Source organism: Armatimonadota bacterium, assembly GCA_039679645.1.
In the GTDB taxonomy this organism is placed as follows: Bacteria; Armatimonadota; UBA5829; order UBA5829; family UBA5829; genus UBA5829.
In genome coordinates, this window is sequence record JBDKUO010000029.1 from 1 (window position 1) to 57,671 (window position 57,671).

The 57,671-nt window shown below is 51.8% G+C and carries 50 protein-coding genes and 1 tRNA gene (1 of these 51 running past the window's edge); 22 read left to right on the forward strand and 29 right to left on the reverse strand.

Features of this window, described 5'->3' with window-relative positions:
- Positions 1-204 precede the first annotated feature (204 nt).
- From hisG to ABFD83_05695, 6 genes are all read left to right on the forward strand, one after another.
- Positions 205-1,074 carry an ATP phosphoribosyltransferase gene (hisG, locus tag ABFD83_05670; protein MEN6356556.1) on the forward strand — a complete coding sequence of 290 codons (870 nt, stop codon included), beginning with the start codon at positions 205-207 and terminating at the stop codon, positions 1,072-1,074.
- Between the two features lie 73 nt (positions 1,075-1,147).
- On the forward strand, positions 1,148-2,365 hold the full coding sequence (locus ABFD83_05675; protein ID MEN6356557.1) for a DNA adenine methylase: 1,218 nt from the start codon (positions 1,148-1,150) through the stop codon (positions 2,363-2,365).
- Between the two features lie 61 nt (positions 2,366-2,426).
- Positions 2,427-3,029 (forward strand): Holliday junction branch migration protein RuvA, encoded by a 603-nt coding sequence (ruvA, locus tag ABFD83_05680; GenBank protein MEN6356558.1) that lies wholly within the window; start codon positions 2,427-2,429, stop codon positions 3,027-3,029.
- A 222-nt stretch (positions 3,030-3,251) separates the two neighbouring features.
- Entirely contained in the window at positions 3,252-4,277 is a 1,026-nt protein-coding gene (gene ruvB, locus ABFD83_05685; protein ID MEN6356559.1) for a Holliday junction branch migration DNA helicase RuvB, read from the forward strand.
- A 19-nt stretch (positions 4,278-4,296) separates the two neighbouring features.
- A complete protein-coding gene (locus ABFD83_05690) occupies positions 4,297-5,421 on the forward strand; it encodes a zinc ribbon domain-containing protein (GenBank protein MEN6356560.1) in 1,125 nt (374 codons plus the stop codon).
- Positions 5,421-7,130, forward strand: a complete 1,710-nt coding sequence (locus ABFD83_05695; GenBank protein MEN6356561.1) for a tetratricopeptide repeat protein — start codon at positions 5,421-5,423, stop codon at positions 7,128-7,130. Before ABFD83_05690 ends, ABFD83_05695 begins: the two co-directional genes overlap by 1 nt.
- Before the next feature lie 134 nt (positions 7,131-7,264).
- Here the strand turns inward: ABFD83_05695 and ABFD83_05700 are convergent, their stop codons facing one another.
- Together ABFD83_05700 and ABFD83_05705 are read right to left on the reverse strand one after the other, a co-directional pair.
- Positions 7,265-8,503 carry an Nramp family divalent metal transporter gene (locus tag ABFD83_05700; GenBank protein MEN6356562.1) on the reverse strand — a complete coding sequence of 413 codons (1,239 nt, stop codon included), beginning with the start codon at positions 8,501-8,503 and terminating at the stop codon, positions 7,265-7,267.
- A 226-nt stretch (positions 8,504-8,729) separates the two neighbouring features.
- Positions 8,730-9,986 (reverse strand): CBS domain-containing protein, encoded by a 1,257-nt coding sequence (locus ABFD83_05705; GenBank protein ID MEN6356563.1) that lies wholly within the window; start codon positions 9,984-9,986, stop codon positions 8,730-8,732.
- A 90-nt stretch (positions 9,987-10,076) separates the two neighbouring features.
- Here ABFD83_05705 and ABFD83_05710 point away from each other — a divergent pair, with 90 nt between their 5' ends.
- Positions 10,077-10,556, forward strand: coding sequence for a hypothetical protein (locus tag ABFD83_05710; protein ID MEN6356564.1), 480 nt, complete (start codon positions 10,077-10,079; stop codon positions 10,554-10,556).
- Positions 10,557-10,672: 116 nt separating this feature from the next.
- Here the strand turns inward: ABFD83_05710 and yfcE are convergent, their stop codons facing one another.
- The 18 genes from yfcE to ABFD83_05800 all read right to left on the reverse strand — a co-directional run bounded on the left by yfcE (position 10,673) and on the right by ABFD83_05800 (position 34,466).
- Entirely contained in the window at positions 10,673-11,242 is a 570-nt protein-coding gene (yfcE, locus tag ABFD83_05715) for a phosphodiesterase (GenBank protein MEN6356565.1), read from the reverse strand.
- The gene (locus ABFD83_05720) at positions 11,239-12,420 is read right to left on the reverse strand and encodes a trypsin-like peptidase domain-containing protein (protein MEN6356566.1); all 1,182 of its coding nucleotides are present in this window, start codon (positions 12,418-12,420) and stop codon (positions 11,239-11,241) included. The genes yfcE and ABFD83_05720 overlap by 4 nt, the downstream gene beginning before the upstream one ends.
- Positions 12,417-12,887: a 6,7-dimethyl-8-ribityllumazine synthase gene (gene ribE / locus ABFD83_05725; GenBank protein MEN6356567.1), complete on the reverse strand. Its 471-nt coding sequence runs from the start codon at positions 12,885-12,887 to the stop codon at positions 12,417-12,419. The genes ABFD83_05720 and ribE overlap by 4 nt, the downstream gene beginning before the upstream one ends.
- A 140-nt stretch (positions 12,888-13,027) precedes the next feature.
- Positions 13,028-14,242, reverse strand: a complete 1,215-nt coding sequence (locus tag ABFD83_05730; protein MEN6356568.1) for a bifunctional 3,4-dihydroxy-2-butanone-4-phosphate synthase/GTP cyclohydrolase II — start codon at positions 14,240-14,242, stop codon at positions 13,028-13,030.
- A gap of 13 nt (positions 14,243-14,255) precedes the next feature.
- The gene (locus ABFD83_05735) at positions 14,256-14,894 is read right to left on the reverse strand and encodes a riboflavin synthase (GenBank protein ID MEN6356569.1); all 639 of its coding nucleotides are present in this window, start codon (positions 14,892-14,894) and stop codon (positions 14,256-14,258) included.
- A gap of 49 nt (positions 14,895-14,943) precedes the next feature.
- Entirely contained in the window at positions 14,944-16,029 is a 1,086-nt protein-coding gene (ribD, locus tag ABFD83_05740) for a bifunctional diaminohydroxyphosphoribosylaminopyrimidine deaminase/5-amino-6-(5-phosphoribosylamino)uracil reductase RibD (protein MEN6356570.1), read from the reverse strand.
- Positions 16,026-16,379 carry a hypothetical protein gene (locus tag ABFD83_05745; protein MEN6356571.1) on the reverse strand — a complete coding sequence of 118 codons (354 nt, stop codon included), beginning with the start codon at positions 16,377-16,379 and terminating at the stop codon, positions 16,026-16,028. Before ABFD83_05745 ends, ribD begins: the two co-directional genes overlap by 4 nt.
- Position 16,380: 1 nt before the next feature.
- Complete coding sequence (gene rpe / locus ABFD83_05750; GenBank protein MEN6356572.1) at positions 16,381-17,067, reverse strand: ribulose-phosphate 3-epimerase; 687 nt, start codon at positions 17,065-17,067, stop codon at positions 16,381-16,383.
- Between the two features lie 2 nt (positions 17,068-17,069).
- A complete protein-coding gene (locus ABFD83_05755) occupies positions 17,070-18,755 on the reverse strand; it encodes a protein kinase (GenBank protein MEN6356573.1) in 1,686 nt (561 codons plus the stop codon).
- Positions 18,752-18,952, reverse strand: a complete 201-nt coding sequence (locus ABFD83_05760) for a hypothetical protein (GenBank protein ID MEN6356574.1) — start codon at positions 18,950-18,952, stop codon at positions 18,752-18,754. Before ABFD83_05760 ends, ABFD83_05755 begins: the two co-directional genes overlap by 4 nt.
- A complete protein-coding gene (gene aroB / locus ABFD83_05765; GenBank protein MEN6356575.1) occupies positions 18,952-20,046 on the reverse strand; it encodes a 3-dehydroquinate synthase in 1,095 nt (364 codons plus the stop codon). Before aroB ends, ABFD83_05760 begins: the two co-directional genes overlap by 1 nt.
- A gap of 83 nt (positions 20,047-20,129) precedes the next feature.
- Complete coding sequence (locus tag ABFD83_05770; GenBank protein ID MEN6356576.1) at positions 20,130-21,839, reverse strand: secretin and TonB N-terminal domain-containing protein; 1,710 nt, start codon at positions 21,837-21,839, stop codon at positions 20,130-20,132.
- 49 nt (positions 21,840-21,888) lie between these two features.
- Positions 21,889-22,542: an STN domain-containing protein gene (locus ABFD83_05775; GenBank protein ID MEN6356577.1), complete on the reverse strand. Its 654-nt coding sequence runs from the start codon at positions 22,540-22,542 to the stop codon at positions 21,889-21,891.
- Between the two features lie 112 nt (positions 22,543-22,654).
- Positions 22,655-23,407 (reverse strand): hypothetical protein, encoded by a 753-nt coding sequence (locus ABFD83_05780; GenBank protein MEN6356578.1) that lies wholly within the window; start codon positions 23,405-23,407, stop codon positions 22,655-22,657.
- A gap of 30 nt (positions 23,408-23,437) precedes the next feature.
- Positions 23,438-24,151, reverse strand: coding sequence for a hypothetical protein (locus tag ABFD83_05785; protein MEN6356579.1), 714 nt, complete (start codon positions 24,149-24,151; stop codon positions 23,438-23,440).
- A 39-nt stretch (positions 24,152-24,190) separates the two neighbouring features.
- The gene (locus ABFD83_05790; protein ID MEN6356580.1) at positions 24,191-24,970 is read right to left on the reverse strand and encodes a hypothetical protein; all 780 of its coding nucleotides are present in this window, start codon (positions 24,968-24,970) and stop codon (positions 24,191-24,193) included.
- A gap of 31 nt (positions 24,971-25,001) precedes the next feature.
- Positions 25,002-26,636, reverse strand: a complete 1,635-nt coding sequence (gene pilM, locus ABFD83_05795) for a type IV pilus assembly protein PilM (GenBank protein MEN6356581.1) — start codon at positions 26,634-26,636, stop codon at positions 25,002-25,004.
- Positions 26,637-26,798: 162 nt separating this feature from the next.
- The gene (locus ABFD83_05800) at positions 26,799-34,466 is read right to left on the reverse strand and encodes a hypothetical protein (GenBank protein ID MEN6356582.1); all 7,668 of its coding nucleotides are present in this window, start codon (positions 34,464-34,466) and stop codon (positions 26,799-26,801) included.
- Positions 34,467-34,694: 228 nt separating this feature from the next.
- On the opposite strand from ABFD83_05800, the gene ABFD83_05805 reads away from it, so the two are divergent.
- Together ABFD83_05805 and ABFD83_05810 are read left to right on the forward strand one after the other, a co-directional pair.
- On the forward strand, positions 34,695-35,834 hold the full coding sequence (locus tag ABFD83_05805) for a PEP-CTERM sorting domain-containing protein (GenBank protein ID MEN6356583.1): 1,140 nt from the start codon (positions 34,695-34,697) through the stop codon (positions 35,832-35,834).
- A gap of 343 nt (positions 35,835-36,177) precedes the next feature.
- A complete protein-coding gene (locus ABFD83_05810) occupies positions 36,178-37,695 on the forward strand; it encodes an IS1182 family transposase (GenBank protein MEN6356584.1) in 1,518 nt (505 codons plus the stop codon).
- Between the two features lie 67 nt (positions 37,696-37,762).
- On the opposite strand, the gene gyrA is transcribed toward ABFD83_05810, so the two are convergent.
- Together gyrA and ABFD83_05820 are read right to left on the reverse strand one after the other, a co-directional pair.
- Complete coding sequence (gene gyrA, locus ABFD83_05815) at positions 37,763-40,333, reverse strand: DNA gyrase subunit A (protein ID MEN6356585.1); 2,571 nt, start codon at positions 40,331-40,333, stop codon at positions 37,763-37,765.
- Positions 40,334-40,723: 390 nt separating this feature from the next.
- Positions 40,724-42,058 (reverse strand): hypothetical protein, encoded by a 1,335-nt coding sequence (locus ABFD83_05820; GenBank protein ID MEN6356586.1) that lies wholly within the window; start codon positions 42,056-42,058, stop codon positions 40,724-40,726.
- A gap of 343 nt (positions 42,059-42,401) precedes the next feature.
- On the opposite strand from ABFD83_05820, the gene miaA reads away from it, so the two are divergent.
- The 13 genes from miaA (at position 42,402) to cysK (ending at position 53,630) form a co-directional block, all read left to right on the forward strand.
- On the forward strand, positions 42,402-43,319 hold the full coding sequence (gene miaA, locus ABFD83_05825; GenBank protein MEN6356587.1) for a tRNA (adenosine(37)-N6)-dimethylallyltransferase MiaA: 918 nt from the start codon (positions 42,402-42,404) through the stop codon (positions 43,317-43,319).
- Complete coding sequence (gene hfq, locus ABFD83_05830; GenBank protein ID MEN6356588.1) at positions 43,316-43,582, forward strand: RNA chaperone Hfq; 267 nt, start codon at positions 43,316-43,318, stop codon at positions 43,580-43,582. Before miaA ends, hfq begins: the two co-directional genes overlap by 4 nt.
- Before the next feature lie 135 nt (positions 43,583-43,717).
- Complete coding sequence (gene dapF, locus ABFD83_05835; GenBank protein ID MEN6356589.1) at positions 43,718-44,587, forward strand: diaminopimelate epimerase; 870 nt, start codon at positions 43,718-43,720, stop codon at positions 44,585-44,587.
- A 210-nt stretch (positions 44,588-44,797) separates the two neighbouring features.
- Positions 44,798-45,976: an LL-diaminopimelate aminotransferase gene (locus tag ABFD83_05840; protein MEN6356590.1), complete on the forward strand. Its 1,179-nt coding sequence runs from the start codon at positions 44,798-44,800 to the stop codon at positions 45,974-45,976.
- A 4-nt stretch (positions 45,977-45,980) separates the two neighbouring features.
- Entirely contained in the window at positions 45,981-47,156 is a 1,176-nt protein-coding gene (locus tag ABFD83_05845) for an LL-diaminopimelate aminotransferase (protein MEN6356591.1), read from the forward strand.
- An 89-nt stretch (positions 47,157-47,245) separates the two neighbouring features.
- Complete coding sequence (locus tag ABFD83_05850; GenBank protein MEN6356592.1) at positions 47,246-47,494, forward strand: ribbon-helix-helix protein, CopG family; 249 nt, start codon at positions 47,246-47,248, stop codon at positions 47,492-47,494.
- On the forward strand, positions 47,491-47,889 hold the full coding sequence (locus ABFD83_05855) for a PIN domain-containing protein (protein ID MEN6356593.1): 399 nt from the start codon (positions 47,491-47,493) through the stop codon (positions 47,887-47,889). The genes ABFD83_05850 and ABFD83_05855 overlap by 4 nt, the downstream gene beginning before the upstream one ends.
- Entirely contained in the window at positions 47,852-48,412 is a 561-nt protein-coding gene (locus ABFD83_05860; GenBank protein ID MEN6356594.1) for a GNAT family N-acetyltransferase, read from the forward strand. Before ABFD83_05855 ends, ABFD83_05860 begins: the two co-directional genes overlap by 38 nt.
- Positions 48,400-49,692, forward strand: a complete 1,293-nt coding sequence (gene hflX, locus ABFD83_05865) for a GTPase HflX (GenBank protein ID MEN6356595.1) — start codon at positions 48,400-48,402, stop codon at positions 49,690-49,692. The genes ABFD83_05860 and hflX overlap by 13 nt, the downstream gene beginning before the upstream one ends.
- Positions 49,693-49,696: 4 nt before the next feature.
- Positions 49,697-50,104 (forward strand): ASCH domain-containing protein, encoded by a 408-nt coding sequence (locus ABFD83_05870; protein ID MEN6356596.1) that lies wholly within the window; start codon positions 49,697-49,699, stop codon positions 50,102-50,104.
- 17 nt (positions 50,105-50,121) lie between these two features.
- The gene (locus tag ABFD83_05875; GenBank protein MEN6356597.1) at positions 50,122-51,342 is read left to right on the forward strand and encodes a DegT/DnrJ/EryC1/StrS family aminotransferase; all 1,221 of its coding nucleotides are present in this window, start codon (positions 50,122-50,124) and stop codon (positions 51,340-51,342) included.
- Positions 51,342-52,646: a neutral/alkaline non-lysosomal ceramidase N-terminal domain-containing protein gene (locus ABFD83_05880; GenBank protein ID MEN6356598.1), complete on the forward strand. Its 1,305-nt coding sequence runs from the start codon at positions 51,342-51,344 to the stop codon at positions 52,644-52,646. Before ABFD83_05875 ends, ABFD83_05880 begins: the two co-directional genes overlap by 1 nt.
- Positions 52,647-52,706: 60 nt before the next feature.
- Positions 52,707-53,630 (forward strand): cysteine synthase A, encoded by a 924-nt coding sequence (gene cysK / locus ABFD83_05885; protein MEN6356599.1) that lies wholly within the window; start codon positions 52,707-52,709, stop codon positions 53,628-53,630.
- Here the strand turns inward: cysK and ABFD83_05890 are convergent.
- The 7 genes from ABFD83_05890 to lepB (ABFD83_05920) form a co-directional block, all read right to left on the reverse strand.
- The gene (locus ABFD83_05890; GenBank protein MEN6356600.1) at positions 53,627-54,304 is read right to left on the reverse strand and encodes a class I SAM-dependent methyltransferase; all 678 of its coding nucleotides are present in this window, start codon (positions 54,302-54,304) and stop codon (positions 53,627-53,629) included. The two genes, cysK and ABFD83_05890, sit on opposite strands and share 4 nt — an antisense overlap.
- A gap of 124 nt (positions 54,305-54,428) precedes the next feature.
- Positions 54,429-54,503: transfer RNA gene (locus tag ABFD83_05895), tRNA-Lys, on the reverse strand.
- Positions 54,504-54,685: 182 nt separating this feature from the next.
- Positions 54,686-55,063 carry a prepilin-type N-terminal cleavage/methylation domain-containing protein gene (locus tag ABFD83_05900; GenBank protein ID MEN6356601.1) on the reverse strand — a complete coding sequence of 126 codons (378 nt, stop codon included), beginning with the start codon at positions 55,061-55,063 and terminating at the stop codon, positions 54,686-54,688.
- Positions 55,064-55,339: 276 nt separating this feature from the next.
- On the reverse strand, positions 55,340-55,705 hold the full coding sequence (locus ABFD83_05905; GenBank protein ID MEN6356602.1) for a YraN family protein: 366 nt from the start codon (positions 55,703-55,705) through the stop codon (positions 55,340-55,342).
- Positions 55,663-56,316, reverse strand: coding sequence for a ribonuclease HII (locus ABFD83_05910; GenBank protein ID MEN6356603.1), 654 nt, complete (start codon positions 56,314-56,316; stop codon positions 55,663-55,665). Before ABFD83_05910 ends, ABFD83_05905 begins: the two co-directional genes overlap by 43 nt.
- Before the next feature lie 20 nt (positions 56,317-56,336).
- Positions 56,337-57,236, reverse strand: coding sequence for a signal peptidase I (lepB, locus tag ABFD83_05915; GenBank protein ID MEN6356604.1), 900 nt, complete (start codon positions 57,234-57,236; stop codon positions 56,337-56,339).
- A 38-nt stretch (positions 57,237-57,274) separates the two neighbouring features.
- Positions 57,275-57,671, reverse strand: partial view of a signal peptidase I gene (lepB, locus tag ABFD83_05920; protein ID MEN6356605.1) — the final stretch only. Its footprint extends 497 nt past the window's final position; only the last 397 of its 894 coding nucleotides appear in the window; the start codon falls outside the window, past its right edge — the gene reads right to left on this strand; the stop codon is at positions 57,275-57,277.

The window sequence follows — 57,671 nt, forward strand, 5'->3', positions numbered from 1 at the left end:
AAGGCTGAAATACTGCCGGATGTGCCAGTTTGTTGCTCGCTTTTGAACTCTGAGACATTCAAGGCTACTTATGAAATCAGCTGTCGGCATAAAATGCGCTCAAAATAACGTCTATCGCAATTGCCTCAAAATCGTTCTGATTTGACCCGTGGTTACTGCTCACGATATAATGTTGCGGTTGAACATGTATAGAGGTAGATATAGTTGATACTTAAGGTTGCATTGCCCAAAGGAAGTCTGCAAGAGGCCACTTTCGGTCTTTTCAGGAAGGCAGGTTGGGATTTTAGAGTCTCTTCACGCTCATATCATCCATCCTGTGATGATAATGAGATAGAAGCTACACTGCTGCGCGCGCAGGAGATAGCACGATACGTTGAAGCTGGAGTGCTGGATGTCGGCATTACCGGTTATGATAACGTCTGCGAGTGCGAGGCCGACGTTCATGAGGTCTGCGAACTGCACTATTCCAAGGCCACCACAAAACCCTATCGCTGGGTGCTTGCAGCTCCCAAAGATTCGGGGATCAAGGGACCTAAAGACCTCGAAGGAAAGCGTGTTGCGACTGAGCTCGTAAATGTTGCAAAGCGCTACTTTCAAGAGAACGGTGTGAACTGTCATGTCGAGTTCTCATGGGGCGCGACTGAGGTCAAAGTCCCTGAGCTGGTGGATGCAATTGTCGAGGGAACCGAGACAGGCAGCACACTCAAGGCACATGGTCTGGAGATTATCGATACGCTGCTTGTCTCCACCACCCGTCTGATCGCAAACAAGGATGCCTGGAACGATAAGTGGAAGCGGCGCAAGATCGAAAACATCGCCATGCTGCTGCAGGCTGCGCTCACTGCCGACGGGCTTGTCGGTCTGAAGATGAACATTCCATGCGATAAACTCGATGCCATTCTGGCTGAGCTTCCCAGTCTCAAGAAACCGACCATATCGCCGCTTGCGGACGAGGGTTGGGTCGCGGCTGAGATTATAGTGGAAGAGCATGCAGTTCGCGAGCTTATCCCAAGCCTCAAACGAGCCGGAGCTTCCGGGATTGTAGAATATGCGCTCAATAAAGTAATTTATTAATCGCCGGCTTTCTGTCGCCTGCTAAAGATTACTTAATCGGAAGCAGGCGGCTGTATATTACATGGAGCAGCAATTGGTATCTTCTAGGTCCAATTATCTCTTCAATCAGTTGATCCCATATATCGGGAACAAGCGCAAGCTGCTTGATCTCATCGCAAAACCACTGCGAAATACTGGAACCCGCTCAGATGCGACGTTTCTGGACCTCTTTGCAGGTGGCGGGGTGGTCTCCCGGTTTGCAAAATCTCTGGGTTATCAGGTCATATCAAATGACTGGGAGCCGTATACAAAACCGATCAATACATGCTATGTAGCATGCAACCAAGCTCCGGCTTTCACAGCACTTGGCGGATATGAAGCATCGATAGATATCTTAAACAGTCTCCCTCCGCGTGTGGACTGGGTAACCGAGCACCTTTGCCCCGATGACGACACGGACTACGACATCGCCAGAGACCGAATGTTCTATATGCGCAAAAATGGAATGCGCATAGACGCCATCCGTCATCAGATCGAGCTTTGGAAGAGCGCCGGGCTAATAGATGATGTGGAAGAGGCATGCCTGCTGGCGCCACTTTTGTATCAGGCGTGTTATAACAGCAACACAAGTGGGGTGTTTAAGGGTTTCCATAATGGCTGGGGCGGACAGACCAGGACGGCGCTATATCGTATAGCGGGGGACTTGAAATTATCTCCGGCTGTGTTTCATGATAACGGTAAAACCAACCTGGTCACATGCCGTGACGCGCAGGAACTGGCGGACGATATGGGTGCAGATAAGGTCGCGGTGGCATATCTTGACCCGCCGTATAACCAGCATCCATACGGCAGCAACTATCATGTGCTTAACTCGGTGACCCTGTGGGATAAGCCGAAACTAAGCAAGAAGATTACCCAAGGCACCAAGTCGGCAATCCGTATGGACTGGCGTGATCTGCGCCGTAGCCCGTATAATTATAAATCCGAAGCCCTGCAGGCATACGGCAGGCTGATAGACTCCATAAACGCGCATTTTATAATGACCAGCTACAGCACCGACGGCATCATCCCGCTTGATCAGCTCTTGGCCGCGAATGTAGAGCGCGGAAGCGTGCATGTCGAGATGCGCGAGTATAAGAGGTACCGCGTAAGCTCTCAGAGGTTTTCGACCAAGCCGGTAAATGTCGAGATTGTAGTGGTTGTGGACACGCACAAGGCAAGGAGCGCGTCGGTCGACAAATTGATGGCCGATATTACGGCGACTGAGAAAGAAGCTCTCAAGGCTCATCCTGAGAGTCAGCGTTGTTCTTAAAACATATTATTCGTTTTAATAACAGATTTCTTGTTTTACCCGAGATGGAGAGGATGAACTATTGATTGCACATCTGCATGGCCGACTGGCAAGAGTGGAAGCCGACTACGTCGTGATCGACGTGGGCGGTGTCGGCTATAAGGCATATCTGCCGCTTGCCACTATAACTCAAATGCCCCAGGTAGGCGATGAGGTCAAGGTCCTGGTCTCTACTATCGTAAAGGAAGACTCAATTACCCTCTATGGTTTCATAGACCAGGCCCAGCAGAGCCTATTTGAGCTGCTTTTGACTGTCAGCGGTGTGGGACCGAAGGTTGCACTGAACATTTTGTCCGTTTTGTCAGTCGAACAGATAGTGAGCGCTATATCCGGCGAGCGTCACCCCGAGCTTAATAGAGTCCCAGGGGTGGGCACGAAGACGGCTCAACGTATCGTATTAGAGCTGAAAGAAAAGATCACGACCCTCCAGTGGGCGCAGGCGGCGCGCGGATCGATGCCCGCGGAGCAGCGCAGCCTCGATGACGCCGTGGAAGGCCTGGTTGCATTGGGTTACAATCGCAATGACGCCCGCAGCGCGTCTCAGGAGGCTGTGAAGTCTCTTAAAGGCACGCCTGATACCGGCAATATAGTCAGGGCTGCGTTGAAGTTACTGTCAAAGAGTTAAAGGCTGCAGAACGCTACTCCCTCTCCTGGGGGGAGAGGGTTGGGGTGAGGGCGCAACCCCGTAGCTTTCGGGCATTCTAGGTTGTTGACTTATTTGTGATTGCAATCGGAAATTGCGAGATTCTGTTTCGGACCGGATCAGATATCCTGCACGATCGGGAGACGTGAAGGTGCGTGGGCTCTTAGCCCTCCACTCTCAGCTCTCCACTATTTAGGAGAAAGCATGGATTTCGAGGAGCGGCTGATGTCACCGGAGCTTGCGGATGAGGATCAGGTTGTAGAACTCTCTCTTCGCCCGCGCAGGCTCGACGAGTTTGTCGGTCGCGCAAAGATAAAAGAGAGTCTGAGTGTATTTATTCAGGCCGCGCGAATGCGTGCGGAGGCGCTTGACCACGTCCTGCTCTACGGTCCTCCGGGTCTGGGCAAGACCACTCTTGCATATATCATCGCCAACGAGATGGACGTCTCGATCAGGAGCACGTCCGGTCCCGCCATTGAGCGGCCCGGCGATCTTGCTGCGATCCTCACCAATATCGAGCCGGGCAGTGTGCTGTTTATCGACGAGATCCACAGGCTCAACCGCGCCGTCGAAGAGATCCTCTACCCTGCTATGGAAGACTATCAGCTCGATCTGGTGATAGGCAAGGGACCGAGCGCAAGGACGATCAAACTCGATCTGCCCAAGTTCACTCTGATCGGCGCAACTACACGCACAGGTCTGATCACCTCGCCGCTTAGGGCCAGGTTCGGTATTGTCCACAATTTCGAGTTTTATGATGTAGACAGTCTGAGGACGATAGTATCGAGGTCTGCGGCGATTTTGGGCGTTGCAATCACGGATGACGGCGCGTATGAGATTGCAAGCCGCTCCAGAGGCACTCCGCGCATCGCTAACAGAGTGCTGCGCAGGGTACGGGATTTTGCTCAGGTCAAGGCGGACGGAGCTATAGACCAGAGCGTGGCCGTGGACGGTCTCGCGATGCTGGAGATAGACGAATGCGGCCTTGACGATGCGGACAGGCGCCTACTCAAGTGTATAATCGATAAATTCGACGGCGGACCTGTTGGCGTAGAGACTATCGCTTCTGCGACAGGTGAGGAGCGTGACACTATTGAAGATGCGCACGAACCGTATCTAATCCAGTTGGGTTTTATCAATCGCACGCCGCGCGGCCGCGTCGCCACCCGGCTTGCTTATGAACATCTTGGCCTGACGCCAAGGAACACGGGCCAATCAGGCTTGTTTTAACCGATAACTGAGAATCATTATGAAATGCCCGAAATGTGGCGCGTATAACGGAAAAACAAATAAGTTCTGCAGAGAATGTGGACTACACCTGGCGTGGGTGGTCGAGGATGACAACCTGCTGGCAGGCAAGGCCAGTGACGAAGTTGCGCTTGGCGAGGCGCTGGCTGAAGTCTACGACTGCTACGAGTCCGGCGACATGGACGTTGCGCTCGCCGGGGCGGAAAAGATAGTCTTCAATAATCCCGGCAGCACCTCTGCGCACGGCGTCCTGGCTCTGATTTATGAGCGCAAGGGCGAGTTGGAGCTGGATGCTTATAATGCCCAGGCAGCTCGTGATTATCTGGAACTTGCCTTAGCCGAATACGAGAAGATCGTAAGTCTCAACCCCGACAGCACCGCCGACAGAGAGAAGCTGGTCGTTTTACGCGCAAAACTCAAAGGTAAAAAATCGCGTGTCCCGGTTGTCGGGCGGCAGATCGCGAGGCTTAAAGCTGTCGTGATGTCTGCCCCGCCACAGGCTCTGGCGGCAGGGATAACGTTTATCGTTGTATTGATGCTTGCGATAATACTTATTCCCGGACCAAAAAAGTCTCTATCACCGAGACGCTCAAAGCTGTCTTCAGGAAGCATGCCGCAGGCAAGCGTTGTCCCGAGCAATTCTGTCAATACCGGCGCGTCTCAGGGTCTAAAAGTCTACACATTCCCCGCCCCTGCGGCGGCAACGCAGGCTCCAACGACTCCCGCGCCTACACCTGCTCCGAGTAATACGCTCGGCGCAAAGCCTCATATTTCAGAGGTCAAACCGGTGAAACTGCCGCCAATAGGCAATGAGCTTACTATCGTAGCCGAGCCGAAGAAATCCGGAAAAGCAAGCGCTAAGGTCGAGCCGGTTCAACCGAAAATCGTCAAATCCGCCGCTTCGGCACAAAAAACAGACACAACGCCCAAGGCTAACGGTACCAGCCTGCTTGCGGCTGCAATCCAACTGCGAAACCAGGGCCGGACGCAGGACGCAATCAGCACAGCCGAGCAGGCGATAACCCATTTTCAGTCCGAGATCAATTCAGGCTCCAACGCAACAAGCGCTCAGCGTGGAATCGAAAATGCAAGAAAGCTGATCTCGCTCTGGCAGCAGGCACAATAATGGTCAGACTTATCTCATTATGGTTGACAACCATCGTATGCATTGTATCTCTCGGCAGCCCTACTATGGCCGAAGAAAAATCGCGTCCGGTCGTGCTGCTGTTTCAGACTGAGAAAACCCAGGACTCAGACAATGCATTAGTCAAAGCCGCCACACGCGCGCTCAAGACTTATTTCCGTGAAACGCAGCGCGTCGAGGTAATGATATTCGACAGCGAGTCGCCGACTGTCGAAAGAGCCATTTTAGACAAGAAACTCAGTGCGGACAGTATCGCCAGCTATTCTACCCGCGAACAGAAGATAGAGGTAGCAAAAGTCCTCGGGTTCGACTACGCTTCTTGCGCGGCAATCGCATTTGATACGCCCAAAGGAATCGGTAAAAAAATACTGAAGATGGACATCTGGCTGGCTGATGTAAATGCCGGTCCCAAAGGAATATGGGAAACGGCGAGCTCGGCAATATATTCGGATACGGACGATATGGCCATTGACAATACTATCCAGTCGGTGGCAAATAAGGCCGTGCTCGAAGTCACCCGCAAAGCGTTCGCCAAGCTGCCGATAATAAGCTCAGTCGATCCGACCACGGGTGATGAGACCACTGCCATCGGAGGCGCCAATCCCCCAGAGGCCAAACAGCGCAATGCCGGCGATTACAGCTCAAAAGCCGAGGCGAGTGTCAGCGCCGGAAACTTGGCAGAAGCGATCGAGGAATACTCCGATGCAGTGAACTCCGATCCGTTCAATGGACCTCTAAGAATAAAGCTTGCCGAAGCATATGCGCAAAAGAAAATGTTCAAGGAAGCTTTTAATACGCTTAATCGTGCTCTTGGAATAGGCGCTGACAAGAGCCTGGTTGACGCCGCGAGGCAGAGGATAGAAGTGATGCAAAGCGGTCAGAATGCCTCCACTATCCAGGAGCCTAAGGCCGAGAATACAAAGACGGAACCGAGTGCGCCTGAGTCCGCGTCCAATACTCAGCAGGCCACACAACCTGTGCAGATCAGTAAAAAAAGCGCGGCCGCAGCAGCCGTTGCGAAGATTGTGGAAGGCGATAAGCTGTGGAACAATGGCGACCCTGACGAAGCCGCCAAGTCCTACTTGCAAGCTATTGCGCTGAACCCATCCGACTGGCGAGCGCACGAAAGACTTGTAGTGGTCGATGCTTCAATGTCGCTGTATGGTGAGAGCCGTAAAGCCTTGGAACAGCTTAAAACAGCTCAGCCTAACCCCTCGGATGCCGTTGTTGCTAATCGCTTCGAGATGCTGCGTAAGATATTCGACAAATCGTTCGCGATGCTCTTGGATCAGTACGTGTCCGAGTCGGACAATTTCCACACGGGCAAAATAACCCGTGAGAGCTACTACAGCACAATCAAGGGACTCTCATTGCGCTCTGAGGCTATGGCCAAGTTTCTTGATGCGCTGACGATTCCCCCACAAAAGCAGCCTGCGAGCATTCACCGCAGCCTTGCCTGTGGTCTTTTTGCCCAGGCATCATCCAGCATGATTGATTATCTGGAGACCAACTCAACTCAGTCCAAAGACAATGCACAAACATTTATGGATCAGGCAAAGAAAGAGCTAAACCAGGCAGCCATGCTGGACCAGAACAAAACGGTTGTTAAACAGGTGCAGCCTCAGCCTGAACCCGAACCATCGGACCAGGGAGAAGATACGGAGCCGACTTCGTTCGATTCTACTGACTGAGATCTGCTTTGTTTGGGTGGCGATTTGGCAACCGCCACCCAACACATTCAACATTATTCTTCAACAACCCTCGGTGCGCTAGCAGCAGCCCTGCAATTGTTGCCGGTTCGGAGTGTTAAGTGTCCTTCGATTAATTACCCAAGCCCTAATGCCAGTCCACCCAGCCAAGCAGCAGTCATTACAATAAGCACGATAGCCATTGCCCACACGGCTATGTTGTAGGTCTTTGAGTTGGTATAGGCTCCCATTACGTCCTTGCGGTTTATTAACTTCAGCATGAAAACAAGTATGACCGGCAGCAGTATGCCGCTGATCGCCTGGGCGTTTATCATAATCTGGATCAGTCCCCTGTTCGGCAGCAGAACGACAGCCACACCGAAGATGATGCTGAATGTGTAGATACTGTAGAACATCGGCGCTTCTTTGAACTTGCGTGAAACCCCGATCTCCCAGCCGAACGCTTCGCAATAGGTATAGGCAGTCGAGAGCGGCAGCACTGCCGCAGCCAGGAGCGAAGCGTTAAACAGGCCCACCGCAAACAACACTTCCGCGTATTTGCCCGCTACCGGAGCCAGAGCCTGGGCAATCTGCGAAGCTGTGACATCGCTGTGCACTTTGCCGTATACAGTCGCGCCGGCAGCTATAATGACAAAGACCGAAACCACATCCGTCAGAAACGCGCCGATATACACATCCCACTTCTGATACTTGTAGTTCTCAACTCGCACGCCCTTGTCCACAACCGTAGCTTGCAGGAAAAACTGCATCCATGGTGTGATCGTCGTCCCTATGACCGCGATTGCCAGGTATATGAACGCAGGGTTGGTGTTCACCCTGGGGACCAGGGTAGCGTGTATTACTTCCGACCAGTCAGGCTTTGCCATTATCCCGGCTACGATGTAGGTAGTGTATAAGATTGTGAGAGCCATAAAGACACGTTCGACAGTCTTGAACGTGCCCTTCACGACCAGCAGCCATATTACTATAGCGGCTGCCGGGACTGAGAAGTATCGTGAAATGCCGAAAAGTTCGAGGCTTGCTGCGATGCCCGCGAACTCGGCGGAGGTAGTTGCGAGGTTAGCAATAAGCAAAGTGCCAAGAGCAAACATTGTCCACTTGACACCGAAGTTTTCGCGGATAAGCTCCCCAAGGCCCTTTTGAGTGACCACGCCCATCCGCGCGCACATTTCCTGGATCATCGCCAGCACAAACGTGATCAGAACGATAATCCACAGGAGGTCGTAGCGATATAAGGCTCCGGCAACCGAGTACGTAGTGATCCCGCCCGCATCGTTGTCCGCCGCAGACGTAATGATCCCTGGTCCAATCACGGCCAAAAACATAAGCAGCCGCTTGCGGCCCAGACGTCTCATATCGCGAAAACCCCCTTTCATTTAGTATTTGAGATTTTGTATTGATTATTTTATTTGGTGTTAGGTGGGCACACGGCAGTTGTGGCAGTAGTCTCAGACTCTCCACTCTCCACTCTCCACTCTCCACTATTGCCGATGGAGGGTTAGGTACGTCGCCGCCCTGATCGGCGCTCTCTATTTTTTGCTCTCCGCTGTCCGCTTTTCGTTTTCCACTTTCCACTTTCAATCAGCTCCAGATTTTCGGTACCCGCCTGCGTTTGCCTTCGGGCGTAATCTCTTCCAGGACATCGTCCACCGTGACGATGCCCTGCAGTTCATTCTCTTCATCAACAACCGGGACCGCGAGCAGGTTATAATCGCTCATGGTCTGCTGTATCTTATCAACACCTGCATCAAGGTGCACATGAATGATCTTAGACACCATAATCTCTTCGATCCTGGTGTCCGGCCGCGCTACAATAAGGTCGCGCAGTGACAAAACCCCCACAAGATGCTCGGCTGAGTCAACTACATATACATAGTAGACTGTTTCCGCGCTCGGTTCAAGCTCTCTGAGCCGGTCTATCGCCTGCTGAGCGGTCATGTCCCTGGTTACGGCCACATATTCGGTCGTCATCAACCCGCCCGCGGTATTGTCTTCATAGGCAAGAAGTTCTTTTACATCTTCCGCCTCATCGGGCTGCATCTCTTCGAGAATGTCTTCGCGGCGCTCGGCGCTTATATCACCCAAAACGTCAGCAGCCTCATCAGGCTCCATCTCTTCCAAGATATCGGCAGCCAGTTCGTCTTCAAGATTTTCAACAATCGAAGCCTGAACATCAGGGTCTGCCTCAGTAAGCACCTCCGCTGCGGTCTCAACATCCAGCGTCTGCATTACATCAGCTCTCTGATGCGGATCCAGGTCATTGATAATTCGCGCGATATCCGACGGATGCAGGGCTCCGAGCCTTTCGGCTGATACCTTGAGTTTGAGCCGCCCCAGGCCGCGTTCAAAAGCCTCCATATCATGCCATGCGATCACTCTCGAACTCGGCTTGATCCTGATTATCTTCGAAAGCTTATCGGCTGCATGCATCAGACCCATACGCCGCAGCAACCCGCGCGCGCCCGTGTCTACCCCGACCAGATAAAGCCTCCCACCGGAGGGCTCGATACGCACATCGTTGACGCGCACCACGCGATAGTCATGCACATCCACGATCTGCTTGTCCATTATATTTGTCTTTAGCAGCAGGTCCTCGTCAGTTATCTCGTAATCCTTAACTTTATCGACATCGACAGCCAAAGAAAAACTTTCGGACTCCTGGTCATACGAGAACGATTCCCACGCGATGTTGCGCACCTGCTGCCTGCCGGTTTTAACAACCACCGCCGATATGACGGGCAGATGCGGTCCGGAAGACGCAATAAGATCATCGAGCCTGCCCAGTTCCCTGCCGCCTGGGTCCTTTATGGTTTGTCCGATAACGTATGATAGGTACATGCCACTATACTTTACATCCAGCCTGGACGGGTGTCAATCATCATTTTTTGTGTTATGATATGCTAAATGCTTTATCCCCATGGTGTCTCTATGCGCACTTATATCCGGTTAGCTCTGCTTGCAATAGTGATCTCTTGTGTCATCATCGCCTTTGCGACTGTCGACAGAAACTCTGATGAGACGCAGATACGCACAATGATTCACAGCACCGTGACGTCAATCGCCAAGCGCGACCTGGGCGGGACAATTGCCTGCGTATCCAGCAACTATAAAGACTCCACCGGCATGACATATGAGCGCTTAAGAATGCTCGTAGCCCAGGCTCTGCGCGTAGAGTCCGATTATAATGCCAGCGCAAATATAAAGAGCATACGCATAGACGGCGATAAGGCAGAGGTGGGACTTCATTTCACCGTGACGGCGACAAAAGGCGGCAGTCCCATTTATGAGCGTGACCTGACATTGCACCTGGCAAAAGAAGACGCAAGACATGCCTGGATTATACCGGTGAAGGTGTGGCGGGTTACATCCGTGGACGGACTTGCTCTGGAATCTGAAATTAAGCTCTGAGCTTTTTGACTCTCTTATGTCTCCAGTATCTTACCTGGAGAGTTACATATTTAGTATTCCCCTCCAGGTAGGGATACCTGGAGGGATAAACGCATGCTCACGAAACTTTTTGACTTTCAAACTTTTTGACTTTTCAACTCTGCGATTACAGACCCGTCGTCGATGTTGATGATCTTCGCGCATGTCTCTGTAATGACCCCGACACTCGGGACCGGCCTGCCGTCTAACTCATACTTGGAGATCGACGGGCTGCCCGGGTTCATCAGCACAAGACCATCCGCACTCTCCAGCACGGGCATATGAGTATGCCCAGAGACGAAGTAATGCGCCCCATAGCGCTTGCCGAGATCAATCATCTGCTCGCGTGAGAGCATGTGGCCGTGATTGATCACAATACGCACACCGCAGCATGAAACATACGCATACGGCGACTGCACTGGAATCTTGAGTAGCTCTTCGTATACCTGAGCATCACAGTTGCCTTGAGCGATTACGATGGGGATATCGGACGAGTTTATGGCCTCGACCAGAGCGGGGATGTCGTAGCCGTCCATAAAACCCATGCGCGGGGGATGATAGAGCACATCCCCCGCATGGACTATAAGGTCAGCGCCGCCAATAAAGCGCAGAGCCTTTTCATAAGCGGCAATGCTGCCGTGCGTATCGCTGATTACACCTATCTTCATTGCTGCGGCTGGGTCCCATAATCGGCGGGCATCTTGCCGAGCCTCACCGTCACATCGACGATCTTGCCGTCCGCGCGGCGCCATATCTGCAGCTTGATAGACTGGCCGATCTTGGATCTCAAGACCTCGTTGCTGACACTCGTCTTTCCGCTTTCGACATGGCTGGAATTAGAAATTGCCTTGCCGTTGACCTTGAGTATTATGTCGCCGACCTGCAGACCAGCCTGCTCGGCAGGGCTGCCTGGGCGCACACCGCGTATCTCGGCTCCATCGGCCTTCGGCAGGCCGGAAATTCCACCTTGCTCTAGCTGCTTCCTTCGGTCTGAATCAAATGGGCCATACATAACGCCCAAATACGGATGATCCACTTTGCCGCTCTTTATCAGCTTTTCCGCCACGTTCTTTGCCGTATTGCTGGGTATCGCAAAACCGATGCCTATGCTGCCGCCGGAAGTCGATGCGATCATAGTATTAATGCCGATCAGATTGCCGTTGATATCAGCCAGCGCGCCTCCGCTGTTACCGGGATTTATGGCCGCATCAGTCTGGATGAGTTTCTCGAGCTGCAGGGTTTGGCCGTTGATATTAAAAGGCCCACGCCGCAGGGCGCTGACAACTCCCACGGTAACTGTAGACTCATACCCCAGCGGGCTGCCGACAGCTATCGCCCAATCACCAACCTTGAGGGTATCCGAATTGGAGAACCTGGCATACTTCAACCCATGGGCATCGATCTTAACCACAGCTATATCAGATGCCGGGTCACGACCGATAAGCCTTGCGGAGTACTGCTTGCCGTTATGCAGAGTGACCTTCATCTGCTCAGCGCCGGCAGCGACATGGTTGTTGGTCACGATATAGCCGTCGGAGCTAAATATAACGCCGGAACCCTGGCCCTTCGGCACAACTTTCTCGGGCATGCCGCCGAAGAAATCAAACGGGTTAAACTGAACCGTGGGCTTGCCGACTGTGTCGATATTGACCACATAATCGCTTACTACAGCCGCAGCCTTGCTCACACTGTTGGAGCCTCCATTGATGACAGCCGGGCCGCCGCGCGGAATATTGGGAGCGGAGACGGGTCCGGCAGTTGGAGGACCATACCAGCGGTAGAGCACCCCGGCGCAGACAATAAAACCAAGGATAAAAACGACGAAGTACTCTATAAATCTTTTCATTTACCGATACTCCTGACTAGATTAGCCATTTCTATGGCCGATTCGGCTGCATCAAAGCCCTTGTTGCCTGCTTTGGTTCCTGCTCGCTCGATAGCCTGCTCGATGCTGTCTGTAGTGAGCACGCCGAAAATGACCGGCACGCCCACAGCCAGTCCGACATTTGCGATTCCTTTTGAGACCTCTGCAGCGACATAGTCGAAGTGAGGTGTGGAACCCCTGATAACTGCGCCCACGCAGATCACGGCATCGTATTTTCCGGACTCGGCCATCTTCTTGGCGATAACCGGTATCTCAAACGCGCCGGGAACCCATGCGATCTCGACATCATCACCGGATGCGCCATGACGTTTGATCGCATCTAGCGCTCCCTCTAGGAGCTTGGTTGTTATAAACTCGTTAAACCTGCTCGCCACTATACCGAACTTCAAGCCTTTCGCAACGAGCTGACCCTCATATACCTTAGCCATTTAATTACCCTCCTTATAAGTAGCTGAGAGCGGAGAGTGGAGAGCAAAGAGCCCGGACCATTACCGCTCAGTCAACTTCTTAGCTTCGGGGCATTCGCCCGCGAAGCATAAATCAATAATCAATACTAAATCTCAAATACTCAATCAAGAAGGTGTCCCATTCGGTCACGCTTGGTGTTGAGGTAACGGACGTTGTCCTCGTTTGGAGTGCAGACCATGGGCACGCGCTCGACTATCTCCAGATCATAGCCCTGCAGTGCAACATACTTGCCCGGATTGTTGGTCATAAGGCGGATTTTCTTAAGCCCAAGATCGACCAGGATCTGCGCGCCCAGGCTGTAGTCTCGCATATCGTTCGGGAAGCCGAGCATATGGTTGGCTTCGATCGTATCAGCGCCATGGTCCTGCAGCACGTAGGCTTTGAGTTTGTTCACAATACCGATACCGCGCCCCTCATGATGATAAATATACAGTACTACGCCCTTGCCCTCGTCGGCAACCATCTTCATAGCCATGTGAAGCTGTTCGCCGCAGTCGCAGCGCAGTGAACCGAAGACATCGCCGGTCAGACACCCCGAGTGGATGCGCACTAACGTAGGCTCACCGTCGGTGACATCACCCATCACCAGCGCTATATATGGGCTGGACTCGACTGTCGACTGATAGCCGTGCGCCATAAACTCGCCATATTCGGTCGGTATGCGGCAGGCGGCAAACTCAAAGACCAATCGGTCATTCAACCGGCGGTATTTGATGAGGTCGGCTATTGTGACGATCTTCATATTCCACTTTTTGGCGATCTCGATCAGCTCGGGAAGCCGGGCCATTGTGCCGTCCTCGCTGAGGATCTCGCAGAGCACCCCGCTCGAACCCATATCGGAATGTTTGACCAGATCGACCACCGCCTCAGTGTGGCCAGCACGGACAAGCACCCCACCCTCCTCCGCGCGCAGCGGGTGGATGTGGCCGGGGCGCGCAAGGTCTTCGGGACGCGCGTCAGGGTCGACAAAGGTCTTGATTGTGATCGCACGGTCCTGAGCGGAGATGCCTGTAGTGGTGCCGTGAATGGCGTCCACGCTGACGGTGAATGCAGTGCCAAGCCTGGCTGTGTTTTTTTCAACCATCATCGGCAGGCCCAGCTCTTCCAGGCGTGCAGAAGTTGTCGGCACACATATCAGGCCTCTACCGTGCTTGGCCATGAAGTTGACGGCCTCGGGCGTAACTGCCTGTGCCGCCATTATAAAGTCGCCCTCGTTCTCTCGATCTTCATCATCGACAACGATAATCATCTTCCCGGCCTTGATATCCTCAATGGCTTCGGGAATGGTGGCGAATACTTTCTCAGTGTTGCTCATTACAAAATGCCCTTCACATAAATCCTGCTTCGCGCAGGAGGTCTTCGCTCACGCCGGTCGATCCCTTGCGAGCATTCATAAACTTTTCTATATACTTGCCTATAATATCGGCTTCAAGGTTGACGCTGTCACCTGCTCGCCTAAAGCCGAGAGTAGTAACTTCCAGAGTGTGCGGGATCACCGACACAGTAAACTCACGGTCATTCTCCGAGGCGACAGTCAGGCTTATCCCATCTATTGCTATGGAGCCTTTCTCGACCACATAGCGCATTATCTCCGGCGGCGCGGCTATACGGATCACTATAGACTCGGCCAGCTTGTTGATCGAGACTATTACGCCGATACCATCGACATGACCCTGCACAAAATGACCGCCGAGCATCTTGCCGGCCCTGAGGCTGGCCTCCAGGTTCACCCTATCGCCCGGGCGCAGAGCCTTTAGCGTGCTCCTGCTTATAGTCTCCGGCACTGCATCGAAAGTCATCTCATCCGAGCCGATTGACGTAACGGTAAGGCAAGTGCCACTTACCGCCACGCTGTCGCCGACAGACACGTCATTAATCACATTACCGGAGCCGACAACAAGCCGCCCCACCGTGCCGCCGGTGAGGCTTTTTACCGTGCCTATTTCTTCTACCAGACCTGTGAACAAAGATGGCCCCCTCACCCTAGCCCTCTCCCCCAGGAGAGGGAACAGGTGGTCATGGATATACTAAGTGTCCCTCGACGGCGATGTCTTCTCCAAACCGTCTTACCCGGATACGGTCGAGCTTAACCGCGGTAGATATACTCCCCGCACCGACACCCGCAACCGAATCTACCGAATCGCGCCCGCCTATAATAATGGGCGCATGGAAATATAATACTTTATCGACCAGGCGTTCCTCTATGGCGGAGGCTGCAATCTGTCCGCCGCCCTCTATGAGCACGCTCAAACACCCGAGTTCGCCAAGCTCACGCAGGAGCTTAACCAGCGACAGCCGTCGATCCAACGCATCCAAAATTATTATACGCGCGCCGGTCGCTTCGAGTTTCCTCAATGATGCCGCATTTGCATATGGGCCTGCAGCTACAATCGACTCACCCGGCTCGCTGAACAGCTTCAGGTTCGGCGGCAGGTTGCCGGTTCCCGTAACAACCACACGAGTCGGATAATATACTTTTCTGCCGACACGAGCGGTCAAAGCCGGATCATCCGTGCGCGCGGTGTTGCCGCCAACTATTATAGCATCCACCCGGCTCCTGATGCCATGCGCGTATGCGCGGGAACGCTCGTTGGTGATCCACTTGGAATCGCCGGTGCGAGTCGCGATCTTGCCGTCCATGCTCATTGCGGACTTGAGGATCACAAACGGCATACCCGTCGTGCGATGCTTGATGTAGGCTTCATTGAGTGTGCGGGCTTTGTCTTCGAGCAGAGGAGTGTGGACTTTGACTCCAGCCGCCACTAGCTCGTCAAGACCTTTGGATGAAACTTTCGGATCAGGATCGGTCATAGCGGCATATACTTCGGAAATTCCGGCTTTGATGATAGCGCGCGTGCAGGGAGGCGTGCGGCCCTGGTGGCAGCAGGGTTCGAGCGTGACGTACATGATCGCACCGGCGGCCTGCTCACCTGCATCGCGAAGCGCAAAGACTTCGGCGTGCGGCTCGCCAGCCTTGGGGTGATAACCTTCGCCAATGATCCTGCCGTCTTTTACAATTACTGCGCCGACCATGGGGTTGGGGCTAGTCCTGCCGCGTTTTGCAAGAACCAGAGCGCGGCGCATGTAGTCTTCGTGTGTCACTTGCGCTCGTCCTTCTCCACTCCGCGCAGGGCTCGATTAACCGATGAATAACCCCTGAGCACTGCAAGCAGATCAAACGTTGCCAAAACAATTACAGCCAAGCCCAGCAGAACGCAAACGAACCAGTATATAAGCTCGGTAAGTTTGCTGACATGAAGTGCAACCCATCCGCCCGCGAGGATCATTACGAACAGCGCTTCCATAATCGCTATCAGTATGATGCGAAGTATGCGCAGACGCCTGCCGATGATCGAGCCGGGCGATCGCCATTTGCTAAACTCAACTAGAAAAACTATCGGCATCGCGACAGCGCCGATCAGAGCCACCCACTGGACAAACGAGTCGGGCATTTCAGACTTCCCCGATTGCAAATGCGCTCTCGGCAGCGGTCTTTATATCAGCGCATGCCCGGGAGACCGGTTTGCAGTTGCCGAACACTGAGGAGCCCGCAACGAGCACATTGGCTCCCGCTCGAACGACTCTTGGGGCAGTGTTCACATCGATTCCGCCGTCAACGGCTATGTCTATATCCACACCGGCGTCTTGCGCCATTTCGCGAGCCTTGGCGATCTTGGGCAGCATAGTCTCTATGAAGCTCTGTCCGCCAAAGCCCGGGTTTACGGTCATGATCAGGACTAGGTCGAGATCGGTTATTACATTCTCAAGGACACAAAGCGGAGTGTGCGGGTTCAGAGCGACTCCCGCAGGCACGCCCAAAGCCTTGATGGAACCTATAGTGCGGTGCAGGTGTTTGCATGCCTCGGCATGAACGGTTATCTCGCTGGCTCCGGCATTGACAAAATCTTCAATATAGCGCTCAGGCTGCTCTATCATCAGATGCACATCGAGCGGCATGTCCGTGATCTTACGCACGGCTTTAATCACCATAGGACCGAAGGTTATGTTCGGAACGAAATGGCCGTCCATAACATCGCAGTGGAGCCAGTCCGCCCCACACTCCTGAGCGGCGAATACGTCCTTGCTCAAATTGCTGAAGTCAGCCGACAGCAGTGACGGCGCGATTACTAATCTACTCATACTCATTCCTGACTGCCGCCTCCAGCCGGAAACTCCTTTACCATTTCTCCGCCCACGTAGACTTTTATTGTTGCGTTGTCTCCATATGCAGTTATGGTCTCGGTGAACTTGTCGCCAGGGCTGCGGTTCTCGGAATATGCCGTTGTCTCACCGCGGCTGTCGTCGACCACTATCTGGACTTCCTGATCACCATCGGCATCAGCGGGAACCTCGACATTTACTCTATAGCGGTGGGCCTTTCCGGTCGGTGTCGACGACGTCGATGACTCTTCGTCGCTCTCAGGCTTGGGACCATTGCTTAGAACAATATCGATAGCGCTGCCGGGAGCGCGCTTGACTTCGGCAGGCGGGTCCTGCGTAATGACTGTGTTCGCGGGCACCTTCTCACTGTATTCCTGTTTCACCTTGCCTATGGTAAAACCGGCATGCACGGCAGTTTCGTTGGCCTGCGCTTCCGGAAGACCTGAGAGGTCCGGTATTTCGACCATACTCGGCCCGGTGCTTATCTTAACTTTTACTACAGGATTGTCTTTGGATACCATAGAGCCTGTGGCGGGGTTCACATCACATATTTGACCCGCCGGGTAGATGTCACTGAAGGCTCTGCCGTCATCGACGAGCTTAATGTTATTCTCATCTGCTATACTCTGCGCCTCATCCCAGGTCTTACCAAGCATCGGAGGCACTTTCACCTGCGCCTTACCGCCGATAACGTACATTGTTAAGCCAAGGAACAGCATAACAACAGCCACAAAAACGACTACCAGCCAGACAAAGTTTTTCCTCAAGAGCTGCTCAGGCTCAGTCTGGTGTTCCTCGGCAGGCGCTGCGATATGGCGCGGACTTACAGAGGTCGGGTGGCCTGTCCTCATAGACTCGCTGACTGCCTTGATATCGGCCAGCATCGCCGATACGCTCTGATAACGGTCCTGCGGAGAAGCCTCCATGGCCTGCATCACAATATCACTCAGTGACTTCGGAATCGCCGTATTTATCGAACGCGGCGACGGCGGCACTTCCTTAACTTTTTTGAGAGCCACTGCAATGGCTGTCGCGCCGCTGAAAGGCAGTTGGCCGGTAAGCATCTCATAAAGAATAACGCCTATTGAATAGATGTCCGAGCTAGGTGTAGGCGCTGCACCCTCAGTGATTTCAGGCGCCTGATAGTGGACTGAGCGCATCGCACACTTATCCGCTACGGCCCGGCAGCCGCTCACCGTAGGCCACAAGCCAAAATCGGTGAGTTTGACCTCTCCATCGGGACTGACGATTATATCCTGCGGAGCAATGTCTCCATGGATAATGCGGTTTGCGTGCGCATACTCAACAGCAGTAAGCACGGGCAAGATGATATCTAAAGCATTAGGGGCTCCAATAGGTCCGGCTCTGCGAATTCGCTCTTTTACATTGATTCCACGCGCGAACTCACACGCAACAAAAAACTCGGACTCGGTGCGGTCGACATCAAGCACTCTGACAATATTCGGGTGCGCAAGCGAAGCCGCACTCCGGTAGCCGGAGAGCATTGTCTGAGTGCAATCGCTGTCATTCGTCAGTTCCTTCGCCAGCACTTTGAGCGCAACCAGCCGGTTAAGCACTTTGTCGCGCGCCTTATATACGGAGAAAACAGGCCCGTCGCCCATTTTTTCCAAAACTTCGTATCTATGATTCACAATATGTCCTATCAATCCTCAGATCTCCCGCACATCTTGTACGAAATCGCCCGCATGACCGATAGAGATGCACTGGCCACGCCAGCGACAAGAGCAACTATATATACGCATCGGCCAGCAACTCGCAGTTCCATAAACGGGCTCAATACGAAAAATGCGCCCATCACTACAATCCATACGGCTATCGCCGAATCCAGGATAAATCTTTTCATTAGAACAAAGCTTTGTGTTTGTCTATTGCGCGGGCAAGCATCTCGCGATCTATATCGGCGACGATCCTGCACTCGCCCAGCTTCACCGGCAGCGCCATGCGGATGGCGCCGCCCATGGTCTTCTTGTCCAGCTCGATTGCCCTAACAACATCGTTCGTATCCAGGCAAGCATTAAACTTCACAGGCAAATGCACTTTGCACAGGACGGCTGCGATCTTATCTGTTATGCCGGGCTCGGCCAGGGAGTTCTCCTCTGCCAGCAGCGCTTCCGTAACCATAGCTATTGAAGACGCCTCACCGTGCCGATACTTGCCATATCCGCTCAAGACTTCGATTGCATGGCCGACCGTATGACCATAGTTCAATATGGCTCGAACGCCCAATTCGCGTTCATCGGCCTGGACAACATCACGCTTGATCTCCACAGACCTGCAAACCGTATACTCGAGCTTATCCATATCTCTGGCAAGTAAATCGGCGGCGTTTTCATCGATATAGTCAAAATACTCTCTGTCATAAATTATACCATGCTTGACTACCTCGGCAAAACCGGAGCGCAGTTCACGCGCGGGCAGACTGCCGAGCGTCAATATGTCCATGATGACCGCCCTCGGCTGATGAAAAGCGCCGACAAGGTTCTTGCCCTGCGGCAGATCCACTCCGGTCTTGCCGCCCACGCTCGCATCCACCTGGGCCAAAAGTGTAGTCGGGACTTGAACAAAATCGATGCCGCGCATATATGTAGCTGCTGCGAAACCGGCCATATCGCCAATCACACCGCCGCCTAACGCCACAACCACACCACGACGATCCATCTTCATATCCAGCAGACCATCGTATATTTTGCCCACGCTGCGCAGGGTCTTGAAGCGTTCACCCGCCGGAATAACTATCTTATTCGTGCGAATACCAGCATTCTCAAGACTCGCTAATGCCTCCGCGGCATAATGCTTTACAATCGTTGGGTTGGAAATAACCGCAGCGGATGTGGGAGCACATACGGATGAGACGATCTCGCCTATGCGGTCAAGAACTCCCGCTCCTATGGTAATAACGTATGAGCGTTCCTGCAGGTTGACATTGATTTCAGGCATTTTCCCTCACAAGACCGGCGTACATGGAACAAAGGGGATTGCATGATTGCAACCCCCTTCAATCGCCTAATTACATTGCAAGATTACGGAACAAGAGACTCACCCACAACACCGGTGCCTGATGGGGAAATGATGGTCGGTGTTATGAAGATCAGCAGTTCACGGTCATCAGTCGAGTTCGAATGAGTCCTGAACAGACTGCCTACAATAGGAAGATCGCATAGGATAGGAATACTCTTATAGCTGTTTGAATCAGTCTTTCTGACAAATCCGCCAACTACGACGGTCTCTCCGTTTGCTACACGTCTCTGACAATAAAGCGACTGAATACGCTCCTCAGGAATCTGAGAGCCATCAGGACCCGTATACATTGTGCCCTGGTCAGATACCTGCGGATACATTGTCATCGTGATTGTATTGTCACCATTTACCCGGGGCATAACTGAGAACATACTCTGAATTTGCAAATAATTTACAGAATATGAGGTGTTAGTGGCACTCTCGGAGTAAACAGTCACACTCTGCCAGGTTGGAATTTGATCCCCTATCTGTATCATAGCAGTCTGATTGTTTATTGTCGAGACAATAGGCGCATTGACGACTCGTCCGACTTCACTAGTAAGCTCAGCCTTAAGCTGAGCAGTAAGGTTGCCGCTGGTAAAGCCTACGATGATATTGCCTTCGGGGTTAAACGCTGTGTTGAAACTATCATTGATCCTCTCAAGGCTCCAGTCAATTCCGAATTTTTTAACGTCGCTCGTTGAAACTTCAATAAACTCAGCCTTAATCTGAACCTGCTTTGGAGGCACATCAAGCATTCGCACTGTCTTTTTGAATGCCTCTATCCCGTCCTCAGTGCCTTTTACAATGATAGAGTTGTCGAGGTCGAACGGCTTCACATCATCGACACCGTCTGGAATAAGGAAATTGCCGTCGCCGGATGTGCCGGACTGCGATGCAGTAGTGGTTCCCGGCCTGTTATATGATTGCTGGCCGCCGTAGTACCCGCCGGAATTATATCCGCCGCCGGGACCATAGCCGCCAGGCCGGTAAGCGCCGGCATCGGGATACTGGGATGCGCCTGTCACTTGATCGGCTGTCCTTCCTGACCCTCGACTCAAACTGCTCGGATCAATTGACGGAACAACCGGCTGGCTGTTTTGATTGCGTATGGTTAAATTGGGATCGTATATCAGGCCGTTTTGGTTCATATTAGTCGATGGCCTTGCGCTATCTCCAGATGTTGTATGGGTATTGCTTAAGTATTCGGGAGATATTGATTCACAGTTGGGCATGGGATTTATGCCATTCCAGCCGATAAGTCTCAATAACTCGCTGGGCCTGGAATGAATAAGCTTTACAACAACAATCTGTTTTTCCTGATTATTCACACTCTGAGATGCAGTCAACTCGACCGGAGGAAGTGCGGCAGCTACATCCGTCAACGAAACAGCAGGCTCATCGGCTATATCAGCGCCAATTATATATGTGCCGTCGTCCGCTTTTTTGTAAGAAACCCCTGCGCCCTTTACGACATAATCAAGGGCCTTCTCAATAGGAATATCATTGAGAGATGCGGTTATCTTCTTATCAAGCTTGGAGTCATCCGCGATGACAATGTTGGTACCGCTCTGTTGAGTGAGCAACATCACCACTTCCTTCAACGAAAGATCCTTAATTTGAAGCGATATTGCATCCGCACTACCAGCAATCGCCAGCACGGCAAGAGCCATTCCGGCAACTGAGAAAGCCCTGGCCCTAAAAGAGCACCATGGCTTTAATATTTGAAGCATCTAATATTTCCTCCTCCGGTCAAAGGCACAAATCATTTCAGTAATTATCCTACCAGCTTCTACTACTGCCGCTGCTGCCCCAACTGCTGCCGCTGCTGCCGCCAAAGCTGCTGCCGCCACCAAAGCTGCTGCCGCCGCCGAAACCACTCATGCCACTCATGCCACTCATGCCACCCATGCCACCCATGCCGCTCATGCCCATGCCGCTTGAGCCGTAGCCGTTTGTGCTGTTGGTATTGCCGTTCATCATATTGAGCAGCTCGCTTGCGCCGGTGTGGTTCAGCGGCACTTTGTCGATAATCGACTCGGATGTCGTGGTTGTGTCAACTTGCGGGATTTCGGCCGGCACTTCGGAAGCACGGTTCATATCTGTCGTCTCGGGCTTCTTGCCGATAATATAAACGCCATTATCCACACGATATACAAGGCCGGCGGTTTTTGCCAATATCTTCAGAGCAACATCAAACGCCGTGTCTTTTACAGAGAATGATGATATCGTCATGCCCGCCGCCTGCGAGTCAACCGCATACCCAATGCCCGTGCCGGCAAATAACGCATCAATTGCCGTCTTTGCATCTATATCCTTGAGATCAATAGTGACAGACTCATCTTTACCGGCGGCAAAGCCGATTGAACATATAAGTCCCGAGGCCATTACTGCTATCATCAGCGCAACAATTAACCTCTTCAATTGCTTGACCATTTCAAACCTCCTGCGCATACTACACGAGCAATGCGACTCCCAAGCCGAAGCTTACATTTGATATGACTTGCTTTCACAAATCAAGGTTCCGCTTAGGACTTCATACTTTACTTTACATCGTTGGCCGCGTCCTGGCTCCCCTCGGCATCGGCGGTATTGTGCCTGCACCACCGGGAGTAGACTGACCCGAACTTGCCCCTGCGCCGATATCCGTCCTCGGTGAAGAAGCCATTCTAACAACTATATACCTGGGCCTTTTATCTGTCGTCTTAAGGATCACTTTGTCCTGCTCGATCTTCACAACTCTAGCCAGATGATCCTTGAGCTCTTGACCCGGCTGGACAATTTCAGTAGACCCATTAGTCTCTATGATCGCATAAACTCGCTTGTTAAGCAATAGCCCAGCCATTCGCCTGATCGGCTGTTGAGCCTCTTGATAATCAACCGTTGAATGCTCAACCCTTGGAAGCAGGACAGAAGGAAAAGGAAAATCCACGATGGGCACCTTTCTTACAATCCGTTTCTTGGGCGGCTTGTAGCCTACGGGCAGGAACGGGTCGGACCGCCACGCCATCATGGGAGTTGCGCCGCTGGAAGCCTGAGCAGTCTGGGTCGGCTGAGCCGTCGCACTTGCATCGGGCGTCGCAGGCGCGCCGGGCGTTGTTGTCGGACCCGGCGTCGGGCCCGCCGCATTCGGATCCGCGGCCGGCTGCGCCGTCATATCCGGTGACGTCTGAGCAGCAGTATCATTCGCTTTATTGCCAAAGATTACCGGACGAAGAAAAAATATAAGCACACCAACGATGATCACAGACAGCACAGTCACGATAATCGGCTGGTTCTTCTTATCCTTAAGCCAATCCATTAAATTTCAACTCCCAATATTCGCGTCATCTCAAGGCGCTCCCGGCGTAGGCGGCATTCCCGGAGCAGCCGGAGTAGCGCCTGCAGCGGCTGCGCCGCCACCGGCCATCTGTATCTTGTCGCCGCCTTTTGCTGCAGGGAATATATAACACGTAAGAGCATAACTCGCCGTCAGATGCGGGCTTATCCCACTGAGTACCGGCTGCGAGACCATTACAAGCCTGCTGCAGTTATTCCAGCGGCATATGTTTGCCATAAGGTCTTTGAAATCACCCTGGACCACAACCGTTCCAAGCTGAAACACCAGCACATCCTGATCGAACACAGGATCGTTTGGATTAGCCGGGGGAGCCGGAAGTGAAAACTTGGCGTTAATTACCTTTACCTTCTTGTCTTTTGCAAAACTCTCCAGCAGTGGACCCAGTGTGCTTATCTGTTCGTGCCAGAGTTGAAGCATTCCCAGGTCACGCCGTGCAAAGTTTAGATTAGGCATACGCCTTTTCATCTCAGTATTCAAAGACATCTGAGTGTTGTTTGTCTCGCGAATAGCATTATTCAAAGCCTCGATTGCTTGATTCTCGGCTCCCTGGTTCGCAAGCGTGCATTTATCGACTCGCGCCTGCGCAGCTTTTAAGGCCACTTGCTTGGGTTTTATAAGCAGCATAAAAACACCGACAACAGCAAGTATGCACAAGAACGCGCCGATTATTATGACGTGTATCTGTTTCAGTTTGGAAAAACTCATTATGATTCCTTAAAATAGTCCGCCGAATTAATATCTGAGCTAAGGCCCACCCGGCGCGCCAGGTGTCGCCCCAGGAGCACCAGCAGCTCCTGCACCAGCAAAAGAAGGAGCTGTAATGGGAGTCTTGAGCTTACAAACAACAGTAAAATCTATCCAGCCATTTTGGCCGGGCACTTTTTGCATTGATGAGCTGATCGCATCAATACCCGCAAGCGACGATTGACCGCCACTCGGGGTAAATGACGGACCAGGCACGGGCGGCATGGACGGCGACGGCATTGCACCAGGCATAGTCCCGGCAGAACCGGAGTCTGTCAGATTCTGTGAATCCTTGCCGTATCCCGGCACCCCGGATATCGTTACCTCAGTAAAAAGATCGGTTGCGCGGTACATATTCAGCAGATATCTGCCCAAGTAATCGAGATTCTTCGTTCGTGCCGCAATTACTACCTGAGTGCCGTCACAGGCTATGCCGGTATACATGACTTTTTCATAAGTCCACTTGGCAACTTCGGCATAGAGCTTGGGATATACACCGTTGAACTTGAGAACGGCATTGATAAAGTCGAGCTTGTCCTTGATCGGCTTGATGGACGATTGCTGGTCCTGGGCCTGCTTTTGAATGCCCTCGACCCTGCTCTGCCAAGCCTCCGCCGCCTGAGCCTCGGATTCCTTTTGTGTGACCTGATTGCCCAGGTTAGAGGCATACGTAAGCCCGCCCACAACAATAGCGATCAGAACCACAGCAAAAGCTATCGCTGTGTTTCTGATAACCGCCTTCTCGTTTATGGTACGCGGCAGCAAGTTTATTTTGATCATTTGCTTGCGTTACTCCATCGATCAGCTCAATCTAGCCGATCATATCTCTAATCGCCAAGCCTATACATACGGAAAAGACCGGCGAGATATCCTTTAGGTATTGTGGTGAAGCCGCGGGCACATTTACCCGCAGGTCTTTCATCGGATCAGCCACTTCGCATGGAACTCCGAGTTCTCTGCTCAGAAACTTGTCCAGGTTCGGCATTTTGGCAGTCCCACCACAAAGGTATATCCGCTGCGGAGGATTTGCGTACTTGGTGCCGTAATAATCAAGCGAACGGCGCAGCTCTACGGCAAGGTCCGTCAGCACGCCTGAGATCGCCTTGAAAACATTACTCTCCATCGACCCGGGCTGCGGTGAGCTGGGCGCATGAACAGGAACCACGGCCTCTTCACCAGGATCGGCATTTTGACTGGTATCACTCAGATCAAAATTCGGGTCCACTTTTTCAGGTTCCATGGACGGTGTGTCGTCCTGGTCATCGAGGTCAAATGACGGCTTTATCTGTTCATTGGCAGTCTCGCCGCCGCCAAGATCAAACGCCTGTCCTTCGTCTTCAGGTTCGTCCGACCCAAAATCAAACGCCGGACCATTTTGAGTCGACTCGCCGCCAAGATCAAACGCGGGCTTTGAAGCAGCAGGCTCGGGTGAACCAAATGTTATCCCACCCAGCGGATCATCTGAACCGAAATCCGGGCCGTCTATAGTATTTGCGAAACTTCCGGGCTGCACCGTTTCGGTGCCGGCATCGCCCGCCGCAGGAGCGGAACCCGGCTCGTCCATATCAAACGATAGACCACCGGCTGCGTTATCCGGGCCGACGGAAGTCCCGAAGGAAGTCGGCTCAGAACCAAAACTAAACCCGCTCCGATCATCGGCTGCGCTGTCCGCAAAACCGTCCAGGTCCACAGCGGCGTATTCCTTCTTCGTGATCTCGGCCTGGTCAAGACTTTGACCCAACGCCTCGGCAATCTCCTGGGTGAATGTCATGCCCGCAATACCGAGCGGAGGACTTGGAAAAGTAAGAATGCCGTTCTCGAAGATGCCAAGGTCGGTGTTATGCGCGCCTATGTTGACAATAGCTACGACTTCGTTCTTAGCGCCGTTGGTGGAGGTCTCCACAAGCGCCCGGCTTGCCGCGAGAGACTCTATATCTATCGCCATGGGCTTGAGTCCGGCTGCCATGAGCGTTTGAACATGACTGTCTATAAGCTCCTGCTGCGCAACCGCAAGCAGGACCTCCATGTTTTGCGCATTCGGGTCCGCACTGGGTCGCTCGACAGGTTGAAAGTCCATCACGATCTCATTCGGAGGAAACGGGACATGCCTTTCGACTTCCCACTTGACCGTCTCAGCCAGTTCTTTACCGCTCATCTTGGGAACATCGATCACACGCACGACAACCCGTGACTGTCCCGCCACTGAACTGACGCTCTTTTTCGTCTTTATTCCGCTCTCCGCAAGCAGAGCCTTGACAGCGCTGCCCAGAGCCTTGGAATCGACAATTACTTCGTTTTCCACCACACCTTCGGGAAGGGGGGCAACGCCCAGACCGGTTATGGTTATGCCGTCCTTGGTTTTCTTGGCCTCGGCAACTTTGATGGTATCAGTGCCGATGTCCAGGCCCACAACTGCGGAAGGCGCGGATTTGGGTGACGGACTCATATATAATTCCTAATCTCCATTAACAACATGCACGAGGAATATCGTAGCATCAAACCCAGCAGAATGTCAACAAACTAACGCTTCGGCCGGTCGCCATAAATATGATAAACAAACCTCCGGCCCCATGCATATGCACGGGGCCATAGGTATTACAAGCCGGACTTAATCGGCGGCAAAGCTCGGACTCACGGTCTCCCAGAACAAATCCGAGGTGCCGCTGCGGGTGCTCGTCCAGAACACCCATATCTTTGAAGAAATAGCGGGCACTAAAGTTCCACTTGAGTTGGAATATACTGGGTCTGCAAACGCATATATGCTGTCTTCGTTGACATTGCCGTCTGCGGAAAAGCCAAAAAGCGATTGCTCAGGTGTCTCCTCGATCCAGTATACATCTTTTGGGGTCACGGTTATCTGCGAGCCTGTCCCGCTGGATGCACTGGGAGTATAGGTGATCGTGATATCCGGCGGGGGTGTATCAAACAACGTGCCGCTCATTCTTTTCAGTGACTCATAACGCTCGTCAACCTCGCTGAAATAAATCTTGGTTCCGGCTCGGTTTACCTCCCAAGGACCCCTGTTATTGCCCACGCTCAGGCTTGCGGAAGGGTTGACACTACCGACAGCAGTTCCCAAAACATTGCGCTGTGTGACCATAGGGATCGGCGGATAGCTCTCGCCTGTCGCGGGATCAATGAGCTTTGTAAGGTCGACTCCGACACGATAGGTCTTGTAGTATATCGTGCTGGTCTTGACGCCCGTTCCCGCCTTGCGCCAGAACACCCACAGTCTGTCTACCGGCGCGCTCGAACCGCTGAAATCTCCCATACCGGGATTGATCGTAGTGTTCATATTCGTGCGTTCGATAAACGCCCTGGGGCTGTTATCAACGGCTTCATCCGTAGTCAGCCGCCAGGTCTGAGGAGTATAATCCGCCCGGACCTCCGGCGTAATGAAGCTATCGCCGGCTTTGACCTCTGTCAATGGCTGAGTGAACCGGACTACGCCTCCTGAGAAATCGACCAGCATCTTGCCCAGAATAGCCGTTGTGATGGCGCTGGGATATTCATAGGTATAAATACCGGTCGCTTCGTCATAGGTCGGGACCAGCGCCTGTGGAGCAACCTCGGTGCCGTTAATTTTCACAGAGCCGTCTGTGGCGCTGACGACCGCGCCGCCCGAACCGACCGTGACATCGCCGCTCGGCAGCTTCAGGACATACTTTTCAGGAAAGACTACGTGTATATACGGCACTTCCGGTGTCGAGCCGTAGTATGCATCTGTGCCCCAACTGTCCGTAACGGGCGACTCCGGAGACGGCTTTACCCACGCCAGGTGCTGCGAGAGATAGAAACCATACTTGGGATCGCGCCTGAGCTGCTCGTTGAAGACTCTGGGCATAGGCTGGGCAACTTTACTCGGGAGCGCATTTTCCAACGCTTCCTTAACAGTTGCATCAGTCTGGTTGTTAATGTCAATCTGATTTGCTGCAATATAGCGGCCAAGCAGAATATCGGAGTTCTGGCTGAATTTGTTTGTTCCGGCGTATACGATATCCAGAAGCTGCTTGCAGCCGGAATAGTTCGGGCTCGTATTCAGGTCTCCCCAAAACCGGCGGAATATGCAGTTTGGCGAACTCATTGAAGATAAACAACTCGGAACGGCGAGCATGCTGTCATCCGTCCACCCATCCATCGAGAGTCCGCCGGTGTCGTTGGTCGAATACATGAGCGATAGCTTTCCGTTACTGCCGCCCTGCCAGAACAACCAAGCACGGTCATTATAAACAGCCATGCTCGGTGAACGCTTGATCATGCTGGGATCATGCTTGATATAGTTTATCGTGGTGTCACTGGAAGTGACATCTCCTCCGGTCACATTTGTATAGAAGATCAGATGATCCTGTGTAACTTTATTGGCGCTGCTTTCCACATCAGCGTCTCCCGCCCAGACCAGCCATGTGGGCCAACCGGAACTTGAGCTGCCGGATGAGCTTGACCCGGAACTGTCGTAACCGGTAACCGAGTTTGACGTGAGCTTGCTGGTTATAACAGGCGAATGATGACGCACTGAATAGAAATCGGTCGCGCTGCCATCAAGTGTCCACATCATTGGCGTAGACATATCGACAGGCCACTGTTTGCTCTTGGGAGGCAGTGTGGCGTCCGAGTCACTCGTTGGCACCTTCCACCACTGATTTTTTGGCGTTGTCTGAGCCGATTGCCATTTTCCGCTATCCCAGCTCAACTTCGCACGATCGATAAACCACGGAGCATTGGCAAAGTCCGTGCGTTTAGGATCAGTAGTGCTGGACCAGTCGGGATATAGACTGCTGTCGAACATCCTGTTGCTGGACCAGAAGAGATAGACATTGCCCGATGCCGGGTCCCTGAATGCGGCTGGAGTCGAGTCGCCTATCCTGGGGGTCGAGTCGCTATCGATCTGCGGCAGTGTAAGTGTTGTGACACCGCCCGTAAGCTGGTTTTCACGCACGCTTGCATTGAGTTGGAAGCTGGTCTCGGCTACAGGCTCGGCCACAGGATCAAGATACCCGTTGCGGTTACGGTCGGCGAACACAGGCACGTACGGCAGGCCGTATGCAGTGTCATAACTGTGATACGCGCCTATCGGCTGAGTCAGAGGAACCTCCAAACTCACTTTCACCGGCAGAGGCTCATCGGTGTCGAGACTCGTACCGAATGTCTTGTTGAGAGATGTCAACACACCTTTGGTGTAATCTTTGGTGTAAAGCGAAGTATTTTTGTCATAGTAGTTCATATCCCATTTGCGCTTATCGGGTATTGTCATTATGCTCGGATCAGGATCGCCGACTACCGATTTGGTGAGCGTATAGCCAAGGACCGGACCGGCCATATTAACACTACTTGAGTCTGTCGTAATGAACGGGTCCTTTCTGAAGACATCAAATGCACTGGGACCGCTCAAGTCAAGAGAGCTTGTGATGCAGCCATAGGGCACCGGAGAAACGGAGCCTGACTGATCGCTAAAGAGGCGGACCTGGCGGCCAATGTACATATCGGGTATGTTCACATTGCCGGCGTTCTTGATAGTGACCGTCTTAAACCACTGCGAGACATCGGGATTTGGATTGTACGCGCTGAACGCCTGTGCGTTTGTAAGCCCAACACCCAGGCCATGAGGCGCGCGGCCTATATCGATAGTCTGCTGCTCTACCTCTATCTTAGGATCGGGCGGAACAAAGACGCCGACACGGAACCTGCGATACGCCTCCTGATATGTGCTGGGTTTGCCGTTGGTCACGTTTCCGTCGTCCCAGCTTCCTTTGCCGTTCGAATCTATGTATGCCTCAACACGCTTGCTGTAACCCGAGATCGAATTGGCAGGCTGGAAACGCGGCACATCAACAGATACAAGCACAGCCTCCGGCAGCAAGGTGCAATCATCATAACTAAGCGGCGCAATCCCGCTGGCTTCATACACACCCGCCAGGCTGGTGTTGTTGTTTGCGGGGTCGCCGCCGTCGCGGGCCTTCTGATAGCTTTGATGCTGCTTTGAGATATTCGGATAATCAGCCGAGCCGATGCCGAACTCCCAGGGAAATTTGACTCCACCTGAAGGTCTAATCGCGTCGATGCCGCCGTTCCAGCCAAGCTGGTCCGCATTGATCCTGAAGTTGGGAAGAGCATTCCAAATGCCCGATTTGCTCTGAATAGTTCCGGTCGCGCTTCTGTCCATTACCCATAGCCTGGCCTGACGTGAAGTCGTGCCATGGTTTACTCCCTGCAGATTGACCTCAGGCAATACACCGGAGGTGTATGTGGCAGTTGAACCTGTTGTATCCAGTGTGGCATTGCCGTTGAAATGCGCCTCAGGATCGTATCTGGACTTGTGTTCACTATTGGACCAGGCCGCATTGCTCGTAGTACGAAAATCGGTCGTGGTGCCGCTCTTGTCCGGCCATGCAATTGACAAAGGCGTGCTCTGATCGTCCATAATGGCAAGAGGATTGTTGACTCCGATGTCCTGCTCCTGGAAGACCTCGTCCGCAACAAACGGCTTCGGAGGCGTGCCTGCGATCAGGCGTGCGATAGGATAGGTCTTGGTAGTAAATGCTGCGCCTTTGGCGGTGCTGTCCCGGCTGGTAACCATAACCTTAAGTATCCATCCGGGACCGGGACTCGGCGGGTCGTCGCCGTTCACTTTTGTGTAGTTAATCTTAAGGTCGAGATACGCGTAGGTGCGCTTGACCGGTGTCCCACTAGAATATTTTAGCAGAGGCGCCGTAGTGCCGCCGCCGCTGCCGTCAAGAACATTGTATTCCTTCACCGTAAAATGTTTTGTGGTCTTGATACTGCCGGCGCTGGCGCCGCCGCTGGAGTTTGTCATGGACAGCGTGAATGCCGAAGAGCCTCTGCTTTTAAGATACGTCTTGGCGGGAAGGTTCCATAATATGATATTTATCGTTTCGCCCCACTCGAAATAGACCGGTTTGTCTTTGGTCCGGATATCTTCGTCGCCAAAGTAATATACACGCTGCGCCTTCGCTGCCGTGAGGAGTTTTGCATCCACATCCGCATCAAAAGCAGCGCCCGTGCTCGTCGGCACATTTGTAATCCATTTCATATCGGGGCTTACCATCCACTTTTTTGTCGGCCAGTCAACCCAGGCAGTAGATGTGTTGCTCGGAGTATCGTACGTAGCAGGTGCAGTGGCGGATGCGATACTGGTCTGAGGATTCTTGTTTGCCGAGTTCTGGAAGAAATCCGAGTTGAAAATCTCACACTGGACTTCAGGGTCGGATTCCACCCCCTCAGATTTAATAGTATCATCAGGGAACGGCCAGTAGTCTCCACCTGCCCAACTGCCGCCCCATGCGCCGCCGTAATCGGAGAAGGCATACACGCGGCCATCCGAACAACCCACATAGACGTAGCTTGTGGGATTGCTTGAAGTCTCATACTTGAACTGCGTGACGTTGGGCGATGAAAAAAGCTCTCCCATTGTCTGCATGTACTGGTAGTTCTTGCCCTTTTTATTATTTTTATCGATGTAAAGCTGCGCCTGCGTTGCATTCGGGTTATCCGAATCATAGCGCCAGTCGCTGCGGCCCGAGTTGGCGCTGAGCCAGTGAAGCTTGCCCTCCATATCACCGGCATACATAGTCATCGTGTTGTTTATAGGCACTTTCGAACCGTCCGATGATCTTGTGTAATAGGTGGGATCACTGCTTGGAGCTGCGGCATCGAATGCGACCGAACCCTGAATAGGTGAAAGCAATGGCAATTCGGTATAATCGGCGCCATAAACATTGCGCTTGCTTGTATCGTTTGTATCGGGATAGTCGACATATAAACGGCGATTGTCCGCACTAATGCCTGCATCAGTCCCCGCATTGAAGCTGTATACGTGACCGTCAGTGCTGCCTATCCATGCCCGGTGCATAATCGTAGAAACGGCCCGGCCGTCCGAAGCATCGCCGACAACAGTAGTCGAATACCTGAATGCGCCGAGAGGCGTCTTGGTGCTGCCGTAATCAGGATATCTCCATAAAGGCTTACCATCTGCATCAGGACCGCTTAACGCATTGATACAGTAAAAATAACCCGTTGTAGAACCTATAAGGAGCTGATCGTTATCGTCGTCAATAGTCGGGGTCGAGGTAAACCCGCCCATGCTGACTGAGTCTCCGAAAGATGTGCCGGATTTGTCCTGGTCGAAAAACGTCCATTTAGTCCTGGCTATGTCATCCATTGCGTTGTTCATTGCATCAAGGCAATAGATATGGCCATCGAGAGCCGCAACATACAGATATGGCGCGCTCTTATCCCAATAGGTAGGAGTGGCACCTATCGAGCCTAAAGGATCCGCGTCGGCATCGTCCGAGCCGCTGACCAGGCGCTTATTGCGAATCTTGGGATAGACCCAGTTTACCTCGCAAAGCTTGGCTGTAATTATGTCGGAACCTCCGTCGGCATCGAACGACAACACCCGTCCGGATTCTGTGACGGCATAGATTGTATCGGCGATCATGTCTTTCGTATCAGTCATAGTGTCGTCATAGTCTTCCAATGACTTCTTGATATTGGCAACAGGGCTGCAATAGCTGAATGTGCCAATGCTGTCGGGGACGACCATTACTGCATCGGCAATCACGGTCCTGCCGGAAGAAACCGGTTCAAGTTTGACATTTGTGACATTGAAATACGACGAGCCGAGCTGGACCCATTTGCCCTGGTTCGTCTGATCCGACTGATCGATTGTAACTGTAGCAGTGGTTGTTGAACCACTGCTGTTTTCGTAATCAATGGAATACTCGCCTTTGCCTCGGGCCTTAGTTTCACCATAACCGACCGGAGGTATCCAGGCATATACGCTGTATGACCAGCCGTCGCCGCGGCCATCTCTTGTAGAGTCCAAAGTACCATAGAATGGCCAGTTTGTAGTGGCAGTGGAAGAAGTGGCATACCAAATGTTGCCGCCGAAGGCATCATCTCGACAGGTAATTTCTTTCCATCCGCCACCAATGCTGCATTGCTCACCGACAGTCTGGCCGGGGCCCTTCCATAGAAGCTTACCTGTTGTGGCATCCAAAGCGTAGATCTGCCTGTCGCAGCCCGTCATAAAACACACAAGGGTGGGCTCGTCACCTATCAGCACATGAGCCAAAGTAGGTGTGGAATAAAACCCGCCCTCTACCGGGCCTTCGAGAGGATCGCGAACACTGAAATCAGCACGATCAGGCTCCCAAGAAGGCTTTTCTTCACCAGGTGCAAGCACACGCGATGGATAGCGCCAGATAGCGGTGCCGAGCCTCTCCGAAAGCTCCTTGTATTGCGGGTTATTGGCAAGCGTATCGTTGATGGGTGTTACGGAGTTTACACAATACACTGCCCCCGTTTCGGGAGCATTTTTGTAGTTTGATAACGGCTGCTCGACAGTGCCGATGTAGACCACAGGAGACTTGCCGTTATAGCCCTGCTGAGTAGTGTCATAGGTCTTACTGGGATCATGAACCATGTCATATTTAACCGTAGCGCTTACCGGAGAAGAGTATATCTCCATACCGGTGCCCCTGACGAACTTGACCGCGTCGGCTGCAACACGAACGCCGCTGACACTGGTATCGCCGGTCACGTTTGAGAGAACGACTTTGTAATTGCTGGTCTTGGTCTTATCTCTGAATGAAAACTGTTTATCGGTCAAGAGCTGCCAGGAACCGCCGTCTGACTGATCGAAAGTGACCTGGGTGCTGCCGGTGTCGTCGTAGACCGTATAGATCGCGTTTTTAGTGAATGTAAAAGTATCAGTGATGGTGACCGTCGGGACCCACACATATACGTAGTAGTAACCGAGCGACACGCTCGGTCTGTTGGAATCACCGTAGGGGAATGTCCAGATAGCTTCGTCCGTTTTACCAGTAGAACTCGATGAGACAGCGCCCAAATAATGGTAACTATATGTTTCGGTATTGTCGGCGTAATCATCTTCGGCTGTGTCCGATACATAGCTGTAATCCCATGCATCTTCGGCTGTTGCCTCATTCCATAATCCATAGTACGTCTTGAACCAACTGACGCCCTTTTCCGGGGCAGCGTCATCTATAGCGGTATCCGCTTCAGTGGCATAATTCGCATCGGGACGCGGAAAGACCCAGATCACATCGAGCGAGGCGGGGTTCTCCAGATCGTTCGAGTGAGGATTGCGGCCTATATGCATCATATCCGCATGGAACTCAGGCCACACAGGCCATGGTTCCGACACTGTGTCCGCACGTCCGGTACTCGCCAAAATGACTACCCAGACTGTTATGATAACTATTGGGATAAGAAAACGCGCTTTGCTTCCCTTCATCAGGCCCTCCACATGCACTTGCCTATGAAATTCCACTTATTTCGACTTAGCCTATATATCAATTGTTCCGTTACCGGGCATATATGGCAGCCACACATTATACCATGTTAGAGGCTGGAAGTAAGAAATTGGAAGTTTGAAACAGGATAACTCATCAATACAGTATTGGCACGGATTGTGCACACTATACATGTGAATGGCGCACAACACGTGACAGGAGCAATATTGATGAAAAAAAGAATAATCGGACTATTTTTGGCTGCCACACTGCTGATCGCAACCTGCGGCATAGCAGTGGCTGCGCAGTATGCTGTCGCGGTAAGCTCATCTAAGCTATATCAAGTGAGAGTGAGCGGCTCCAGTATGTCCTATAAAAAGATATTCGATCTTGGGGATAGCAGTTGGGCACGCTCGATTGCAACATACGGCAATAAGATACTGGTAACAGAAGTAGGCAGCGGCGGCAGCTCACTGCGCGCGTTTACACTCGCCGGCGGTGGAGTCACAGAAGAGGCATCAATATCTATGAGCGGGATATCATATGCCAATTCAGTCGCAGTGGATTCCAATGGAGGAATCTATGTAACCGACGGATCGAGCACAAGCTCAGCTTACGCATATATGTCATCTCTGTCGGACACGGCACATGTGCGCACAATCGGCACAGGTTATGCGCCTCTGATGGATGTTGCCACATCAGATAACTCCGCAGTCATTATCAGCAAGCATAGGAATGATGTTGACGATCAAAGCAATATTACAACACTTGCGGGCGGGAGTGTCGGAACTACAATATCGCTTCAGAGCGGCACCAATTACCCACGATATCCGGTGGCAGTCGCCGCTAAAAGCGGTTATGCGTATGTTGTCAGTGAAGTCTATAACAATGTCGGCACAAACAGCGCCGCTTTGAGCAGATACAGCATCTCGGCAAATACTGTCGATACTCCGACACAACTGGCAGGTTTTGTCCCCACGGACATCATTACATACACCTCAGGGCCTATCGATTACCTGGCAATGATAGGGCGCACAACAAGCGGAACGCTGCAGGCCAGGAGGACGATGCTTATTGACGGCGCTATTACTACTTGGACCACCAAGGACCTTGGGACAGATGGGGGCGTTGACTTCCAATGCGCTGCGTCCGCGGACGGCAGCCTGCTGTGGTACAGCAGCGCGGGGGGAGAATATGTGGGTGCAACTTCATGGACCAATAGTCTGGCTACGGGCACGGGCGACGATATATCAGGGCTTGTAGCGTTCACGACAGAAATGACACCAGTGCCCGAGCCATCAAGCCTTTTGGCTCTAGCAAGCTTTGGAGTGGGCGCATTTGGGTTCCTCATAAAGAGAAAAGGCGCGTAAGCAGATTGCACTAACAAAAACACTAAAATCCCTCGGCAGGTGTCCGGGGGATTTATTTTATCTACTTATTCTGACGCCACATGTATCCGAAGGGACACTCCGCGAATTCACCCGCCGGGCTTCAACCTACCTATTCTCATAACCCATTCACAACCCGTGAACAACATTTAACTAAAATACCATGGTCCGTTAACTACATTTTGGCCAAGTTGTCGTACTGTTATTATGGAAGGGTAAAATTTTCGGATGCTTCGCGGACGAAGAAGCTGTCTCAAAAAGAATAAGCGAAGAGACATGAATTTGCGGTATAGTTGTCGAACTCCTATATGGGAGGATTGATGTAATGCCGCGATTCAAGGAAATGCCACAGGACCCGAAGCAGATATGGCTTATGTCTCCAAGTCTGGATGATATGATATCGGAAGATAATGAGGTGCGTGCTTTATCTGAGGTAATGGATAGTTTAGACTGGAAGATTCTGGAGGACACCTATGTGGAACGTGGAGCACCGGCCTATCCGCCGAAGGTTATGGCTAAGATTCTTGTATTTGCCTATTCCAATGGAATAAGGAGCAGCCGGAAGATAGAAGAATTGTTGGCAAGTGATGTTCGATATATGTGGCTGGCTGGTTGTTTGAAGCCCGATTTCCATACCATTGCGCGATTCCGAAAAGAGAAGTTCGAGTCTTTGAGCAGGCTATTCGCCGACAGTGTAAGATTGTGTAAGTCTTTAGGCCTGCTGAATCTGAACATAGCTGCGTTTGATGGCACAAAGGTGTCAGCAAACGCTTCTAAGAGGTCACTTTATGATCGGAAGCGTATAGATAAGGAACTTGAGGCAGCTCGCAAGATTTTGGAAGAAGCGGATGATGTGGATGCAAATGAAGATGCCAAGTTTGGTGAACAAAATGGCAGAAAGATTCCCGAGCATCTGCGTGATGCGAAGAAGCGTAAAGAAGCTTTAGAAGAACTCAAAAAGAAGCTGAATGCGAGCAATTCCAAGCTCATATCTTCTTCTGACACGGATTGCCGCTTGATGAAGACCAGGGATGGGTTCAGACCAGCTTTTAACGTTCAGGCAGCCGTTGACAGTGAGCATCAAGTAGTATTGGGAATGCAAGTAACGAACTCGGAGAATGATCACGGTCAGTTGCCCGGGATGTTGGCCGAGGTGAAGACGAACTGTGGTATGTCTGCTGTGATGGCTTTGGCAGACACTGGTTATTGTGATGAGAAAACTCTGTTGGCTTTTGCAGATATGGGTCAGGACGCGCTTATAGCGCAAAGCAGAAAGCTAGGAAAGACAGATAAAAATAATCTCTTCGACAGCAAATGTTTTCTTGCTGATGATGAGCGTGATGTGCTTATATGTCCGGCGGGACGTGAACTGAACTTTGCAGGTGAATATCAATGTGGCAGTGGCAGATATCGATTATATAGTGCGCACGGATGTGTAAGTTGTTCGTTTAGAAACCGGTGTGTAAAATCGGGTCGCGGAAGTCGTCGGGTATCCATTAGCTGTAAAGAAAGATTTTACCACCGGATGCGGGAGAAAATGAGCAGGCCTGGTTGTAAGACCCTCTACGGACTGCGCAAACAAATAATTGAGCCGGTATTTGGTCAGGTAAAGCACAACAGAGGATTCAGGAAGTTTCTTTTGCGCGGGGTAAATGGCGCAACTGCTGAGATGGCGCTGATATTTCTGGTCCACAACCTATTAAAATGCATAGGTAAGGCGGCAATTTCGTCATTGGTTGCCTGTTTTAGCAGCATTGATAGATTTATACACTTGTGTTGTCGCCGAATCGGGGAACTTGGAATGTGTTTCAATAATTCTTCGTATCTTAGCGAAGCATTCTGAGACAGCTTCAGGGTCTCCCGAAACAACTGTAAAAGCCCCCAGTTTCCCAGGGGCTTGATTCTACCAATTACTCTTCGGATTCCTCTTCGGTCTCTTCCTCTTCGATATCATCAACATCTTCGATGACATCTTCTTCCATTTCCATATCATCTACAAGGTCGACTTTCGACTTCTTAGGCTTGAGCTTTGGCTTAAGCGTTTCCTCAGGAGCCTCTGCTTTTGGTATTCTCGCCAGACTGCTCACGGTATCGCCATGAGTGAGATTGATCAATTTGACACCCTGAGTGCTGCGACCGCATGAGCGAATTTCCTGCACTCTTATTTTGAGCATGATTCCATGGGTGGTGATTATGACGATTTTGTCCGTATTGTCTACCACGGCGGTCTCCACGATTCGCCCTGTTTTATCGCTCAGGTTCATCGTTTTGATGCCCTTGCCGCCCCTGGTCTGCTTGCGATACATATCCAGCGGTGTGCGCTTACCGAAGCCCTTTTCGGTAGCTACCAGCAGTTCGCAGTCGTCGCGAGCAAGTGTCATACCGACAACCTTGTCATCACTCGCAAGCTTAATGCCTCTCACGCCGCCTGCCGCACGTCCCGCGCTCCGTAAGTCTTTCTCGTGGAAGCGAATGGACATACCCCCGGCAGTGACCAGCGCAACTTCGTTATCGCCGTTGGAGACGCCAACCCACTTCAGCGAATCGCCTTCTTCTATATCGAACGCACGCAGGCCATTAGATCGCAGGTTGTGGAACTCAGCCAGATCGGTCTTCTTGACCTCACCCATCTCAGTTGCCATGACCATATAGCCCTGCTGCTCCATGTCGCGGACCGCAATGGTTGCTGTGATCTTGTCACCAGGCTCTATTGATATCAGGTTTATGATAGCCGTGCCCATAGCCTGCCGCGAGGTCTGCGGAATCTCATAGGCTTTGAGCCGATATACCCGGCCTCGGTCCGTAAAGAAGAGGATGTAATGATGCGTAGTGGCCACAAACAGATGGGCCATCTTGTCCTCTTCTTTGGCAGTTGCGCCGATTATGCCCTTGCCGCCCCGCTTCTGAGCACGGTAGGTATCGATAGGGACGCGCTTAATATAGCCGTCGCGGGTGATGGTGATGATAGTTTCCTCATCAGGAATGACATCCTCATCGCCGATCTCGTTGGCTTCCATCGCCACTATGCGGGTCTTACGCGCGTCGCCGTATTTGTCTTTAAGATATTTGAGATCGGCCTTGATCACATCAAGAATCTTTTGCGGATCGGAGAGCAAATCTTCGAGAGCCGCGATTTTCTTGAGCAGGTCTTTGTACTCTTCTTCGATCTTGTCGCGCTCCAGAGCGGTGAGCTGCCTGAGCATCATATTCAGAATTGCATCAGCCTGAATCTGTGAGAGGCCGAACTTGCTCATCAACTGAATGCGCGCAACCTCGCTGTTTGCCGAAGCGCGTATGATCCGAATGATCTCGTCCATGTGGTCCAGCGCAATACGCAAACCCTCGAGAATATGCGCCCTGCGCAGAGCCGCCCTGAGGTCGAACTTAGTGCGGCGGACGATTACGTCGTAGCGGTGGTCGATATAGTGCTGCATCACCTGCTTGAGAGTAAGAATCCTCGGCGTGTTGTCCACAAGGGCAAGCATGATCACACCGAATGTCTTGCGCAGGTCGGTGTGCTTCAGAAGGAAGTTTAGGACCTTGCGTGGATGCGCGTCTCGCTTAAGCTCGATCTGGATTCGGATTCCAGTGCGGTCGGAGTAGTCGAATATGTCGGTGACGCCGTCGATCTTGCGCTCTTTCGCGAGCTGGGCTATTTTATCGATGAGAGGCTTCTTGTAACACTGATACGGCAGCTCAGTGACCACAATCGCGGACTTGCCGCCCTCCAGGACCTCGATATTGGTCTCGGCCTGCATAACGATCTGACCACGGCCCGTCTCATATGCGCTACGGATACCCTTGGTGCCCAGGATCAGACCGGATGTAGGGAAGTCCGGACCTTTGACAAACTGCATGAGCTGCTCAACGCTAGCATCAGGATTATCGGCCAGATAGCTCAGGCCATCGCATATTTCGGTGAGATTTTGCGGTGGAATCTTTGTCGCCATACCGACCGCGATCCCCAGAGCGCCGTTTGCCAGCAAATTCGGAAACTTACCGGGCAGGACTATCGGTTCCATGCGGGTCTGGTCGTAATTGTCTGTCCAGTCGACAGTATCTTTTTCGAGATCGTCGAGCAGTTCGACTGCATACGGCGACATCCTCATCTCGGTATATCGCATAGCCGCCGGAGGATCGGGGTCAATCGAACCCATATTACCCTGACCGTCGATCATAGGATAGCGCGAGTTGAAGTCCTGCGCCATTCGGACCATTGTCATGTATATGGCAACATCGCCGTGCGGATGGTAATTACCCATGACCTCACCGGTAAGCTTGGCTGACTTTCTGTGCTGAGCCGATGGCCCGAGGTGCAGATCGTTTAGCGCAGCGAAGATCCGCCGTTCGACGGGCTTTAGGCCGTCCCTTACATCAGGAAGCGCTCTCGATATGATTACGCTCATCGCATAATCCATATAGGAGCGCTTCAGTTCGTCTTCAATATTTACAGGGATTAGTTCCCGCGCAATGTTGCTCAATATGAGGCCCTCTTCCGATCAATTTGTATACCTTAATTATATCGGTTTGAGCACTACCGGTCAAGGAAGAGGAAAGGCTGGGCAATCGGGTGCATCCCACAATCAAGGTATTCTGTGGGAATGGCAGCTTTCGCTAGCGCAATTAATTTGGATAAACATCAATTCCCGCAGTAAATGCGCGCTGTAGCTGCGGGAACTCAGGTATGTGATAACCCATTAAAAGTAATAACCGTCGTTCCGCGCAGCATAATGTTGAAATTACCATTACTTTGGAATGCACCCGAAAGGCTGCGCAGTTGTGATTTGAAATCGCAGAGTTTTTTAGCTGTCGAGACCGGATATCGCGCCGATCTCAATTCGTGGCAGCAGTTTCAACCGCGGAGATATTCGTCATTTCACTATTTGCCAGACAATGTCACCGGTCGTAGAACCGGAAGAATTTGCGGGACAAGGACATCCGCCGTCATCTCTCATGTTCGGACCAAGGCTATATAGAAAAAAACCTTTGCCTTGGCGCTTATAGACAAGGTTCTTTCCGCTGAACGGATCAATCGGCAGTTGCCATTTGAGTTTTGAACGTAATTCATTAAGCGTGGCCGGATATGAGCCGAATCTGCTTTTATAAGCTTGCAGTCCCAAACAGACACGGGCACATGATATGTCGGCAGTGGCTGCATCGCGTAATTTACGAACACGACCATATACAGGTGTGAGCAGCGCCGACATCACTGCATAATGCGGCGGATTAAACGAAGGAGATATATGCCTTGCTTTAACCTCTCTGTAGGTTAATGAAACATTTTCTATCTCTGACTTCATCATTCTCAGATAATATAATTCATCTTGGTTAATGAAAGTCTTCATCATCACATTGTTGCCTGCAGCCGATGCGGAACCGGACGAACCCATGAGCCCGCGGTAGCCCACTGAACGCACCTGATCAAAACACCAGATGCCCATCGCTCTCTCGCCAATCATGACACACGTAGAATGCGACGCCAGGTCTATCTTGGCAAGAGCATTGTCAATTGATTTTGCCTGAGATTCATTAAATGTGATCTCATTCATCGTTTTTCGCAGTGCGCTGGTGCTTATTCTCAACATTGCGTTGCGCACAAGCAACGCGATCAGCGTCGGCTCATCGCGGATCGAGTCTGATATACAAATACTCATCTTCAACGCTTCAGCACACTCTTTTGCCTCACCGTTGTGCGCCGCAACAACTGCACGTGCTGACATATATCTGCTCAGCTCCCGGAGCCTAACCAGATGAGGAAATAATGCCCCTACCCCGCTCGACCAATTGACTGGAAACTTGCACACCGGTTTGGATATCGCTCGCTCAACTAACGGCACAACAGACTCGAAATGCTTGGCCGCTTGGCCAGTTTCTTCCCATTGCAATCGAGTGAACGGTTTGGATGCTGAATCAAACAGTTTTTCATATTTCGTCTTATATGCATCTGCACTAGGAGCGGAAAGGATTGCAAATGCCGAGGCGTAGTCATTAGCTGCATTTTGTGAGGCAGGAACAGGAGAGCCGCCAAGTTGGGATACGTCCACAGGCTCGCCTTTTGCCGCAATCGCCGCTAATTCAGCCTTTACCTGCTGCCCTGCCCCGGCTATCTTGAACGCAAATATCAAAACTGCCAAAAGTAAAAGCCCTATCAGAGAAAGTGCGACCGTCCAGCCGATACTGATCTTGCCAGTTTGCTTGATGCGCATGATATGCCTCCACACCTTTGTAACAATCAATATTGTCATTTCCAAAATATCAGACGCCCGAATTCATACTCTTTTTGTATCCCACTCTTTGAGAATGCTCATTTGCCCGAAATTTTCGGTTCAGCAGGAGGTTCGCCCTCCCGATATGGCTCGTACTTATTGGAATCAAGGCATGCCTTTTGGCTCTCCGCTAAGAATGAGTATTTGGAGTCTGGGCTCTCTGCTCTCCACTCTCCGCCCTCAGCCATTTTCTTACCTCGCTTGATTGGGGTTCGCGTTTTCGTGATGATATGTTATACTTTTATGATCAACATATGCAAGGGTGGCAGACACATTGAGCGATGTGATCGCGATAGTCGGACCCACAGCAGTGGGTAAGACGGCTGTGGCGATAGAACTTGTGACGCTTATCGGCGGAGAGATTGTCTCGGCAGACTCGATGGCCGTATACAAAGGTATGGACATCGGGACTGCCAAACCGACCGCCGAGGAACAGTCACGCGCTCGATTTCATCTTATAGATGTGTCCGACCCGGCAAAGTCATTTAACGTGGGCGAGTTTCAGCAGCTTGCGCATGATGCGATAGACGATATAGTCCGTAGGAACCCACCGGCATTGGTGGTGGGAGGCAGCGGGCTATACGTGCGGGCTGCTATAGACGGGCTGGACACGTCGATTCCCGCCGACAATCAAGAATTTCGGCAAAAGATGGTTGAACAGGCGCGTCTATATGGTAATGAATACGTGCACGGCCTGCTCGCGAAGGTCGATCAGGCGTCGGCACAGCGAATTCATCCTAACAACCTGAAAAGAGTAATACGAGCGCTGGAGATTTATGAGCAGACAGGCTCCAGACCCTCGGATATCTTTGATGCAGATTCCAGGCGTCAGTCTCGTTATTCTGACGTTCGTTTTTTCGGTCTCATGATGGACCGCAAGAAGCTTTACGCGCGAATAGAGCAGCGCGTGGATATAATGATAGAAACCGGCCTTGTCGAGGAAGTCTCGCGGCTCATGGAAATGGGAGTCGACCCAAACACGACCGCGATGCAGGGCCTGGGCTATAAGGAAATAGCCGGCTATCTGGGAGGAAAACGGGGCTTTGACGAGACCGTCGAACTCCTCAAAAAGAACACCAGACGGTTTGCCAAGAGGCAATACACTTGGTTCCGTGCCGACCCGCGAGTTCAATGGATTGATGTGGGTGGACGAACCGCCGCAGAGGTGTCACTAATAATAAAGGAGTCCTTAGACAAATGAACAAGGCGCAGATGAACCTGCAGGACACGTTCCTGAACCAGGTTAGAAAAGAAAACATTCCCGTCACTATCTACCTCACAAGCGGTGTGCAACTTAAGGGGCTGGTTCGCGGGTTCGACTCGTTTACACTGGTCCTCGAAACGCCGGGCAAACCGTCGCAGCTTGTATATAAGCACGCAATGGCGTCAGTGGTCCCGCTCAAGTTCGTACAGCTTGCACCTCGTGATGAGCGCGGTACTGCTGCCGAAGAAGAAACCTCCTAGATATTCTGAATTTCGACTTGTGAAATCTAAAAAAGGCTTTTAATGCCTCCAGGTACCTTACCTGGAGGCCATAGTATGATTCAGGATACCTGGAGAGATAAGTATTAAAAAAACTAACAATCAGGAACGAGAACTGTGAGATTTACAAAGATGCATGGCGCCGGTAATGATTTTGTTGTGATTGACGGCGCAAAAGAAATAATACCGGAAGAGCAACTCCCATCTATTGCAAAACACGCCTGTGACCGCAATTTTGGCGTCGGAGGAGACGGGATTATTCTCGTCCTGCCCTCGCGCACCGCTAACTTCCACATGCGCATGTTTAACCCGGACGGCAGTGAAGCCGAGATGTGCGGTAATGGAATCCGATGCTTCGCAAAATATTTATTTGACCGAAAGTTTCACACTGACGTCGTCATGACTGTAGAGACTCTAGGCGGAGTCAAGACCTTGAAGCTCAATGCGGCCGGTGGCAAAGTGCAGACAGTGCGCGTGGACATGGGCGAGCCGGGGCTGCTGCGGTCTGAAATCCCAATGAAGGGCACGGCAGCCGACAGGGTAATCGCCGAACCGCTTAAGATCGCCGGAAAGAAAATCGAGATCACATGCGTGTCGATGGGAAATCCGCACTGCATAACGTTCGTAGACCATGTAGACGAGGTCCCGGTAGAGAAGATCGGTCCGGAGGTGGAAAACCACTCGTCGTTTCCGCAGCGGACAAATGTTGAGTTCATAGAAGTCTTGAACCAGCAGGAGATCAAGATGCGCGTATGGGAGCGCGGAGCAGGCGAGACTCTAGCATGCGGAACCGGCGCATGCGCGTCGGCTGTCGCATCCATGCTAAATGACAAAGTGCAGAAAAAGGTAACCGTCCACCTCAGGGGCGGAGACCTGTTCATAGAATGGCTCGGCGACAACAAAGTTTATATGACCGGCCCCGCGGAAGAAGTCTTTGAGGGGAAGGTAATACCGGCTGAGTTCAAGAAGTGGATTACTGAGGGATAGCCGAAAGCAATTTAGAAATTAAAAGCGCCGTTCGGCAGACTGCCGGGCGGCGTTTTGCATAAAACGTAATTCTGTTATCCCTCCAGGAAAGATTCCTGGAGGGATAAAGCTGAATCCGTTCAGAGTAGGTTCGGGCACGATATCTGGATCGCGACCGGAAAAGAAACCAGCGATTTCAAATCGCGAACTTTTCACAGCATAGGAGAAAGCATGGAAAGAGCAAAGAGACTTGACCTTATACCGCCATATCTGTTCGGTGAGATATCTCGATTAAAGGCAAAGGCAGTCGCCGAAGGTAAAGACCTTGTCGATCTTGGAATCGGCGACCCCGATCAGCCCACCCCGCAGGCTGTGATCGACAGGCTCTGCAAGGCCGCGAACGACCCGGAAACACATCGCTATGATGAGACCGAGGCCGGCTGGCCGCTTTTTCTCGAAGCTGCTTCCAGGTGGTATAAGAAACGCTTCAATGTCGACATCGACCCAAAGTCGGAGGCTATGCTTCTGCTCGGTTCAAAAGATGGGCTTGCTCACCTGTGCTGGGCAATGATTAACCCCGGCGATATCAGCCTTGTTCCTGACCCCGGATATACTGTCTATAAGGTCAATACACTTATGGCGGGCGGCAATATCCATCAGATGCCGCTGCTTGAGAAAAACGGGTTTGTGCCCTCTCTTGATGACATACCCACGGATGTCGCCAAGAAGGCCAAACTCATGTTCCTGAACTACCCGAACAACCCGACAGGCGCAACTGCAACGCTCGATTTTTATAACGATGTGGTGCGCTTTGCGAAGCAATACGATATTGCGGTCTGCAGCGACCTGGCATACTCGGAAGTAACATATGACGGTTATAGAGCGCCGAGTATGCTTCAAGCCGATGGAGCCAAAGATGTGGTAATTGAAATGCATTCGCTCTCGAAAACGTATAACATGACCGGGTGGCGGATCGGGTTTGCGGTAGGAAACGAAGATCTGATCACGCATCTGAATAAACTGAAGTCGAACATCGATTCACGGCAGTTCCCGGCAATAGACATCGCCGCAGCATATGCTCTGGAGAATGTGTCCAACCAGCCTACACTCGATCTGTATAAAAAGAGAAGAGACATATTGATTGATGGTCTCAATGGGTTGGGTTGGAAGGTAAAGAAGCCGATCGCATCACTTTACGTATGGGCAAAAGTGCCGGAAGGCTATACTTCGGCTGATTTCGCAAAAAAGCTGCTCACCGATGCCGGTGTGCTCGTAATCCCCGGCAACGGATATGGAGAATACGGCGAGGGTTATGTACGCATGTCGCTTACCGTTTCAGGCGACATGGACGGCGACAGAATGGCTGAAGCTGTGCGGAGAATCAAAGAAATACAAATAAAATGGAGTTAGTAAGTTGAAAAAAGCAAAGAGACTGGGCAAAATACCGCCCTATCTGTTCATGGAGATATCACGTTTGAAAGCCAAGGTCATGGCTGAGGGCAGAGACATTATAGACCTTGGAATCGGCGACCCGGACCAGCCTACACCTGAACCAATAGTAGACAGGCTCTGTGAAGCGGCGAGAGAAGCTGAATATCACAGGTATGACGAGTCTGAAGTCGGCTGCCCCGCACTTATGGAAACAGCGGCAAGGTGGTATAAAAAGCGCTTTGGCGTGGATATCGACCCATGCAGCGAGACGGTAATGCTTATCGGCTCGATAGACGGACTTGCTCATCTTTGCTGGACTATGATCGACCCGGGCGACGTAAGTCTTGTGCCTGACCCGGGTTACACCGTCTACTGGGTAAATACGGCTATGGCAGGCGGCGAGCCTGTGCCTATGCCTCTGCTCGAAAAGAACAATTTCCTGCCTGACCTCACCGCCATACCGACTGATAAAGCCAAGGCCGCAAAGTTGATGTTCATTAACTACCCGAACAACCCGACCGGCGCCGTGGCTGATCTTGACTTTTATAAAGATGTCGTCGAATTTGCAAGGCAATACGACATAGCTGTCTGCAGCGATCTGGCATATTCGGAAGTCACATACGATGGTTATAAAGCGCCCAGTATCCTGCAGGTTCCCGGAGCAAAAGACTACTGCATTGAGATGAACACTCTCTCCAAGACATTCAATATGACAGGCTGGAGAATAGGCTTTGGCGCAGGTAACAGCGAACTTGTCGGAGCGCTGAACGAGCTCAAGACCAATGTCGATTCGAGGCAGTTCCAACCTATCGGGCTCGCCGCTGCATTTGCTCTGGAAAATGTTTCTAATAAGAGCATGCTCGATCTATATAGTAAGAGAAGAGACATTCTGGTCGACGGGCTCAATGCTCTGGGATGGAACCTCAAAAAGCCCAAGGCGTCGCTCTATGTGTGGGCAAAAGTACCCGATGGATATACTTCCACTGAGTTCGCAAAGATGCTGCTTAAGGACGCCGGAGTGCTTGTGATTCCGGGTAACAGCTACGGCAGTTACGGCGAAGGATACGTCCGGATGTCGCTCACGGTGCTTGGAGATAAAGACGGCGACCGCATGACCGAGGCTGTGCGGCGGATCAAGAGCCTAAAAATTAAATTCTGAATTTCGAACTCCGAATTTTGAGTTTTTCTATTCGTGCACTCACTGGGCATGATATCATGTAGTAAATTCTGTAATCACAGGAGATCACTATGGTAAGAACTCAGATACAGTTGACCCAAAAACAGTATCAGAGGCTTAAGAAGATTGCAGGCCAAAAAGGGGTATCGGTGGCGGAGATTATACGTCGGTCGGTGGACAATACGCTTGCCAGTGAATCGCTGCCTGACATGGACGAGATGAAAGCTAAAGCCCGCGCGGTATTTGGCGCTTATCAGGACAGCCAATCGGACGTGTCTGAAAACCATGATCGTTATCTGTCCGAGGCATTTGGAGCATGAATAGCGTATTCATCGACACATCCGCATTTTACGCAGTGCTATCAAGCACGGACAAGAATCACGATAGAGCCGTTGCCGATTGGAACGCTCTGCTGGACGATGATGTTGTTAGGCTGTGTACGTCCAACTATGTGGTTGTAGAAACATGCGCTCTTGTCAGAAATCGACTGGGCGATGATGCAATGCGTAGTTTTCTAGATAGCCTCTTGCCTCTGATGATGGTAATCTGGGTCGATCAGAAAGCCCATGCATCTGCGACTGCTGCAATGCTGGCATATGGAAAGAATGGACCGAGCCTCGTCGATTGTGCTTCTTTTGTAGTGATGCGTGATTCTGCCATCATCAAGGCTCTGGCATATGATAGACATTTCGCCGAAGAAGACTTCACTGCCTAAACTGAGATATTCCAATCAAAACGACATGCTTATCCGACCGGCAACAATTGAAGATGCGGCAAGCATTGCTAAAGTGGGTGTAGATACTTGGCGAAGCGCTTACCGCGGCTTGGTGGATGATGATCACCTCGATAACTTGAGCTATGAACGCTCAGAGGTTAGATGGAAAATCGGGCTGGCTGAAGAGAATTGCTTTACGTTCGTGGCAGTCGGCGACGATGGCAGTATCATTGGTTTTGCTCATGCAGGACCCGAAAGAGATGGCGATCCGATCCATAAGGGCGAACTCTATGCCATATACGTTTTGCAAGAATATCAAGGCAGGGGTATAGGTAAGGCTCTGTTCGATAAAGTTGCTGAGAGATTCATGGCAGACGGCACCGAAGGCATGGTTATTTGGGTGCTTACGGAAAACAAATCGCGCTGGTTCTACGAGCACATAAACGGCCGCTTTATAAGGCGTAAAACCCTCACCATTGGCGGGCGTGAGCTTGAGGCTAGCGCATATGGTTGGAATATCTAGTGCTTCTTAATGATATCAGCACAACCGATAAAGCACTTCTCGTGGTCATTGATCCCAAGGACCGCTGGGAAGCCGACGCCAATACCGAAGAGCTGCGCGAACTCGTGGACAGCGCCGGTATTGAGATCGCCGATGAGATGCATATCCGCCGCGATGACCCTGACCCGCGTTTCTATATAGGCAAGGGCAATGCAGAGGAGGCTTATCTGCGCGCGACAGACTCTGACGCGTCGGTCGTAATAATAGGTGAAGACCTCTCCCCTACCCAACAGCGAAATGTCGGCGACGCGACCAAGTGTGAAGTGATCGACCGCACACAGCTCATCCTCGACATATTTGCTCAGCGCGCCCGCACAAGCGAAGGAAACCTGCAGGTCGAGCTTGCTCAGCTCCAATATCTGCTCCCGAGGCTCACCGGACAGGGCACGTCGATGTCACGTATCGGCGGCGGCAGCGCGGGTGGGATCGCAACACGCGGGCCGGGTGAAACCAAACTTGAAACAGACCGCAGGCGCGTGCGTAAACGGATATCGGTACTGCGCGATGAGCTTGACGAAGTCGTTCAGCACCGCAAAGTCCAAAAACGATCCAGGCGCAAACTCATGGTTCCCAATGCCTCACTGGTCGGCTACACCAGCGCTGGTAAATCCACTCTCATGAACCTGCTGGCGGGAACCGACGTCTCTGCGAATGCGAGGTTATTCGAAACACTCGACCCAACGACGAGGCGGGTCGACATGGAGGGCCAGTGCTCGATTATACTATCGGACACAGTCGGTTTTTTGCGCAAGTTGCCGCATGGCCTAATTGCGGCGTTTCGCGCAACACTTGAAGAGGTAGTCGATGCGGATTTTCTGATACATGTGGTCGATGTGGCTCATCCGTTCTTCAAACAGCAATATGTCGCTGTCATTGAAGTGCTCGCCGAACTGGATATTGAGGACAAACCGATCATTACGGTCTTCAACAAGAGCGATTTGGTAAAGGATCAATATGAGCTCAGGAGAATGGTTGCAGAGATACCTGACTCGTGCTATATGTCCGCGGGCACAGGCGATGGAGTGAAATACCTGCACCGGCTGTTATGCAAGGTTATTGGCGAGATGATGAACCGGATCGAGGCTCTTCTGCCTTATGACCGCGGCGATCTGCTGGCGATGTGCCACGACAGAGGCCGAGTGCTGGCGCAGGAATATCTGCCGGAAGGGGTGCGCATTGAGGTGGAGCTGTCGCCCGATCTGGCGGATAGAATAAAAGCATTTGAGATTCAAGAAAGTTAGGGTAATGAAAGCGCTTTCAGTTAAGCAGCCCGCAGCAAACAAAATTGCATCGGGTGAAAAAACCGTCGAACTTCGCACTTGGCCTACAAAATATAGAGGTCCGGTGCTGATCGTATCCTCAAAAAGGCCTGATATCGAACCCGCAGGTTGTGCACTGGCAATAGTTGATATAGCTGATTGCCAACCGATGCGCCAGGAACATGTGGCTTCTGCCTGCTGCGGTCAGCTATATCCCGAATGCTTCGCATGGATACTAACTAATGTGCAGAAAATTAAGCCATTTCCAATGCGCGGTTCGCTGGGATTATACGAAGTCGATATAGATCAATTTAGCCTGGATAATAATGATCGTCTTAAGATAAAGGATCGACTGACCAAATGCGCAGTCAATCTTGCATTTGATATTGAGTAATTCTGCTGGAGGAATAAATGTCTGAGCTTGCAATATTCGGGGCAGAAAAGTCCTGTAACTGCCAGTGGCCAAGTTGGCCTGTACATGGAGATGAAGAGCGAACCGCACTGCTGGAAGTGCTTGAATCGGGTAAATGGTGGTACGGCGAGAAGGTCAAAGAATTTGAGAGCAAATACGCCGGGTTTCAAAACGCGAAATTCGGGGTGACGGCCACTAGCGGAACCACCGCCCTCGAAGCGGCACTCGATGCGCTGGGAATCGGCGCGGGCGATGAAGTGATAGTCCCGCCGTATACGTTTATGGCAACCGCAAGCGCAGTGCTGCGAGTCAACGCAATCCCGATATTTGCTGACATCGAGCCGGACACATTTTGCATAGACCCGGAAGATGTCAAGCGCAAAGTCACTGATAAAACAAAAGCTATTATACCAGTGCACCTGGGCGGGTATGTCGCCGATATGGACAGGCTCTGGAAAATTGCCCGCGAACACGATCTGTATTTGATCGAAGACGCATGCCACGCCTGGGGCAGTCAGTGGAAAGGAAAAGGGGTCGGCGCTATCGGTCACTGCGGGGTGTTCAGTTTTCAGGCATCGAAAAACATCAACAGCGCCGAGGGTGGAATCATGCTCACCGACGATGAACGGATCGCAGACGCGTGCCGCAGCATCACTAACTGTGGACGCTCCAAGACAGGCGCGTGGTACGAGCATCATGTAATCGGCTCCAATCTCAGGCTGACTGAGTTTCAGGCCGCAATACTTCTGGCGCAGCTCACCAGGCTTGAATCACAGATAATCAAGCGTATGCAAAGCGTACAGATAATCGAGGATGTGCTCAATGATGCACCGGGGATTCGTCTGACCCGACACGATAACCGAATGACAAGACGCAGTTATCATTTCTATCCGTTCAGACTTGATATGAGTATATCGCGAGCACGATTTATCGAGGCTTGCGAGGCTGAGGGGATCCAGCTCTCACCGGGTTATACAACGCCGCTGTATAAGAACACGATGTTCCGGCAGGAGAAAGAAGGCTCGGCGAACTGCCCGTTCTCATGTCCTTATTACGGCAGGAAGATCGATTACAGCATCGTAAAATGCCCTGTCTGTGAAGAAGTCTGCAATGATACGTGCTGGATACCGCAGACAATGCTGCTGGCGGATGAGAAAAATGTGCTCGCTCTGGCAAATGGAATCAGGAAAGTCTGTGAGAATGCGGGGGAATTAGTGTAATGTCGCTATTTAGAGCATCGGCAACACAAACAAACCTTGAGCCTTGGCCGGGCGTATGGATGACCGGCTACGGAGCCAGAACCAAACCCGCCGAGGGCACGCACGACCCGATCATGGCTCGCGCACTTATGATAGATGCCGATGGAGTATTTTTTGTAATTGTCTCGTGTGATCTGCTCGGTATTGGCACACAGGATGTCAACGACATACGCAGGTGCATTCATCAGCGTGCCGGTATACCGGAAAGTGCAATTATGGTCGCGGGCACTCACACGCACTCAGGCCCAGCCACGCAGTATCAACGTGGAGTCATGGGTGTGCTCAACCCCGAATGGCTCGCAAAGGCGAAGGAGAAGATTGTCGAGGCTGTCTGCACACTGCCGGGCAAGCTGGAACCTGCTACATTTTCATACGCAAAGTCAAAAATCGAAGGCTTCGGTTACAACAGAGCGGATAAAACTCGCACTATTGACGAGGATTTCATAGTCTTTAGCGTAGACTCCTGGGCAGGGACGAACATAGCGACCCTCATCAACTTCTCTACTCATGCGGTCACTATGGGTCCCAAGAATTTGCTGTTCTCGGGAGACTTCCCGGGCGCGGCTTGCAGGAAACTGAGTGAGACTAGAGGCGGCATCGGGCTGTATCTGGCTGGAGCTGGAGGCGACGCCGATCCTGTAATAAACCGCGACAGGGGCTGGGGAACCGGCACATTTGAGGACGTCGAAGCATTCGGTAATATGCTTGCAGGCAAAGCCGATGAACTCCTAGGCAGCGCTCAAAAGGTCTGCACAGTGAAGATCAAAACTCTGAGCAGGACAGTAGATATGCCGATGGCTGAGCCTGTCTCAGATGATGAACTTGCTGGACTGATAGCCGAGTATGAGTCGGCCATAGCTAAGGCAGGCGAGGCGGGGAAGACAAGCATCGAGTCGGCTATGCTGGTATGGGCAAACGATCTTAAAAATGCGATCCATAACAACTCGGTCCCTAAAACAACTCCTGTCGAGATATTCGCGGCAAAGATAAATGACTTCAGCCTTGTCGGTGTGCCCGTCGAGCCTTATTCGGATATAGCGCTGGCTGTTAAAGCAGATATGTCGCCGTCGGTCTGCGCATTCGTGGGTTACTCGAACGGGCTCTACTGCTACATACCAGCGAAGTGGGAATATGAGCAGGGCGGTTACGCATCAACGGCTTATCGTTGGTTTGAAGGGATGATGACAGGCTTCTGCGAAGATGCGGACAGCCGCCTGGTATCGGCAGTTGCGGAGATATTCTCGCAAATGGATGCGCAGGAATAGAAGCCGATTGCGGCTAAGGCATATTGGGTATACATGAGCAAACTCACCCGGAGGTAGTAATTGAACACAAATACACGCAGCGCTTGCGTTGATAATATTCTCGATCTTGTTGGAAACACTCCTATGCTGCACCTGTGTAAGATAGCAGGCGGCAATGTTTGGGCCAAAGCCGAATTTCTGAACCCGGCGGGAAGTGTAAAAGACAGGGTCGCTAAGTATATAATTGAACAAGCTGAAATCACCGGTAAGCTTAAGCCGGGCTCTACAATAGTCGAGGCGACAAGCGGCAATACAGGAATTGCACTGGCGTTTGTCGGCAGACTTAAAGGCTACAAGGTCATAATATGTATGCCGTCGGATATGAGCGAGGAACGCAAGAAGATCATACGGGCACTCGGAGCCGAATTAGTCGAGACCCCCGCCCAGGAGAGCATCGCAGGATCAGTGGCTAAAGCTGAGGACATCAGACGCCAAATACCCGACTCGTTTTTGATGGGGCAGTTCGTGAACCCACTCAACCCTGAGATCCACTACAAGACCACCGCAGTAGAGATATGGGAACAGATGGAAGGTCACGTAGACGGCTATTGCGCCGGTGTTGGAAGCGGCGGTACTCTGGGTGGAGTTGCCAAGTTTCTCAAGGAAAAGAACCCCAATGTGCGAATAGCGGCTGTGGAGCCGAGAAACTCTGCCGCCCTACTCGGACATGAGCCGGGGCTGCATCAGATTCAAGGAATAGGTGATGGGTTCGTGCCTCCTGTGCTGGACGTAGAACTCATTGACGAGGTCATCACCGTAACCGACGACGATGCCATTAACACTACCCGAAGCCTCGCAAGCATAGAAGGTGCGCTTGTCGGCACATCATCAGGAGCAAACGTTTGGGCGGCGATGCAGCTTGTCAAAAAGCTCGGACCCAGCGCCAGAGTGGCTACTGTTATGCCGGACCGCGTTGAGAGATATTTCAGCACAAGCCTTATCTAGCATTTGCGAAACAGACCTACCCAAAGGAATGGTTCACCAAATAGATCGCCCTTGGAGTGCTTACACATCTGTCGCAATTCAAGCACATCAAAATACGGGCTGAAGATGTTCATCAGCCTTTGCTTTGAATATCCCAGGCCACCGTGCATACTGCGATCTCTATAGACTTGCCAGTCGGTAATATCAGCTCCGCCCATCTCCTCAGGCGGCGCTGCGCCCATACAGGTCAAGCCAAATGCTCCGCCGGGTTTGAGCGCAGTAGTTATCAGCGAGGTAAAAGACATCCTGCGATGCGGTGGTATATGATGGAAGCACCCACAATCATAGACTAAGTCATAGCATCCGGCTTCAATTGGAAAGTCAAAAATAGAGGAGCATATGAAATTAACATCGACCCCGGCCTCTGCAGCTCTCTCCTTAGCCCATTCGATTGATACGGGTGATATATCTATCGCATCTACACTGCAGCCCTGCATTGCCATATATATTGCATTTCTACCCGCGCCACAACCAAGTTCGAGCACTCGACCCGGCTGCAACTGATTGCCATCGAACCAGCTAACCAGACTCTCGTCAGGAGCATCTATGAAGAATGGAATCTGTTTAGACCTGTCAGAATAAAATGAGTCCCACCACTGCGATTCATTGCGCAACAAAGAATCCAGCATAAGCATGAGATCATCATCGCTGAGAATTGTTTCGTCAGGATTATCGTTCTGCCAGATATAGCTCAACCGGACCCCCTAACAAAAAAACCGCGCTCACAAAATCTATTGCAAGTACGGTTTTTAATCTGACTGGTGGGTCGGCTGGGATTCGAACCCAGGACTCTCGCCTTAAAAGGGCGATACTCTACCACTGAGTTACCGACCCGTCGCCACTGCGACTGTAAAATTATACCATCTTTGGCCGGGCACGGTCAACGCTTGCGCGCATTGATTTTAGATTGATTCGTAAGGCGGCTTGGGCATCGGGGTTACAATAAACAAGAAAACAGCCCGGCGCTTGATTGCGCCGGGCCGAATTCTTTTCATCCAAATCGAAAAGCAAAATACTTATTCGAGACCGTGATAATTGTAGTCACCCAGAGCCGCGCCCGGATTGTTCGGGCATGTTGCAACAGTACCGATTGCATTAATAGTATTTGCATAGGATGCACCAGTTGACGGACAAGTCGGCTCCTGCTTGATATAGTCAGGCCAGAGCGTGCCTGCAATGACGCCGCCATCGGAAAGCTTATTGTCCATTGCATACTGCTCTTTCGCCGTCTCGATCTGCCGCAGGTTGGCGCAGCAGCTCTTTGCTCGCGATGTTTCTCTTGCGCGCATGAAGTTCGGGATTGCGATGGCAAGCAATATGCCAATGATCAAAACCACGATCATGATTTCAATCAGGGTGAAACCTCTGCGCCTCTTAGCTGTGAATCTACTCATTTTGTACGAATACCTCCTCCGATTGTTACTGAGCGTTGGATATAACTTTTTTCCTAAGAGGTTCTTCCATACGCCGATAAGTGTTTAACACATCTTAAACGTGGAGCATACAAAACCGGTAATTGTGCGGGGAAAAAGGCGTAGATAGTAAACGGGCTGCTGTCGAAACGCATTAAAAGCAGATTCCCCACTAATCCGAATTGCAGCTACATCTTCTTGATAAACAAATTCTGCAATTCGGATTACAAGTTCGGAATGACAGTAGCGGCCATATGTTCAGGCGGAGAATGCGTTTTGAATGATGTCGGACACATGAAGCTTGCCATCCCGGCTCGATACTTCAACCACGTCGAACCTGCACTCGCAATCTCCCAAATTCGACTCTTGCAGATAGTGGCGGGCAGTGATTATCAGCTTTTGCTGTTTGGCAAGCGTGACAGACTCGGCAGGGGTGCCGTATTCATCAGTTCGCCTGCACCTGACCTCCACGAACACCAGGCAGTCGCCATCACGCGTGATCAGGTCAATCTCGCCCTGACGGCAGCGGTAGTTGGACGCAATTATCCTATAGCCGCGGCTGCCCAGTTCGGCGGCGGCGGCTATCTCGGCGCTTCTGCCTTTTCTAGACCTGGGAGAAGGCAATTTGCGTTCCTTTCAGAGATCGGCGAGAACGTTTTACGATGGCAAGGGCACGGACCCAGGCGCTCAATAGCCTCAATATGAGACTTACAGCCGTAGCCTTTGTGTTTAGCGAAGCCGTAGCCGGGATACTGCTGGTCCAGATCGACCATGATCGCGTCCCTGGTAACTTTTGCAATAATCGACGCTGCGCCGATAGAGACGCATTTGCTGTCGCCCTTGACTATAGCCAGGGTCGGAGCGCCAAGGCCGCTTACGGAGAGGCCGTCGACCAGAACATAGTCATATGGTGCGCCCATGTTTTCGAGAGCCAGTCGCATAGCCTGATGCGTCGCGCGGAGTATGTTGATCCGATCAATCTCTTCGGGTCCGACAATACCGACACCTACTGCCGCAGCCTCACTTGATATCCTCTCGAACATCATCTCACGTTTGGCAGGGGTAAGCTTTTTGGAGTCGTCGATGCCCGTCGGGTCGAAACATTCAGGCAAAATTACCGCCGCTGCCACTACCGGTCCCGCGAGTGGGCCTCTACCGGCCTCGTCCAACCCAGCTATGCTCTCATAACCAATCGAGCGGGCCTGGTTTTCGTAGACCCATATGTCAGTGTCCAATTTATTCACCATATATCAGGTTATCGGGAGAATGATTCCCCCAAGCGGCTGAGAGGCCAAAAGATTAACATCGCTTTGCCCTCCAGACGTTTTCGGTCCAAGAGGCCCCAGCGCCGGGCATCATCCGAGAAATTGCGATTGTCACCCATCACCAGCAGCCGACCCTTTGGAATTTTGACGACCCTTGAGCCGTCTTTATCCACACCAATCCATTTTTTAGGTGTCAATTCACTGGGATAGGGCTGATCGCTATCCTCGGAAGTGTAGCTTTCATTCAAGGGTTTGCCGTTCACATATACTTTTCCAGGAATGACTCTCACGCTTGCCCCGGGTTTACCCATAGCCGCTGCGACTTGTGCGCAGCCGACCTGCCTGCCGTTTGCATATATCTTACCATTTTGCAGCTTAACCGAGCACTCGTCTTCTTCCTTCCGACAAGGTGCCAAGGCGATGCGAAGGTCATCATGATAGTAAGGGATGTGACCTATGAGAACATATCCGGCAGTCACACGAACACTGTCGCCAGGAACGCCCATCACGCGCTTGATATAGTCGGCTTCGTTATGACCTGCTGATTTGGGAGACTTAAAGACAACTACATCGCCCAGTCTCGGCTCTCGGAAACGATATATGAGCTTATTTACCAGGATGCGATCATTTACCCGAAGTGTAGGGACCATGGATGCTGAGGGAATATAGAATGCCTGCACCAAAAAAGGCCTTATGAGCAAAAACACAAGGCCAATCGCAAGCGCCAAAGACTCTGCAATCTCGGCTACAGCCTTTGCATGTGCAAATCGCTGCCGGATGAGTATAAACCTGGCAGCGATCAGAACTGTGATCAAACCGATCACGGTATATATATTGAGGTTTGCAAGTCTCTCGGTAATGCTCATAATTACGTAACAGGCAACAGGCAATAGAACTGCTGCCTATTGCCTGAGGCCTGATTACTGCGTTAGTGAATCCATCGGATGCGAGTTAGCGGCCAGAAAATAAACATCGCCTTGCCGAGCATGCGTTTTCGGTCCAGAAGACCCCAGAAACGTGCGTCATTGGAATTGTTACGATTGTCACCCATAACCAGGAGTCTGCCCTGAGGAATCTTTACGGCAGGCTTACCCTGGTATTTTACAATCCACTTCTCCGGCGTGGCCTTCTCACCCGAAAGCATTGGATACGGCAGATCGGGGTCCTCAGCGATATAAGGCTCGTCGATCGCTTTGCCGTTGATATAGACCTTGCCCGGGAACACTTTTACCTTCGCTTTAGGGTCGTTGGCGGCAGCGGCTATCTCTGCATGAGTTACGCGACGGCCATCGACATAGACATCATTGCCCTTTAGGAGCACGCAC

Coding starts and splice junctions, on each gene's coding strand:
- ABFD83_05710 (MEN6356564.1), top strand. CDS start 10,077: ATGCGCACTTATATCCGGTTAGCTCTGCTTGCAATAGTGATCTCTTGT.
- rpe (MEN6356572.1), bottom strand. CDS start 17,067: ATGAGTAGATTAGTAATCGCGCCGTCACTGCTGTCGGCTGACTTCAGC.
- ABFD83_05695 (MEN6356561.1), top strand. CDS start 5,421: ATGGTCAGACTTATCTCATTATGGTTGACAACCATCGTATGCATTGTA.
- ABFD83_05745 (MEN6356571.1), bottom strand. CDS start 16,379: ATGCCCGACTCGTTTGTCCAGTGGGTGGCTCTGATCGGCGCTGTCGCG.
- ABFD83_05780 (MEN6356578.1), bottom strand. CDS start 23,407: ATGGATTGGCTTAAGGATAAGAAGAACCAGCCGATTATCGTGACTGTG.
- pilM (MEN6356581.1), bottom strand. CDS start 26,636: ATGAGTCCGTCACCCAAATCCGCGCCTTCCGCAGTTGTGGGCCTGGAC.
- ABFD83_05875 (MEN6356597.1), top strand. CDS start 50,122: ATGTCTGAGCTTGCAATATTCGGGGCAGAAAAGTCCTGTAACTGCCAG.
- ABFD83_05810 (MEN6356584.1), top strand. CDS start 36,178: ATGCCGCGATTCAAGGAAATGCCACAGGACCCGAAGCAGATATGGCTT.
- ABFD83_05860 (MEN6356594.1), top strand. CDS start 47,852: ATGATAGACATTTCGCCGAAGAAGACTTCACTGCCTAAACTGAGATAT.
- ABFD83_05760 (MEN6356574.1), bottom strand. CDS start 18,952: ATGAAAAGATTTATCCTGGATTCGGCGATAGCCGTATGGATTGTAGTG.
- ribE (MEN6356567.1), bottom strand. CDS start 12,887: ATGGCTAAGGTATATGAGGGTCAGCTCGTTGCGAAAGGCTTGAAGTTC.
- ABFD83_05800 (MEN6356582.1), bottom strand. CDS start 34,466: ATGAAGGGAAGCAAAGCGCGTTTTCTTATCCCAATAGTTATCATAACA.
- ABFD83_05730 (MEN6356568.1), bottom strand. CDS start 14,242: ATGAGCAACACTGAGAAAGTATTCGCCACCATTCCCGAAGCCATTGAG.
- hfq (MEN6356588.1), top strand. CDS start 43,316: ATGAACAAGGCGCAGATGAACCTGCAGGACACGTTCCTGAACCAGGTT.
- ABFD83_05820 (MEN6356586.1), bottom strand. CDS start 42,058: ATGCGCATCAAGCAAACTGGCAAGATCAGTATCGGCTGGACGGTCGCA.
- ABFD83_05870 (MEN6356596.1), top strand. CDS start 49,697: ATGAAAGCGCTTTCAGTTAAGCAGCCCGCAGCAAACAAAATTGCATCG.
- ABFD83_05775 (MEN6356577.1), bottom strand. CDS start 22,542: ATGGTCAAGCAATTGAAGAGGTTAATTGTTGCGCTGATGATAGCAGTA.
- aroB (MEN6356575.1), bottom strand. CDS start 20,046: ATGCCTGAAATCAATGTCAACCTGCAGGAACGCTCATACGTTATTACC.
- ABFD83_05705 (MEN6356563.1), bottom strand. CDS start 9,986: ATGTACCTATCATACGTTATCGGACAAACCATAAAGGACCCAGGCGGC.
- ABFD83_05855 (MEN6356593.1), top strand. CDS start 47,491: ATGAATAGCGTATTCATCGACACATCCGCATTTTACGCAGTGCTATCA.
- yfcE (MEN6356565.1), bottom strand. CDS start 11,242: ATGAAGATAGGTGTAATCAGCGATACGCACGGCAGCATTGCCGCTTAT.
- ABFD83_05690 (MEN6356560.1), top strand. CDS start 4,297: ATGAAATGCCCGAAATGTGGCGCGTATAACGGAAAAACAAATAAGTTC.
- ABFD83_05840 (MEN6356590.1), top strand. CDS start 44,798: ATGGAAAGAGCAAAGAGACTTGACCTTATACCGCCATATCTGTTCGGT.
- ABFD83_05720 (MEN6356566.1), bottom strand. CDS start 12,420: ATGAAAAGATTTATAGAGTACTTCGTCGTTTTTATCCTTGGTTTTATT.
- ABFD83_05805 (MEN6356583.1), top strand. CDS start 34,695: ATGAAAAAAAGAATAATCGGACTATTTTTGGCTGCCACACTGCTGATC.
- ABFD83_05785 (MEN6356579.1), bottom strand. CDS start 24,151: ATGAGTTTTTCCAAACTGAAACAGATACACGTCATAATAATCGGCGCG.
- ruvB (MEN6356559.1), top strand. CDS start 3,252: ATGGATTTCGAGGAGCGGCTGATGTCACCGGAGCTTGCGGATGAGGAT.
- ABFD83_05700 (MEN6356562.1), bottom strand. CDS start 8,503: ATGAGACGTCTGGGCCGCAAGCGGCTGCTTATGTTTTTGGCCGTGATT.
- ABFD83_05890 (MEN6356600.1), bottom strand. CDS start 54,304: ATGCTTATGCTGGATTCTTTGTTGCGCAATGAATCGCAGTGGTGGGAC.
- ABFD83_05770 (MEN6356576.1), bottom strand. CDS start 21,839: ATGCTTCAAATATTAAAGCCATGGTGCTCTTTTAGGGCCAGGGCTTTC.
- ABFD83_05850 (MEN6356592.1), top strand. CDS start 47,246: ATGGTAAGAACTCAGATACAGTTGACCCAAAAACAGTATCAGAGGCTT.
- ABFD83_05880 (MEN6356598.1), top strand. CDS start 51,342: ATGTCGCTATTTAGAGCATCGGCAACACAAACAAACCTTGAGCCTTGG.
- ABFD83_05790 (MEN6356580.1), bottom strand. CDS start 24,970: ATGATCAAAATAAACTTGCTGCCGCGTACCATAAACGAGAAGGCGGTT.
- ABFD83_05900 (MEN6356601.1), bottom strand. CDS start 55,063: ATGAGTAGATTCACAGCTAAGAGGCGCAGAGGTTTCACCCTGATTGAA.